Origin of the sequence: Aeromonas sp. 95A (assembly GCF_051919235.1) — a bacterium.
In the GTDB taxonomy this organism is placed as follows: Bacteria; Pseudomonadota; Gammaproteobacteria; order Enterobacterales; family Aeromonadaceae; genus Aeromonas; species Aeromonas veronii.
Genome location: NZ_JBQBFC010000001.1, coordinates 1495577 through 1553247, shown reverse-complemented (window position 1 = coordinate 1553247; position 57671 = coordinate 1495577). Strand labels below are relative to the sequence as shown.

General features: G+C 57.4%; 47 protein-coding genes and 6 pseudogenes (2 of these 53 running past the window's edge). 26 read left to right on the top strand and 27 right to left on the bottom strand.

Annotation, left to right across the window (positions count from 1 at the left end):
- The 4 genes and pseudogenes from arsA to ACTG2U_RS06735 form a co-directional block, all read left to right on the top strand.
- Window positions 1–1045 carry the 3' portion of an arsenical pump-driving ATPase gene (gene arsA / locus ACTG2U_RS06750; RefSeq protein WP_439974266.1) on the top strand. The gene continues 719 nt to the left of window position 1, outside the view, so only the last 1045 of its 1764 coding nucleotides appear in the window; the start codon falls outside the window, past its left edge; the stop codon is at window positions 1043–1045.
- Between the two features lie 109 nt (window positions 1046–1154).
- Entirely contained in the window at window positions 1155–2219 is a 1065-nt protein-coding gene (arsB, locus tag ACTG2U_RS06745) for an ACR3 family arsenite efflux transporter (protein ID WP_439974265.1), read from the top strand.
- Window positions 2220–2294: 75 nt separating this feature from the next.
- Window positions 2295–2720: a glutaredoxin-dependent arsenate reductase gene (gene arsC / locus ACTG2U_RS06740; RefSeq protein ID WP_005338171.1), complete on the top strand. Its 426-nt coding sequence runs from the start codon at window positions 2295–2297 to the stop codon at window positions 2718–2720.
- Window positions 2721–3078: 358 nt separating this feature from the next.
- A pseudogene (locus ACTG2U_RS06735) lies at window positions 3079–4286 on the top strand (NupC/NupG family nucleoside CNT transporter).
- A gap of 77 nt (window positions 4287–4363) precedes the next feature.
- Here the strand turns inward: ACTG2U_RS06735 and ACTG2U_RS06730 are convergent.
- Complete coding sequence (locus tag ACTG2U_RS06730) at window positions 4364–5962, bottom strand: hypothetical protein (RefSeq protein WP_439974264.1); 1599 nt, start codon at window positions 5960–5962, stop codon at window positions 4364–4366.
- Window positions 5922–6500, bottom strand: a complete 579-nt coding sequence (locus ACTG2U_RS06725) for a hypothetical protein (RefSeq protein ID WP_439974263.1) — start codon at window positions 6498–6500, stop codon at window positions 5922–5924. Before ACTG2U_RS06725 ends, ACTG2U_RS06730 begins: the two co-directional genes overlap by 41 nt.
- A gap of 444 nt (window positions 6501–6944) precedes the next feature.
- On the opposite strand from ACTG2U_RS06725, the gene ACTG2U_RS06720 reads away from it, so the two are divergent.
- Window positions 6945–7094 carry a hypothetical protein gene (locus ACTG2U_RS06720; RefSeq protein WP_005338159.1) on the top strand — a complete coding sequence of 50 codons (150 nt, stop codon included), beginning with the start codon at window positions 6945–6947 and terminating at the stop codon, window positions 7092–7094.
- A 166-nt stretch (window positions 7095–7260) separates the two neighbouring features.
- On the opposite strand, the pseudogene ACTG2U_RS06715 reads toward ACTG2U_RS06720, so the two are convergent.
- The 3 genes and pseudogenes from ACTG2U_RS06715 to ACTG2U_RS06705 all read right to left on the bottom strand — a co-directional run.
- Window positions 7261–7464: pseudogene (locus tag ACTG2U_RS06715) on the bottom strand (integrase core domain-containing protein); the annotation flags it as partial.
- A gap of 12 nt (window positions 7465–7476) precedes the next feature.
- Entirely contained in the window at window positions 7477–8538 is a 1062-nt protein-coding gene (locus ACTG2U_RS06710; RefSeq protein ID WP_439973911.1) for an IS110 family transposase, read from the bottom strand.
- Window positions 8539–8752: 214 nt separating this feature from the next.
- Window positions 8753–9447, bottom strand: a pseudogene (locus ACTG2U_RS06705) (IS3-like element ISAve4 family transposase); the annotation flags it as partial.
- A gap of 61 nt (window positions 9448–9508) precedes the next feature.
- Here ACTG2U_RS06705 and ACTG2U_RS06700 point away from each other — a divergent pair.
- Window positions 9509–10551, top strand: a pseudogene (locus ACTG2U_RS06700) (IS110 family transposase).
- Between the two features lie 240 nt (window positions 10552–10791).
- On the opposite strand, the pseudogene ACTG2U_RS06695 reads toward ACTG2U_RS06700, so the two are convergent.
- The 3 genes and pseudogenes from ACTG2U_RS06695 to ACTG2U_RS06685 form a co-directional block, all read right to left on the bottom strand.
- A pseudogene (locus ACTG2U_RS06695) lies at window positions 10792–11052 on the bottom strand (transposase); the annotation flags it as partial.
- 296 nt (window positions 11053–11348) lie between these two features.
- On the bottom strand, window positions 11349–12383 hold the full coding sequence (locus ACTG2U_RS06690; RefSeq protein WP_201035198.1) for an IS110 family transposase: 1035 nt from the start codon (window positions 12381–12383) through the stop codon (window positions 11349–11351).
- A gap of 222 nt (window positions 12384–12605) precedes the next feature.
- Window positions 12606–13793: a conjugal transfer protein TraF gene (locus ACTG2U_RS06685; RefSeq protein ID WP_157160903.1), complete on the bottom strand. Its 1188-nt coding sequence runs from the start codon at window positions 13791–13793 to the stop codon at window positions 12606–12608.
- A 295-nt stretch (window positions 13794–14088) separates the two neighbouring features.
- On the opposite strand from ACTG2U_RS06685, the gene ACTG2U_RS06680 reads away from it, so the two are divergent.
- Window positions 14089–15036 carry an IS30-like element ISAeca1 family transposase gene (locus ACTG2U_RS06680; protein ID WP_012564931.1) on the top strand — a complete coding sequence of 316 codons (948 nt, stop codon included), beginning with the start codon at window positions 14089–14091 and terminating at the stop codon, window positions 15034–15036.
- Window positions 15037–15215: 179 nt separating this feature from the next.
- Here the strand turns inward: ACTG2U_RS06680 and ACTG2U_RS06675 are convergent, their stop codons facing one another.
- The 8 genes from ACTG2U_RS06675 to ACTG2U_RS06640 all read right to left on the bottom strand — a co-directional run bounded on the left by ACTG2U_RS06675 (window position 15216) and on the right by ACTG2U_RS06640 (window position 24128).
- Entirely contained in the window at window positions 15216–16358 is a 1143-nt protein-coding gene (locus tag ACTG2U_RS06675; RefSeq protein ID WP_041204923.1) for an IS4-like element ISAs18 family transposase, read from the bottom strand.
- 27 nt (window positions 16359–16385) lie between these two features.
- Window positions 16386–16862, bottom strand: a complete 477-nt coding sequence (locus tag ACTG2U_RS06670) for a hypothetical protein (protein WP_439974262.1) — start codon at window positions 16860–16862, stop codon at window positions 16386–16388.
- 460 nt (window positions 16863–17322) lie between these two features.
- Window positions 17323–18129, bottom strand: coding sequence for a tryptophan synthase subunit alpha (gene trpA / locus ACTG2U_RS06665; RefSeq protein WP_439974261.1), 807 nt, complete (start codon window positions 18127–18129; stop codon window positions 17323–17325).
- A complete protein-coding gene (gene trpB, locus ACTG2U_RS06660; RefSeq protein WP_005338139.1) occupies window positions 18126–19319 on the bottom strand; it encodes a tryptophan synthase subunit beta in 1194 nt (397 codons plus the stop codon). The genes trpA and trpB overlap by 4 nt, the downstream gene beginning before the upstream one ends.
- Before the next feature lie 47 nt (window positions 19320–19366).
- Window positions 19367–20863, bottom strand: a complete 1497-nt coding sequence (gene trpCF, locus ACTG2U_RS06655) for a bifunctional indole-3-glycerol-phosphate synthase TrpC/phosphoribosylanthranilate isomerase TrpF (RefSeq protein ID WP_439974260.1) — start codon at window positions 20861–20863, stop codon at window positions 19367–19369.
- The gene (gene trpD, locus ACTG2U_RS06650; RefSeq protein ID WP_439974259.1) at window positions 20863–21891 is read right to left on the bottom strand and encodes an anthranilate phosphoribosyltransferase; all 1029 of its coding nucleotides are present in this window, start codon (window positions 21889–21891) and stop codon (window positions 20863–20865) included. Before trpD ends, trpCF begins: the two co-directional genes overlap by 1 nt.
- 10 nt (window positions 21892–21901) lie before the next feature.
- Window positions 21902–22501: an aminodeoxychorismate/anthranilate synthase component II gene (locus ACTG2U_RS06645; RefSeq protein WP_005359135.1), complete on the bottom strand. Its 600-nt coding sequence runs from the start codon at window positions 22499–22501 to the stop codon at window positions 21902–21904.
- A complete protein-coding gene (locus tag ACTG2U_RS06640; RefSeq protein WP_439974258.1) occupies window positions 22494–24128 on the bottom strand; it encodes an anthranilate synthase component 1 in 1635 nt (544 codons plus the stop codon). The genes ACTG2U_RS06645 and ACTG2U_RS06640 overlap by 8 nt, the downstream gene beginning before the upstream one ends.
- Window positions 24129–24562: 434 nt before the next feature.
- On the opposite strand from ACTG2U_RS06640, the gene rnm reads away from it, so the two are divergent.
- The 6 genes from rnm to tesB all read left to right on the top strand — a co-directional run bounded on the left by rnm (window position 24563) and on the right by tesB (window position 29746).
- Window positions 24563–25444 (top strand): RNase RNM, encoded by an 882-nt coding sequence (rnm, locus tag ACTG2U_RS06635; RefSeq protein WP_439974257.1) that lies wholly within the window; start codon window positions 24563–24565, stop codon window positions 25442–25444.
- A 106-nt stretch (window positions 25445–25550) separates the two neighbouring features.
- Window positions 25551–26171 (top strand): L-threonylcarbamoyladenylate synthase, encoded by a 621-nt coding sequence (locus tag ACTG2U_RS06630; RefSeq protein ID WP_005338129.1) that lies wholly within the window; start codon window positions 25551–25553, stop codon window positions 26169–26171.
- Window positions 26164–27033, top strand: a complete 870-nt coding sequence (locus ACTG2U_RS06625; RefSeq protein WP_439974256.1) for a segregation and condensation protein A — start codon at window positions 26164–26166, stop codon at window positions 27031–27033. The genes ACTG2U_RS06630 and ACTG2U_RS06625 overlap by 8 nt, the downstream gene beginning before the upstream one ends.
- Entirely contained in the window at window positions 27017–27589 is a 573-nt protein-coding gene (gene scpB / locus ACTG2U_RS06620) for an SMC-Scp complex subunit ScpB (protein WP_005350230.1), read from the top strand. The genes ACTG2U_RS06625 and scpB overlap by 17 nt, the downstream gene beginning before the upstream one ends.
- 134 nt (window positions 27590–27723) lie before the next feature.
- On the top strand, window positions 27724–28647 hold the full coding sequence (gene rluB, locus ACTG2U_RS06615) for a 23S rRNA pseudouridine(2605) synthase RluB (RefSeq protein WP_005347347.1): 924 nt from the start codon (window positions 27724–27726) through the stop codon (window positions 28645–28647).
- A gap of 232 nt (window positions 28648–28879) precedes the next feature.
- Window positions 28880–29746: an acyl-CoA thioesterase II gene (tesB, locus tag ACTG2U_RS06610; RefSeq protein ID WP_439974255.1), complete on the top strand. Its 867-nt coding sequence runs from the start codon at window positions 28880–28882 to the stop codon at window positions 29744–29746.
- 78 nt (window positions 29747–29824) lie between these two features.
- Here tesB and aceK read toward each other — a convergent pair.
- A pseudogene (gene aceK / locus ACTG2U_RS06605) lies at window positions 29825–31551 on the bottom strand (bifunctional isocitrate dehydrogenase kinase/phosphatase).
- Window positions 31552–31757: 206 nt separating this feature from the next.
- Between aceK and ACTG2U_RS06600 the strand changes: the two are divergent.
- The 4 genes from ACTG2U_RS06600 (at window position 31758) to thrC (ending at window position 37429) form a co-directional block, all read left to right on the top strand.
- Window positions 31758–32465: a tRNA/rRNA methyltransferase gene (locus ACTG2U_RS06600; protein ID WP_439974254.1), complete on the top strand. Its 708-nt coding sequence runs from the start codon at window positions 31758–31760 to the stop codon at window positions 32463–32465.
- 250 nt (window positions 32466–32715) lie between these two features.
- On the top strand, window positions 32716–35175 hold the full coding sequence (gene thrA / locus ACTG2U_RS06595) for a bifunctional aspartate kinase/homoserine dehydrogenase I (RefSeq protein WP_439974253.1): 2460 nt from the start codon (window positions 32716–32718) through the stop codon (window positions 35173–35175).
- 2 nt (window positions 35176–35177) lie between these two features.
- On the top strand, window positions 35178–36158 hold the full coding sequence (gene thrB, locus ACTG2U_RS06590) for a homoserine kinase (RefSeq protein ID WP_439974252.1): 981 nt from the start codon (window positions 35178–35180) through the stop codon (window positions 36156–36158).
- Window positions 36155–37429: a threonine synthase gene (thrC, locus tag ACTG2U_RS06585; protein WP_439974251.1), complete on the top strand. Its 1275-nt coding sequence runs from the start codon at window positions 36155–36157 to the stop codon at window positions 37427–37429. Before thrB ends, thrC begins: the two co-directional genes overlap by 4 nt.
- Before the next feature lie 182 nt (window positions 37430–37611).
- Here the strand turns inward: thrC and ACTG2U_RS06580 are convergent, their stop codons facing one another.
- The gene (locus ACTG2U_RS06580; protein ID WP_439974250.1) at window positions 37612–39378 is read right to left on the bottom strand and encodes a P-loop NTPase; all 1767 of its coding nucleotides are present in this window, start codon (window positions 39376–39378) and stop codon (window positions 37612–37614) included.
- Between the two features lie 28 nt (window positions 39379–39406).
- Window positions 39407–40036: an SIR2 family protein gene (locus ACTG2U_RS06575; RefSeq protein ID WP_439974249.1), complete on the bottom strand. Its 630-nt coding sequence runs from the start codon at window positions 40034–40036 to the stop codon at window positions 39407–39409.
- A 589-nt stretch (window positions 40037–40625) separates the two neighbouring features.
- Here ACTG2U_RS06575 and ACTG2U_RS06570 point away from each other — a divergent pair.
- The 3 genes from ACTG2U_RS06570 to tsgA all read left to right on the top strand — a co-directional run bounded on the left by ACTG2U_RS06570 (window position 40626) and on the right by tsgA (window position 43207).
- Window positions 40626–41003: a hypothetical protein gene (locus ACTG2U_RS06570; protein ID WP_439974248.1), complete on the top strand. Its 378-nt coding sequence runs from the start codon at window positions 40626–40628 to the stop codon at window positions 41001–41003.
- Between the two features lie 285 nt (window positions 41004–41288).
- Window positions 41289–41990 carry a purine-nucleoside phosphorylase gene (gene deoD / locus ACTG2U_RS06565; RefSeq protein WP_005303072.1) on the top strand — a complete coding sequence of 234 codons (702 nt, stop codon included), beginning with the start codon at window positions 41289–41291 and terminating at the stop codon, window positions 41988–41990.
- A gap of 53 nt (window positions 41991–42043) precedes the next feature.
- Complete coding sequence (gene tsgA / locus ACTG2U_RS06560) at window positions 42044–43207, top strand: MFS transporter TsgA (RefSeq protein WP_439974247.1); 1164 nt, start codon at window positions 42044–42046, stop codon at window positions 43205–43207.
- A gap of 82 nt (window positions 43208–43289) precedes the next feature.
- Here the strand turns inward: tsgA and ACTG2U_RS06555 are convergent, their stop codons facing one another.
- On the bottom strand, window positions 43290–43967 hold the full coding sequence (locus tag ACTG2U_RS06555) for a Crp/Fnr family transcriptional regulator (protein ID WP_257124591.1): 678 nt from the start codon (window positions 43965–43967) through the stop codon (window positions 43290–43292).
- Window positions 43968–44177: 210 nt separating this feature from the next.
- On the opposite strand from ACTG2U_RS06555, the gene ACTG2U_RS06550 reads away from it, so the two are divergent.
- Both ACTG2U_RS06550 and ACTG2U_RS06545 read left to right on the top strand, forming a co-directional pair.
- Window positions 44178–44516 carry a YcgJ family protein gene (locus tag ACTG2U_RS06550; protein WP_323906292.1) on the top strand — a complete coding sequence of 113 codons (339 nt, stop codon included), beginning with the start codon at window positions 44178–44180 and terminating at the stop codon, window positions 44514–44516.
- Between the two features lie 46 nt (window positions 44517–44562).
- Complete coding sequence (locus ACTG2U_RS06545) at window positions 44563–45144, top strand: DUF1349 domain-containing protein (protein WP_439975112.1); 582 nt, start codon at window positions 44563–44565, stop codon at window positions 45142–45144.
- A gap of 79 nt (window positions 45145–45223) precedes the next feature.
- Here the strand turns inward: ACTG2U_RS06545 and rimO are convergent, their stop codons facing one another.
- On the bottom strand, window positions 45224–46552 hold the full coding sequence (rimO, locus tag ACTG2U_RS06540; protein ID WP_075115685.1) for a 30S ribosomal protein S12 methylthiotransferase RimO: 1329 nt from the start codon (window positions 46550–46552) through the stop codon (window positions 45224–45226).
- A 292-nt stretch (window positions 46553–46844) separates the two neighbouring features.
- On the opposite strand from rimO, the gene ACTG2U_RS06535 reads away from it, so the two are divergent.
- Complete coding sequence (locus ACTG2U_RS06535) at window positions 46845–47969, top strand: HD-GYP domain-containing protein (protein ID WP_075115686.1); 1125 nt, start codon at window positions 46845–46847, stop codon at window positions 47967–47969.
- 161 nt (window positions 47970–48130) lie between these two features.
- Here ACTG2U_RS06535 and ACTG2U_RS06530 read toward each other — a convergent pair whose 3' ends face one another.
- The 6 genes from ACTG2U_RS06530 to ACTG2U_RS06505 all read right to left on the bottom strand — a co-directional run bounded on the left by ACTG2U_RS06530 (window position 48131) and on the right by ACTG2U_RS06505 (window position 52145).
- The gene (locus tag ACTG2U_RS06530; protein WP_005338109.1) at window positions 48131–48316 is read right to left on the bottom strand and encodes a hypothetical protein; all 186 of its coding nucleotides are present in this window, start codon (window positions 48314–48316) and stop codon (window positions 48131–48133) included.
- Window positions 48317–48358: 42 nt separating this feature from the next.
- Window positions 48359–48940, bottom strand: a complete 582-nt coding sequence (locus ACTG2U_RS06525) for a NifB/NifX family molybdenum-iron cluster-binding protein (RefSeq protein WP_270660063.1) — start codon at window positions 48938–48940, stop codon at window positions 48359–48361.
- Window positions 48937–49251 (bottom strand): DUF134 domain-containing protein, encoded by a 315-nt coding sequence (locus tag ACTG2U_RS06520; RefSeq protein WP_270660065.1) that lies wholly within the window; start codon window positions 49249–49251, stop codon window positions 48937–48939. Before ACTG2U_RS06520 ends, ACTG2U_RS06525 begins: the two co-directional genes overlap by 4 nt.
- A gap of 224 nt (window positions 49252–49475) precedes the next feature.
- On the bottom strand, window positions 49476–50657 hold the full coding sequence (locus tag ACTG2U_RS06515) for a dicarboxylate/amino acid:cation symporter (RefSeq protein WP_139477220.1): 1182 nt from the start codon (window positions 50655–50657) through the stop codon (window positions 49476–49478).
- A gap of 192 nt (window positions 50658–50849) precedes the next feature.
- Window positions 50850–51401 (bottom strand): hypothetical protein, encoded by a 552-nt coding sequence (locus ACTG2U_RS06510; protein ID WP_439974246.1) that lies wholly within the window; start codon window positions 51399–51401, stop codon window positions 50850–50852.
- A 105-nt stretch (window positions 51402–51506) separates the two neighbouring features.
- Entirely contained in the window at window positions 51507–52145 is a 639-nt protein-coding gene (locus ACTG2U_RS06505) for a TetR family transcriptional regulator (RefSeq protein ID WP_439974245.1), read from the bottom strand.
- A gap of 140 nt (window positions 52146–52285) precedes the next feature.
- Here ACTG2U_RS06505 and ACTG2U_RS06500 point away from each other — a divergent pair, with 140 nt between their 5' ends.
- The 3 genes from ACTG2U_RS06500 to wecA form a co-directional block, all read left to right on the top strand.
- Window positions 52286–53479: an efflux RND transporter periplasmic adaptor subunit gene (locus ACTG2U_RS06500; protein WP_199428315.1), complete on the top strand. Its 1194-nt coding sequence runs from the start codon at window positions 52286–52288 to the stop codon at window positions 53477–53479.
- Window positions 53480–53496: 17 nt separating this feature from the next.
- On the top strand, window positions 53497–56646 hold the full coding sequence (locus tag ACTG2U_RS06495; protein ID WP_439974244.1) for an efflux RND transporter permease subunit: 3150 nt from the start codon (window positions 53497–53499) through the stop codon (window positions 56644–56646).
- A gap of 738 nt (window positions 56647–57384) precedes the next feature.
- Window positions 57385–57671: the beginning of a UDP-N-acetylglucosamine--undecaprenyl-phosphate N-acetylglucosaminephosphotransferase gene (wecA, locus tag ACTG2U_RS06490; RefSeq protein ID WP_439844658.1), read on the top strand. It continues 781 nt past the right edge of the window; only the first 287 of its 1068 coding nucleotides appear in the window; it begins with the start codon at window positions 57385–57387; its stop codon lies off the right edge, out of view.

Below are 57671 nucleotides of genomic sequence, written 5' to 3'. Positions count from 1 at the left end.
CGAAGGCGCTATTGCCGGAGATCCACTGGCAATGGCGCTCTGGCAGCGCGAGCAACAGGCTCTCGCCCAGATGCCGCAAGGGATAAAGGGGCTGGCGCAGGATCATATCCCGCTGCTGGCCACCAATCTGGTAGGGCTCGACAGTTTGCGGCTGTTGCTGCAATCAGAGGGAACAGCCGCTCAATTCTCGACAGTACAGTCCACTGTCAAGCAAGCCCAGCCCGAGTTGAGTTCGCTGGTGGACGAGCTGGCCGCCGACGGTCACGGCCTCATCATGCTGATGGGCAAGGGCGGGGTGGGCAAAACCACGCTTGCGGCCGCCGTGGCGGTGGAGCTGGCGAGCCGCGGTTTGCCGGTGCACCTCACCACCTCGGATCCCGCCGCGCACCTGAGCGAGACGCTTGCAGGTAGCTTGCCCCATCTGGAGGTGAGCCGCATCGACCCCCACGCCGAGACCGAGCGTTACCGCGCCCAGGTGCTGGCTACCAAGGGGGTAGCCCTGGACGAGCAGGGGCGGGCGCTGCTGGAGGAGGACTTGCGCTCCCCCTGTACCGAGGAGATCGCTGTGTTTCAGGCCTTCTCGCGCATCATTCGCGAGGCGGGCAAGCGCTTCGTGGTGATGGATACCGCCCCCACCGGCCACACCCTGCTGCTGCTCGACGCCACCGGCGCCTACCACAGGGAGATCGCTCGCCAGATGGGAAACAAGGGGCTGCACTTCACTACCCCCATGATGCAGTTGCAGGATCCCAAACAGACCAAGGTGTTGATTGTGACCCTACCCGAGCCGACGCCAGTGCAGGAGGCGGCCAATCTGCAATCCGATTTGCGCCGGGCCGGCATCGAGCCCTGGGGCTGGCTTATCAACCACAGCTTGCAGCAAGCCGCGGTCAGCTCGCCGCTGCTGCAACTGCGGGCCGAGCGCCAGTTGTCCCATATCGAGGCGGTCGAGCAGCAACACGCCAGCCGTTTCGCCGTGGTGCCGCTGCTCGCCGAGGAGCCGGTGGGGCCCGATGCCCTGCGCCGTCTCTGCCAGCACCATTGAGTCGCCGCCCCGGCCTGCTGCCGGGGCGGCTTGAATATGCCGTTACTTGTTATAAACCCGTGTTTTGAACCAATAGAAGATGCGAAATTGCGCCGCATCGGGAGCTGTGATGTCTGCAACATGTGATGCCAAGGCCGTGCCTGCCATCGGCTTTTTTGAACGTTATCTGACCGCCTGGGTCGCCCTCTGCATTCTGGTGGGGATTGGCCTCGGGCAGGGGGTGCCGGATCTCTTCAAGGCGATCGGCGCCATGGAGGTGGCCAAGGTCAACCTGCCGGTGGGGCTGCTGATCTGGGTGATGATCATCCCCATGCTGCTCAAGATCGATTTTGGCGCCCTGCATCAGGTGAAGGGCCACATGAAGGGTATTGGGGTCACCCTCTTTATCAACTGGCTGGTCAAACCCTTCTCCATGGCCTTCCTCGGCTGGCTCTTTATCCGCGTGCTGTTTGCCGACTGGCTGCCGGCGGATCAGCTCGACAGTTACGTAGCGGGGCTGATCCTGCTGGCGGCGGCCCCCTGCACCGCCATGGTGTTTGTCTGGAGTCGCCTTACCAACGGCGATCCCTACTTCACTCTGTCGCAGGTGGCGGTGAACGACCTCATCATGGTGTTTGCCTTCGCGCCGCTGGTGGCGCTGCTGCTCGGGGTCTCCAGCATCATAGTGCCGTGGGATACCCTGCTCACCTCTGTGGTGCTCTATATCGTCATCCCGGTCATCATCGCCCAACTGCTGCGCAAGGCTTTGCTGAAAAAGGGAGAGGCCCATTTTGACGGCGTCATGACCCGCATCCAGCCCTGGTCGGTGGCGGCCTTGCTGCTCACTCTGGTGCTGCTGTTCGCCTTTCAGGGCAACGCCATCATTGAGCAGCCGCTGGTTATCGCCCTGTTGGCGGTGCCCATCTTGATCCAGGTGCTGTTCAACTCCGGGCTCGCCTACTGGCTCAACCGCAAGGTGGGGGAAAAGCACTCGGTTGCCTGTCCTTCAGCCCTGATTGGCGCCTCCAACTTCTTCGAACTGGCGGTGGCCGCCGCCATCAGCCTGTTCGGCTTTCACTCCGGCGCGGCGCTCGCCACCGTGGTCGGGGTGCTGATCGAGGTGCCGGTCATGCTGCTGGTGGTGCGGGTGGTTAACGCCAGCAAACCCTGGTACGAAGCGGGGCTAAGCCGTTAACTGATGGCCGTTAACAGATGGCCACTAACTGATGCTATCCATTTTCTATTCACTTGATTAATGAGAGAGACGCAAATGAGTGCAATCACCATCTATCACAACCCGGAATGTGGTACCTCCCGCAACACCCTGGAGCTGATCCGCAACAGCGGCGTGGAGCCCACTGTCATCCACTATCTGGAGACGCCCCCCTCACGCGACCAGCTGGTGGCGCTGATCGCCGCCATGGCCATGCCGGTACGCGATCTGCTGCGCAAGAACGTGCCACCCTACGAGGCGCTCGGTCTGGCGGAAGATCGTTTCAGTGATGATGAACTGATCGATGCCATGCTGGCCCACCCCATCCTCATCAACCGGCCCATCGTGGTCACGCCGCTTGGCACCAAACTGTGCCGTCCGTCGGAAGTGGTGCTCGATATATTGCCCGATCAGCAAAAAGGGGCCTTCGCCAAGGAGGATGGCGAGCAGGTGGTGGATGCGAGCGGCAAGCGCCTCAAGTAATCGTCTGAACGCTCAAGTACGGATTGAAACAGGGCCAGCTTCACGCTGGCCCTGTTTCGTTCTGTGAACAAGTTGAAAAAGTTACTCCGGCCAATCGTTTTACCGCTTTTTCTGTGACGATGATCACTGTACCATCGCCGCCCGACCTGCCACCCGGCCGCATCTCCCCCTGCGACGGCGCTGGCGTCACCCGATACATGCTGTCACCCGGAACGTGAATGACCCCAGGATGGGACCCGCCACTAACCTGTAGGTTTGTGGTCTGCGTGTCGCGTGGGTCGGCACCTCTCCCGCCGGATCGCCCGCGACGCCTGTCTGCAGACTTGCCATATGAAACTCCTCTCTTCATAGGTGCAAGATGACACTGTTATTGAGTCTGGTCGGTATGCTGGCCCTGATGTTTATCGCCTGGCTGGCGAGTGAAAACCGCCGAGCCATCCGTTGGCGAACCGTGCTGGGTGCGCTCGCCCTGCAAACCGGTTTTGCTGCCCTGGTGCTCTATTTCCCCCCGGACAAATCATGCTCGGTGCCATGAGCAATGGCGTCTCCGCCCTGCTCGGCTTCGCCGACAGCGGCATTCGTTTCGTGTTTGGCGATCTCGCCAGCAACGGCTTTATCTTCGCCGTGCGGGTGCTGCCGCTGGTGATCTTTATCAGCGCGCTGATCGCCGTGCTCTACCACTTCGGCATCATGCAGTGGGTGATCCGGGTTCTGGGCGGTGCCATTCACCGCCTGCTAGGCACCAGCCGCGCCGAGTCGCTGGTTGCTACCGGCAATATCTTCCTCTCGCAAGGGGAGTCGCCGCTGCTGATCCGTCCCTTCCTCGCTGGTATGACCCGCTCTGAACTCTTTGCGGTGATGACCTGTGGCATGGCTTCGGTGGCGGGCTCGGTGCTGGGCGGTTACGCCGGTCTGGGTGTGGATCTTAAATACCTCATTGCCGCCTCCTTTATGGCTGCGCCCGGTGGCCTGCTGATGGCCAAACTGCTGGTGCCGGAGCAGCAGCAGGTGAGCGATCAGACCGAGATCACCCTCGACAAGAGCGACTACAGCAACGCCATCGACGCACTGGCGGGCGGCGCCATGGGCGGCATGAAGATCGCGGTGGCCATCGGCACCATCCTGCTCGCCTTTGTCAGCGTCATCACCATGATCAACGCCGGTCTCACCACCGTCGGCGAGTGGTTCGGCTGGGCCGATCTCTCCCTGCAGCAGCTGCTTGGCTATCTGTTTGCCCCGGTGGCCTGGCTGATTGGCGTGCCCGCCAGCGAGATGATGGCGGCAGGCTCCCTGATTGGTCAGAAGGTGATCATGAACGAGTTCGTCGCCTATCTGGACTTTGCCAACATCAAGGAGGGCCTGAGCGCCCACACCCAGATCATCATCACCTTTGCGCTGTGCGGTTTTGCCAATCTGGGCTCCATAGCGGTGCAGCTTGGCTCCATCGGCACCATGGCGCCGGAGCGCCGTCACGATGTGGCCAATATGGGCTTCAAGGCGGTGCTGGCGGCGACCCTCGCCAACCTGATGAGCGCCACCCTGGCCGGGATCTTTGTCTCCCTCTGATGAGATAAAGCCAGGCTGCGCCAGTAAAAAAGCGCCCGCCCCATGTGGGGCGGGCGCTTTGCTTTATGGGCAGGGTGCTAGCGAGCGTTCGCTTCCCCCAGCCGTGGGTTGAGGGAGAGAATGCGGGTCTTGCTGACCCGGTGGCGATAGATCTCCCGCAGATAGAGCAGCGCCTTTTTCACTGATTCGCGACTGAGGCGAATATCGTTGATGGAGACGAACTTCTCCTTCTCGCGGATAAGCTCCCGATATTTCTTCTCATACATGGGCTTGATGGCGTACCAGTTGGTATCGAGGATCTTGGCCGGGTTCTCGAACTCGTTGAGCATGCTGTCGAGCAGTGTGTCGTTCCACTCCTCATTGCTGATCATCTCGATCACCGCCTTGTCCAGATGCTCATCGAAGCGATAGTGATCCTTGGCAAAGCAGCGCTTGATAAAGGCCACGATCAGGGTCAGGAAGTCATCGCTCAGGCAGGGGCTCTTGACGATCAGGGTGGTGAGGGAGATGTTGGCCGACGCCCCGATGACCAGCGCATAGCGCTTGAGGGTGGTATTGGGGAAGAGCCCGTTGAGGTGAGACTTGAGCCGGTTGAGATCCATATAGGAGAGCTTGTACTCCTTGGGCAGGGAGATGATCGACACCACAGAGGAGCAGTTCTTGAAGAAGTGCAGCTCGTTTAGATGGGCCGGGTCATGGCCACTTTTCACATAGTCGTCCAGATACTCCCGATAGTTGCCCGCCTCGATGGGCAGCAGACTGATCCCCTCGATGGCCTGGGTCATCTTGTTGAAGTGGGGCAGCTCGATGGAACGGGTGAAGAGATCGTCCACATTGAGCCCGCCCTCCTTGTCAAACAGGCCGCCGGGGGGAGAGATGGACTCGGCATACGCCACCGCCACCGGCCCCGCCAGACTCATAAAGAGGTCGTTGGCATCGAGCCGAATGGTCTCGCTGATATCGATGCCCGCCCGGCGAAAGTAGTTCTCGTCGTAGTCGGTGGTCACGGCCTGAGCGGTAAGAATGTTGAAGATCTGCTGGGAGATGTACTGGTTGGCGTACTTCTCCATGGTGTTGACATCAACATGCTGGATCTCGCCATCGTCGCTCTCTTCGGCGTAGCGCATGATGTCGTTGGAGATCAGCATCATGGCATTCCAGGGCCTGATCCGCTTGAGCATGCTGGCATCGCACGCCTGCTCGTTGTCGAAGTGATAGGAGAAGTCCCACTCCTCGGCCAGATACTTGCACAGCAGGCGCCCGGCGTTGATGTGCAGCGCTTCCGAGATCTCGATCCCCCGATCACAGATATTGGGCAGGATGCAGATGCCGCTGGTGAAGATGGGATCGAACATAAAGTGCTCCCCGAGGGAGAGGTGCTCCTCCTCTTCTGACGGGGGGGAAAAGGTCTTGCTCATGTAGGAGTACTGCTGGGCCAGCCCGAACTCGGAGGCCATGCCGGAGCCGGTGCCGCCCCCGGCACTGAAGATATAGAAATAGAGGCGGGACTGGTTGGCCTTGATGCCGCAGGAGTCGACCAGATAGGTATGAATGGCCTGCCACTCGGAGTTGGCGAAGTAGTGGGGACTCTTGTTGAGGATGATCTTGGCCAGATACTGGCCAAGGATGGGGGCGTTACCCGCGCCTCCCGCGTGGATCTCCGACAAGTCCATCACCCGCGCCTCCCGCGTGGATCTCCGACAAGTCCATCACCCGCATCTTGGCGTAATCACGCAAGGAGCCACCTTCGCCGCTGCGATTGGAGTGGCGGATGCGGCCATCGATGTCCTTGTCCAGATCTCCCAGCATCACCATGGGCTCGATCAGAAAGACCGGCCGGGCCCCGTTGTTTGGTAGCCGCAGGTTGCGCCGGATCCAGCTTACCGGGCCAAACTCCTTCTCCCGCTTGCGTTGCTCTTCACTATTGAACTCATTGAGATAAAAGCTGCGGGCGTTGTAGACCAGCGAGGCCACATCCTGGGCGATGTTGGAGCCGCAGCGTCCCAGCCCCACCAGACAGACGGACGGAAAGTTGTGCGGCACGGCGGCGCCCGTTTCACTCTCTCCGATGGCGGCCGGAAACACCGCGTGGCGCAGCTGTTCCAGATTGGCAAGAATGCGGGCCAGATCCCCTTCGGTGTAGTAGAGGTAACGGTTGCCTGCGTCCTGCTCATCATCCGTGTTGATAGGTAGCAGATCGATATGCTCGGTCATGAAAAAAGATCCCTCTTGGCGGCGAATGTATATAAATCAGCAGCTTTTCGACTGCCCGCTAACTCTAGATGATAAAAAGCGGGGGCGCGGTGAGAGGAGGACGAGAGTTGTGACTGTGTGATCATGGGCACAGCAACACCCCGGAAATCTGCCGGTACTCCTCACTGGACGGATGGGGCAACGGCGCCCCATTCCCCTGAAAGGGGGGACGACCACACTCAACAACGTGTTGACCCCGTGCCGGATCATCCCGCTCGGAACGGCCTGTTTCCCTCGCGCTGGCGTGGTGGAATAAACACGAAAAAGAATTTTTAGATTGGTTTTGGTATTTCCAATCGATTATTTGATTGGGCAGTAACGGCATTAGCGGTGTCAGATTAGGGGAGCAGGTTGGCCAACGCGCCGTCAGCCAGTCTTTACGCGGTCACACAAGGAGACACTCTGATGGAAACACTTGACCAGAAAATCGACACCATGCGAGAAGCATTTATGCAGCAGGAGCGCAAACAGGCCCACGACAAGTGGCAAGCCAGGGTCGAGGAGCTGCTACAGATACGGGGTGAGGAGAGACAACCGGAGGAGCAGGAAGAGTAGTGCTCGCTCCCGGGCGAAAGTTGAGGTAGCGAACGCTTCGTATCGGCTACCCGTTATCTACCACCGATAAAAAAACCACCGACCTTTGCAGGTCGGTGGTTTTTTTTTATGGATTGCTGCCGATTGGATGGCCTGGCTTCCGGGCCGAGCAATGGGATTGTAGTGGTCAACTAAATCCGGACACTTGGTTAGGCCGTTCTTCGGCTTTTGCTGGTGGCATCCCGTCATTGTATTGATGTGGACGTCGCCAGTTGTAGTGATCCATCAGGTAATAACTGATATCCCGCTTTGCCTCTCGCAAACTCATATATCCCATAGCCGGGAGCCACTCTGACTTCAGGCTCCTGAACAGTCGCTCCATCGTGGCGTTGACGCTCCTATGTCAACAGGCTCGCGCTGAGTCAGCTAAATCGGCCAAGATCAAAGGGTAGAGTTCCCTGACGATATAGCGTTTCAAACAACGCTGGATCTCTTTCGAAGATAAGCCTTGGGCGCTACGTCGTGCGACGTAAGATTGGGTTTGTGGATCTCCCCGCATCCGGACCATTGCAATCGTCCATAACGCATTATTTGCTGCACGGTTACCACCTCGGTTTAAGCGATGTCGTACGGTCTTTCCAGAGGAGGCGGGTAAAGGGTTAACCCCACAAAGTGCCGCAAGCGATGCTTCATTTCTTAACCGTTCCGGGTTATCGCCAGCCGTTGAAAGCAGCACCGCTGCGGTTTGAGGGCCGACGCCAAATTGCTCGCGCAGACGACGAGCATGTTGATGGGTCAAGGCATCCAACATGGCATCAAGTTTTTCAACTTCGTCTGCCAATAGCAGCCAACGCTTGGCCAGCAGACACAGGGTAGTCGTTAACGTATGAAGGAGTTCAGTGGTACCCAATGACCTCACTCGTGCGCATCCCTTTGCACAGTCAGCGGGCTTGCTTTTCCAGAGTCGTTCACGAACATCCTGGGGGGCACTGACAAGCAATGATCTGAGTTGATTCATTGCCTGAGTTTTGGCTTTGACGGCGCTGCGTCTGGCTACTGATACCACTCGCATCATTTCTGCCGCGCCTGACTGGGTCTTTGCTATCGCGTTAGCACTACCGGAAAGAACGGATCTCGCTGCACTTTCAGCATCAGTAGGATCCGATTTCCCCTGAAGCCTGCGTTTGGAGCGGTCAGGGCGATTAACTTCGAACACTTCGATACCATGCTTGCGCAGTACACTGGCCAAGCCAGCACCATACGTGCCTGTGCCTTCAACGCCTGCTCTCTTCAAGCACCCGAAAGAGTTTGCCCAGGTCACGAGTCTCTCATATCCGCTGGTATTGGTCGTGACCATCAAGCATCCCAACTGGTGCCCTTGTGCATTAAGCAAAACCCCGACATGGGTATCCATATGGGTGTCTACACCAAGGATAACTTCAGCTTTGTTTCTGGAATTGTTCATGGCTCATTCCTCCAAGGAATATGCACTACCAACCCCATACGCAGGACAGGACACTCAAGATGCAGCACAAGGCTCCTATTAGGTCACAGACGCTGGGCCCAGCAATGCCAGGGAACATCAGCATCCAATCGACAGGTCAACGCAAAGGCATTATGTTCGCCAATCCCAGCACGGGTCAGATTGGGCTGATGTTCTTGAGCATAATGAACTGAGTATCCCAGCAGTTACCACGACGACTCATGCTTTGGGTCATACGATAGCGCCACAGTCGTTGTCGAAATGCCCGGCTACCATATTGGCTGCCCTGGTCGGAGTGAAATAGCACACCGGATGGGCAACCCCGCTGCTGATAGGCCATCTCCAGTGCTTTGATTGCCAATTCTGCATCAGGTTTATCAGACATCGCCCAGCCCACGACCCGCCGGGTGTGCAGGTCAAGAACCGTTGCCAGGTAATCCAACGACCACCTGCCCAGACGTAGGTGATATCGCCACACCACACCTGATTGGGTTGCTGGACATCAAATTCGCGGGCCAGCAGATTGGGAATGTCCGGTCGTTCAGACCGAGCGACCTTATAACGGTGTACGCCCGGCTGTTTGGATACCAGAGCGGCTTCCTTCATCAGGTTACGTACTTTGAATCGACCAATCTGATACCCCAACTCTCGCATCATCGACATCAAGGCGCGGCTGCCCGCTGAGTTCCGGCTTTCTTTGAACAAACGGCGCAACTCACAGCGCTGTTGCATACGTTCACGGTTAGTCGTCCGTCTGCGAGCCAGATAGTCGTAAAAGCAGGATGTTGGAACATCGAAGGCGCAGCAGACCAGAGTGATGGGGGCTTGCTCCCTTAATCGGTCTATCAGCGCGTACGTGTGAACTCGTCCGCCATCAAGAGAGCAGTAGCCTAATGGGATGGTCTGCTCCACCCACCCCGCTATGCTGTAGCCAGCATCAAGGAGGCTCATCATGACTCAAGCGCAGATTTACATTTACGGGATCGATTTAGGCAAAAATTGGTTTCACCTGGTGGCGATGGATCGCATGGGGCATGTATTGACCAAGCAAAAGCTCATTCGTTTACAACTGAAACAGTTCATTCGCACGACCCCACCCTGTCGGGTCGCCTTCGAGGCATGTCCTGGTTCGCAATACTGGGGGCGCCTGTTTCAACAGGCGGGGTTCGAACCCAAGATTATCCCTGCCCAATTTGTGAAGCCCTACCTCAAATCAAACAAGAATGACTTCAACGATGCTACCGCCATTGCCGAGGCTGGTAGCAGAGGTACTATGCGCTGTGTCCCGTTGAAATCTCATGAGCAACTGGCATTGCAAGCGACTCATCGCGTCCGTCAGCGTTTCATCGTCGAACGTACCGCCACTGTCAATCAGATGCGAGCGTTGCTGCTGGAATATGGGCTCACTGTGCCAGTCGGCAGAAAAGTCTTCGAGCGCTCTCTGCCGACGATCCTTGAAGATGCCGAGAATGGCTTGCCTGACTTTATCCGCGCCCTGGTATTACGCCTGAGAAAACGGTGGCAACAGCTGGATACTCAGATTGATGACATGAGCCTCATGCTCGGACAAGCCTCAAGCGCATCAGGTTTGTGCCAAAAAATCAGTACCATCCCCGGCATTGGACCGATTATCTCAACTGCGTGATTGCCGCGATTGGCAATGGCTCACAATTCAAGAAAGCCCGCGACCTGTCAGCCTGGTTGGGGCTGGTCCCCAGGCAATATTCAACGGGCGGCAAATCTTCGCTCGGCGGGATCAGTAAGCGTGGCAATAGCTATTTAAGGCAAATGGTTATTCAGGGCGCCAAAGCGCTAAAAATTCACATGAAGCGTGACAAATCATCGTTAGGCGAATGGGTCGCCAGGCTGGAGGCCGGCCATCACCATCATGTGGTCCTTATCGCCTTGGCCAACAAGATAATGCGAATTTGCTGGAAAGTACTGACATCCGGCAGGGATTACCAACCCTATCCCAACGCAAGCGCAGCCGTTTAACAGATATAACTCATACCCGGTTTTGCGAGCCAAAAACAGATGACTGAAGCGTTCACCCCACGACGTTGCAGCCTGGCTAAAAAAGCAGTCTCTCATGACTGGTAGCTTTATTAGGACGACGACGTGCGGATCCCATCAAGGCCAGAGCCGGAAAACGGCTCACAGACAGGCCGGATACATTGACGCAAGCGACTTCTGGAAATCAGTTCACGCTTGCAGATAAGGAGCAGACCATACATTTTTTAGAATGTCCTTCTCACGTTCGAGCCGGTTGATGCGGGCTTCCAGCTCCTGGATTTTTTGCTGCTCCGGAGTCAGTGCTTTGCCGATTGGGGTTGTACCACAGCGTTCGGATTGCAGTTGCTGAACCCAACAGCGCAGTACGGTTTCACTGACATCCAGTGAACGGCTGGCTTCGGGTACAGAATATCCCTGGTCGAGCACCAGGGATGCGGCTTCGAGTTTGAATTGGGCAGTAAATGAGCGACGTAATCTTGTCATTGAACACCTCAGGTCATGGTGGCGACTGTACCACCTAAAATGGTGTCCGGGATGATTAGACCATATATGGACGCCCCCGGGTTGTGCAAGAACTGAACTGATACGGTTTGCGACCATATATCCGGCGTTATGATGGGATTAACTCCCTCGCCATGATGTCATCCGAGCCTTGCTTCCTTATCACTACACCGGTATATGCATACCCAGGTCTAATTCAGGCTGTTACAAGGACGGTACCCGTTTCTTCATCAGTGCCTGCAAACTCAGTAACGTAGATTTTCTAAGCAAATATCAAATTAACTTCCTGCAAAAGCTCTGTTCATACTGAAATCAACCGAGTCAGTTAGTACACGCCAGATGATCCGAGTTAACTTATTTGCCAGGGCGACAGTGGCTTTCAAGAAGCCACGCCGCAATTCAATTGCCTTAACCCATCTCCCTAAACTGTCATCCCGTTTTTGCACACAACGCATCACCGCTCGAGCGCCATGGATGATCAAGGTCCTCAAGTTACGATTACCGTTCTTGGTCATGGATGAAAGCCGTTGTTTTCCACCTGAACTGTGCTGTCGAGGGACTAAGCCACACCAAGCAGAAAGCTCACGGCCGCTGGAAAACTGGGTGGCATCAACCTCACTGACCACCGCAGCGGCAATCAGTGGCCCGACACCAGGAATGGTCAATAAGTGGTGATAGGCAACCTGCTGGCTGGACAGTTCAGCTAGTTCCTTATCCAAGACATCAATCCGTTCAGTGAGCATCTGCATATCTTCTCGTAACAGGCTCAGTAGTCGGCGAAGCGTGAAGGTTATCGTATTGTCTCCGTCTTCAAGCACTTCTGGCAGTTGTCGTTGCAGGCGTTGTAACCCGGCTGGAATAATGACTCCGTACTCGGCAAGTAATGCCCGTAGTTGGTTAGCCAGAGCGGTTCGCTGCTCAACTATGAGCTGGCGAGCACTACGTAACGCCTTGATATCTTGTTGTTCTGTAGTTTTAACTGAGACGAAGTGGATCCCTGGTCGGCAAGCTGTTTCACAAATAGCTAATGCATCGTTGGCATCATTCTTCTGGTGTCTTGCAAAGGCTTTGACATGCTGTGTGGGAATGAGCTTTACGTCATAGCCCATCGATATCAGTGCTCGTCCCCAGAAATGAGATGTTGAGCAAGCTTCCATAGCAATCAGTGTTTGCGGTGGAAACTGGCGCAACGTGTGGAGCAGTTTCTGGCGAGATATTTTACGATTCCAGGCAACAGAACCATCAGCCATCCATACACACACCTGAAAAACAGACTTAGCAATATCGATTCCAACTACTTTGATCGTGTTCATGTGGTGATCCCCCAAGTTGAACGCTGTCAGCCTAAGTATGAAACTGACCGCGCAGGGAGGGGGCGTCCATCACATCACTACAGTTACTACCTAATGGATTACTACAACTGGCGGCGTCCACATCAACACAACGACGGGATGCCGCCAGCAATAGCCGATACTTTGCCTGACCAAGTGTCTAGATTTAGTTGGCCACTACATAACTACACCTGTACAGCTTAATCAGAGCATCAGCCGAGTGGTCAGCATAGCACCGACTGCGTTATCTGATCCTATCTGGCCTGCTAGGTCGATATGGAAGACACCCCATGGCGAAACACCCAAACCAGCGGTGAACACATTTGGCATTTCACCACTGATATCTGCACGATATCCCGCACGAACTTGAAGCCATTTGGCTATATCCAGCTCGGTGCCAATGCTAGCGTATTGGGAATCTTTCACGCCCTTGAATGTTTTGGTTTTGTTCACATCTACATCAGCCGCGACAGTAACCCAATCATTTGAATAGGCGGCACCGATCGTTCCGACCGGTGCGACCTGGTAAATATACTGTGAACCAGCAACATCTTTGGTAGTCACGTCTTTGCTGATGATGTTACGAATTGTGGCACCGTAGGTAAAGGAACCTACATCCAGTGCGGCACCCAGATCAGCGTTAACGTGAGATTCGCTGCTACGATATTTATCATCGGTCACGTCATCGATATTGTAATCGTAGATGTTTGCACTGTAGTTGAAGGTCTCAATTTTCTGAACCTTGGGTGTAACACCGACATACAGAGGCATGCCAGACAGCTCGAATTTATGGGCTAGGGCAATCCCGTAGTCCTGAACAACAGCGACTACACCAACAGCAGTCGAGTTGAATTTATGCGCAGGATCTGCGGCCAGAGTCCCAGAGGCAACCCCGTCAAGGTAGTCTAGGTCAGACTGAGTTACGTTGCTCCCAATAATGCCTGTCGCATACGCATTACCGAATACTGATACAGACATAAGTTCGTTAGGCATCGCGACTTGCAGGTTTACACCTACATTACCTGCCGCATTTTTCCCCTGGGCCTTTTTGAAATCTTGGGAAAGCTGACCAGCTGCTGCTTGCGCATTGCCGCCACTGTTCACCAGATCGTTGTACTGCTTGTAGTGGTTATCTATATCGTCAAAGACATCGACAAGGCTGTCTTGGTCAGCGACTAGAGCACCGATAGAGGGCAGTACTACAGCGAAATCATCTTCGGTCTTGTACTTGGCTACCAATGCAGGGTTCACCGGGGCGGCAACACTGTAGTTGCTGCTGGCGACACCAACACCACCCATAGCATCATTGCGGGCATCAAAGCTGGCACCCGCTGCAAAGACATGGCCAGACATGATGGCGGGTACTGCGAAAGCTATCTTGAGTTTGTTCATCCTTAATTCCTCATAAATTGACCTGAGCTGTTTGATTTAACGTTAACTATTTTTTAATTAGCCATAACCATCAGACAGCATCAAGAGCCGATATGACATCAGAGGGCTTGCTACTACCGGATGGACCAATTCAACCTGCATTCCTATTGAGGTCAACACGATGATTAAACAGGAAACAATATTTCGCAAGCGTGAATTCAGATAATAAGTGCAATGCCCATGGTGCATAGGAGAGAGGCGGTCAACTACCAGTTAGGGTACGCTTCTTCTCGCCAAAGAAACAAAGCGATACACCATGAAATACCAGCAGTTGACCGAGGGGCTACGATACCAGATTGCCTGCCTCCGTGACCATGGCCTGTCACAGGCCCGCATTGCCAAACAGCTCGGGGTTCATCCATCGACTATCAGTCGTGAGCTTCGTCGTAATTGTGCTGGGCAGGCCTATCAGCCGCAGCAGGCTCACCAACTTGCCACGGCACGACGGCTGACGAGTCAGAAGCGTACTGTCCCGTCTGATACCATCGACTTTGTTTGCATGGCGCTGGTCGCGGACTGGAGTCCCGAGCAAATCAGTGGCGTTGGAGACATGATTAACTGCCCGGTTAGCCACGAGTGGATATACCGCTATGTGGCACGCGACAAGGCCAACGGTGGCACGCTATACCGGCATCTGCGTCAGGGTCACAAACGCTATCGCAAGGGTAAGAACAGCAAACGCAGTGTCATTCCCAATCCGGTATCGATTGATGAACGCCCTGCGATAGTCAATGAGCGGAGCCGTGTGGGAGATTGGGAAGTCGATACCGTGTTGGGTAAGCAAGGCAGCGGTGCAATAGTGAGTCTGTTGGAGCGTAAGAGCCGGCTCTACCTGGTTCAATACGTTCCCAGCAAAACAGCCAGCGCGGTGGCGGACACCATTATCAGCATGCTGAAACCCTACCAGGCACATGTCCATACCATCACAGCTGACAATGGTAGCGAGTTTGTCGAACATGAACGTGTTGCAGCAGAGCTGGAAGCGCAGGTGTACTTTGCGCATCCATACAGTGCATGGGAACGGGGACAGAATGAGAATAGCAATGGTCTGCTGCGGCAATATGTGCCCAAAGGCAGTGATTTGAGTGTGGTGACAGCAGAGGCACTGTCAGCCGTCGAAAAGCGGCTGAACTTCAGGCCGCGCAAATGCTTGGGATTCAAACAGCCACAGGTGGTTTTTGACGAACTTCTGAAAGCAGCCTGATTTTTAATCGGGAATTGCACTTCGAAGTTGAATTCGCGACAGCAAATGAATATGCAACAACATCTGACCCATGACAACGCTTTCCTTCCTTTAGCATTCTCGTTACATCAAGCACAATCTGATTTCCATGAGCTATATCTCCTGTCATAAGCCTCAGAGATCCCCTCATTTTTAGAGACTCAAATAATTCCAAGTGTGCGGGTATATAAGCGGTGTTGCTTCAGGTAGTAGATAAATTTATCCATCAACAAGACCGCATTGGCTTCTTTCATTTTAGGTAACAACTGGTAATAGATGACCCCTTGCCGAAAGAACGAATAGGTTCGGCTCTTGCTGGTATTGACCTTGATCGTTCTCTCTAGACCGACACTGTCTCCAGCCTTACCCAGCAGCGTCAGCAAGACGATGGCCAGGGCACTGAATAAAAACAGTCGGTCGCGCCGGACCGGATTACTGATGTGCACATCTCCCATACCCATGCCGAATTTGTAATCTTTGATATCACGAAAACTGGTCTCGATACCCCAGCGCTGGCCGTATAGTTGCAACGCCTTGGCGGCGCTCAGGTCGGTCCGGTTACTGGCCAGAAACCACGCGTCTTTCATGCCACTCTTATGACAACAATAGACCCGTTCGACAGGCTGTCGCTGCCCAGTTAGCTCCACCGCTTTGAGGGTTCGGGTGCGCCCGGTCGGCGTTAGCCAGTCCCGAGCTGGAACCTGCTCTACACCAGGGTAACCAACCAAAACATTTCCTTTAAATCTAATGAGATAAGCAAAGCCTAGCTCTTGCTCCAGGCGTTCGAACAGCTCCATGTAACCAAAGCCGCGGTCAGCTACTACCGTCACGAAGATACCCTCTGGCAACGTCTGCTTGAGCTTGGTGAGCAGCTCTTTCTCATGGGCATTGCGTTGCCCTTTGAGCAACGATTTCCGATGGGTTTTCCACAGCAGCGGAGTACTGCGACCGTGGTTGGTTTGCAGGCTGATAACCAAGGTACTGTGATCATCGGCATCGAATTCGGTCCAGTCCATGGAGACTACGATCTCGGTACGTTCACCGACCACATAGGGCACCCAATCGTCAAAGAGGCTCCAGACATTGAGCTTGGTGTTAGTGAGCAGGCGATCCACCTGTTTAACCGCATGTTTACGTTCGAGACCGTTGGCCAAGGAGAGGCCACTACCGATGGCGTGGATGGCCAGTGAACCTGACTCGATAACCCCGAGGGTAGCATTGGCGAGGGAAAGAACACGCTTAGCATGCATGTCCTGTCCAAATATATCGTCGATGTGGTTGAGGATTAGTTCGTGGTTAAACATGGGGATAGTCTGTTGGGTATTAGCTGGTCAAGGATGGCGATCATACCTCAGAAGCCGCGCCACGCCTCGCTCATATGAGGGGATGGTTAAGGTCATAAGCATGATAGTCGTTTCGAAACTTTTCATTAATTGTTGTGTCGACATCATTCTCTTATGATCTTCCGCCGCTTCATGAGCAATAAAGTTTCTAGCTTTTCTTGCTTCATGAATATTTTCTTCCACCCAATCGGGTAATCCATGCTCGTCAACAAGGAGCTTTATTTTTTCATGCAAAGTGCCTGAGTTGACTAACTTATAAATCTCATAAGAGAACTCACTATCCGACTTTTCGATATCAAATAGATGAGCCAAAGTTCGACAGTTATTTTCGAATTCAGTAGCGTATGCCAAAGCTCGTCCCATCTCGTATGTTGGGCTAAAAGTCGTAGGTTGGAGCTGAACGAAGTGAAGCCCAACGTTTACCGCGAAATATATCTGTAAATCTATTTTATGGATCTGCCACATCCATATTTATCCCGATCTGGTCGGTGCAATAATGCTCGCCTGTTGGGCTTCGTTATGTTCGGCACCAACCTAAAAAAACCACGCTACCGCCCCTGAGTGACAGCTCCCAGTTCGCTGCTGTTAACCTGCGAGATTGCAACAATCGCTGTCATGGTGTTCTTCCGAGAAGTTGATTGTCATTCGGGTATCTTAAGGGGGAGGGGGGCGCGTTGAGAAGCGTGTTTTGGCGGGAATCTGTGTTGGATCAATAAATTAGTCATCAGTGGTATCCAATGCGAGCAAATTTGGTTGCCGCAGATTCCCCTCACCCCAACCCTCTCCCGGAGGGAGAGGGCACAACACCCCCAGAGTCGCAAGTGGGGCGAAGCGATAAAAAGAAAGGGAGCCGGTCAGGCTCCCTTTTACATGGTTATGCGAACTGGCAACTCAGGGCCACAGACAGCTGACCCCATACCCGACCTTAGCGGTTGGTCGCAGCCTTCATCCCTTCCACAAACTCTTTCAGGCGGGTCAGCATATGTTCCGGGTTCTGGTGGTGGGTCTCGATGATTTTCACCACGGCGGAGCCGGAGATGGCACCGGCGGCGCCCGCGGCAATGGCTTCACGCACCTGAGCCGGTTCGCTGATGCCAAAGCCGAGCAGGGCGGGGGGCGCCTTGAACTCGCGCAGGGTATTGATCAGCCCTTCCACCGGCATGCCGGCCTTGGTCTCGGCACCGGTGACGCCAGCGCGGCTCACCAGATAGGTGTAACCATTGCCAAGCTCCGCCACCTGTTTCAGGGTCTCTGCGTCGCCATTGGGCGGGGCGATAAAGATGCTGTCGATGCCGAACTTGTCGGCGGCCGCCTTGTAGGGGGCGCACATCTGCACCGGCACGTCGGCAACCAGCACCGAGTCCACGCCCGCCTGCTGGCACTTCTCGTAGAAGCCTTCGATTTTGCGCACATAGACCAGATTGGCGTAGACCAGCAGGCCAATGGGCAGCTGCGGGTACTTGGCGCGGATGCGACCGAGCAGCTCGAAACAGTCGTCCGGAGTGGTGTGGCTGGCAAAGGCGCGCAGGGCGGCGCCCTGAATGGTGGGGCCATCCGCCACCGGATCGGAGAAGGGAATGCCGAGCTCGAGGGCATCGGCGCCCCCTTCTACCAGCGCATCGACGATGGCTAGCGACAATTCGGGGGTGGGGTCACCCAGCATCACGAACGGCACAAAGGCGCCCTGATTGGCTTCATCCAGACGGGAGAAGAGTTGTGCGTAACGGTTCATGACAAGGTTCCTTCTTTCTCAAAAATGTCAGCGACGGTGAAGATATCTTTGTCGCCACGGCCGGAGAGGTTGACGATGAGCACCTGCTCTTTTTCCGGTTCACTGCGGGCCATCTTGAGGGCGTGGGCCAGCGCGTGGGAGGACTCCAGCGCCGGGATGATGCCTTCGGATTTGGCCAGCTCCTGGAAGGCATCCAGCGCCTCCTTGTCGGTCACCGAGGGGTACTCGGCGCGGCCGATGGCGGCCAGATGGGCGTGCTGCGGGCCGACGGAGGGGAAGTCCAGCCCCGCCGAGACGGAGTAGGACTCCTGAATTTGCCCCTGATTGTCCTGCATCAGGTAGGAGTGCATGCCAAAGAAGACCCCCTTGCTACCGTGACCGAGCGGCGCACCGTGCTCGCCGCTCTCGATGCCGTGACCACCCGGCTCGACCCCGATAAGGCGCACTGACGGCTCATCGATAAAGTCGGCAAACATGCCGATGGCGTTCGACCCACCGCCGACGCAGGCGATCACCGCATCGGGCAGTCGCTCTTCTTTCTCGAAGCACTGGGCCTTGGCCTCTTCGCCGATCATCTTCTGGAACTCCCGCACGATAGTGGGGAAGGGGTGCGGGCCGGCGGCGGTGCCGAGCAGGTAGTGGGCCGACTCGTAGTTGGCAGCCCAGTCGCGCAGCGCCTCGTTGCAGGCATCTTTCAGGGTGGACGAGCCGGAGTGCACCGGAATAACGGTGGCGCCCATCAGCTTCATGCGAAAGACGTTGGGCTTCTGGCGCTCGCAATCCTTGGCACCCATATAGACCCGGCACTTGAGGCCGAGCAGGGCGCAGGCCAGTGCCGTCGCAACGCCATGCTGACCGGCGCCGGTTTCGGCGATGATCTCGTTCTTGCCCATCCGCTTGGCGAGCAGGGCTTGACCCAGCACCTGGTTGGTCTTGTGGGCGCCGCCGTGCAGCAGATCTTCACGCTTCAGATAGAGTCGGGTCTTGGTGCCCTTGGTCAGATTGCGAGTCAGGGTGAGCGGGGTCGGGCGGCCGGCATACTCGGTCAGCAGGGACTGAAACTCGGCGATAAAGGCCGGATCATCCTTGGCATCGACAAAGGCTTTCTCCAGCTGGAGCAGGGCCGGGATAAGGATTTGGGGTACATACATACCGCCAAATTCACCGAAAAACGGGTTGAGCAGGGTCATGGCTTCTTCCTTGTATTAGCTAAATCGAAACATCAAAAAGGGTTGCGTTACAGGTTGCGCAGTGCGCCGAAGGCGGCTGCTATCTTGTGCGCATCCTTCTGGCCCGGGGCACTCTCCACCCCGGAGTTGAAATCAAGGCCGAGGCAGCCCACTTGCGCCGCCTGCAGGGCGTTGTCGGGATTAAGGCCCCCCGCCAGCATCAGCTTGGCTTTATCGAGGGTGGCCAGCATGGCCCAGTCGAACGCCTGACCGGTGCCGCCGCTCTGGCTGCCGACTTTCGTATCCAGCAGCAGGCGATCGGCCGGATAGTCGAGGGCGGGCAGCGGCTCGTCGCTTGTGACTCCGATTGCTTTCCAGATCTGGCAGCCAGCGGGCAGCAGTGGGCGCAGGGTATCGATATAGGCGGCATCCTCATCCCCATGCAGCTGCACTGCAGAGAGCCCCAGCGCATCCACCGTCTTGGCGATGGTGGCGGGCTGGGCATTGCGAAATACCCCCACATAGGCGAGCGGCGCGCCCGCCATCACGGCGCGGGCGGCGGGGATATCCACATAGCGCGGGCTTTTGGCCACAAAGATAAGACCCCCGAACACCGCGCCCGCCTGATGGGCAGCGGCGGCATCTTCGGCGCGGGTCAGGCCGCACACCTTGTTCTGGCCCAATACCAGCTTGCGCACAGCCGCTTCCAGATCCGGCTCGGCCATCAATGACGAGCCCACCAAAAAGCCCTTGGCGTGGTGGCGCAGATCCGCCACCTGGGCGCGGTGGTTGATGCCGGACTCGCTGATCACTACCCGCTCGCTCGGAATATCTTTAGCCAGCTGTTTGGTGCGGTTCAGATCGACGCTCAAGTCGCGCAGATCCCGGTTATTGATGCCGATGACCGGTGCCCCCAGCGCGATGGCGCGGGTCAGCTCCTCCTCGTTGCTCACCTCGGTGAGCACGCCAAGGCCCAGCTCTTTGGCCACCGCGAACAGGGCGCGATAGCCCTCGTCGGTGAGCACCGAGAGCATCAAGAGGATGGCGTCCGCCTGATAGTGGCGGGCCAGATAGACCTGATAGGGGTCAATCATGAAATCCTTGCAGAGCACCGGCTGGCTGACGCGGCTGCGCACCCGCGGCAAAAAGGCGAAATCCCCCTGAAAGAACTTCTCGTCGGTCAGCACCGAGATGGCGGTGGCGTATTTGCCATAGATGTCGGCGATGGCCTCCGGGCTGAAATCATCGCGGATCAAGCCCTTGGAGGGGGAGGCCTTCTTGCACTCCAGAATAAAGCGGGTGGAGCCCGCCTTGAGGGCTCCGACGAAATCCCGATCACTTGGGGTCAGCGCGCTCTGGAAGCTCTCCAGCGGCTGGGCCAGCTTGCGGGCGGCAACCCACTCCTGCTTGGCCGCCACGATTTTGCCGAGGATGGTCTGGCTGATGGAGGACATGTTCAGAAAAGCATGGGGGGCGATACGGTCTGACATCTCGTTATCCTTGCGAAACTGGCTCTTGCCCTGTGGGCGTTCTGAATGACTGCTGTGCGACATGGTGGCCGACATCATGCCTCCTGATGACCCGCGTCCTGATGGCTCAAAGTAGCCAGCCGGGCGGCGAGCTCCGCTGCTTTACCGCTCGCCAGCACCGCCAGCACCTCGGCCGCCGCGCTCTTGAGATCCTTAGCCTTGCCCGCCATCAGTAGCAGCGGTGCCACGTTGGCGGCGATGGCGGCGTTGTGGGCCGGGGTGCCACGGCCTTCCAGAATGGCGGCGGTGATGGCTCGGTTCTCTTCAGGCTCACCACCCTGAATGGCGCTGACCGGATAGGTCTCGAGGCCAAAGTCAGCCGGGGTGAGCAGAAATTCGCGGATCTCGCCGTCACGGATCTGGGCCACCTGGGTCGGGCCGTGGATGGCAATTTCATCCAGCCCGGCACCGTGCACCACCATACCGGTTTTCAGCCCCAGTGCCAGCAGGGTTTCGGCTATGGGGCGCACCAGCTCGGGGGCATAGACCCCCATCAGCTGATAGGTGGGACGAGCGGGGTTGATAAGCGGCCCCAGCACGTTGAACAGGGTGCGGGTCTTGAGGGCCTGACGCACCGGCATGGCGTGGCGCACCCCGGCGTGGTACTGGGGGGCGAACAGGAAGCAGATGCCGAGCTCGTCCAGACAGCGGCGCGCTTGCGCCGGGCTCATGTCGAGCTTGATGCCCATTTTGTCGAGCAGATCGCTCGACCCCGACTTGCTCGAGACCGAGCGGTTGCCGTGCTTGGCCACTTTCAGGCCGCAGGCGGCGGCGACCAGCGCCGAAGTGGTGGAGACGTTGATGGTGTTGAGGCCATCGCCACCGGTGCCGACGATGTCGCAGAAGGCATAGTCCGGACGCGGGAAGTCGCGCGCTTCTGCCAAGAGAGCCTCGGCGGCGCCGGCGATCTCCTCCGGGGTCTCTCCCTTGATCTTGAGGGCAGTCAGCAGGCTTGCGAGCACGATGGGATCCACTTCGCCACGTACCACCTGACCGAAGGCGTCACGGGTACTTTCACGGCTCAGAGACTGACCCTGATAGAGGGTGTTGAGATGTTGATGCATGTTGGTCTCCTTACCGCACACTGCTTTCTGGACGGGTGATATGGGCGAGCGCCTGGGTCAGCAGACGGGCCCCTTCCGAGGTCATGATGGATTCGGGATGGAACTGGAAGCCCAGCACCCGCTCATCCTGCTGCTCGATGGCCATGGGCATGCCCTGATAGTGGGCAATCACCGTCAGCTCTTCCGGTACATAGGTAGCGACCAGCGAGTGGTAGCGGGCCACCGGCAGCGGGCTCGGCAGACCGGCGAAGGCGCCGTGGCCGTTGTGCTCAATCAGGGACCGCTTGCCGTGGACAATTTCGCCTGCCGCCCCGACGGTGCCGCCGTAGGCTTCGCACAGGGCCTGATGGCCGAGGCAGATACCGAGGATGGGCACCTGACCACGAGCCAGCTTGATGAGGTCGATGAGGCAACCCGCTTCATGGGGGGCGCCCGGGCCCGGCGAGAGCACCAGCACGGCGTCCCCTTCACAGGCTGCGATCTCGCTCATGATGCGGCTCGCCGGCAGGCTGTTGCGGTAGATCCGCACCGGATAGCCGAGGGAGCGGAACTGATCGACGAGGTTGTAGGTAAATGAATCGAAGTTGTCGAGCAGGAAGATATTAGTCATGGCTCACGTCCTTATGTTGCTCCTGCTGGGCGCTCAGGGCTTGCAGGGAGGTGCCATGGCTGGCAGCGATGGCGGCCAGCACGGCGGCCGCCTTGGCGCGGGTTTCGTCCGCTTCGGCTTGCGGCTTGGAGTCATAGACCACACCGGCACCGGCCTGCACGTGGGCCACGCCCTCTTTGACAAAGGCGGAGCGGATGACGATGCAGGTATCCATCTCGCCAGCGCCGTTGATGTAGCCGACCGCGCCGCCGTAGCTGCCGCGGCGCTTGCCTTCCACCATGCGAATAAGCTCGCTGGCGCGGATCTTGGGGGCGCCGGTGAGGGTGCCCATATTCATGCAGGCCTGATAGGCGTGCAGGGCGTCAAGGTCGGAACGCAAGGTGCCGACCACCTTGGAGACCAGATGCATCACGTGGCTGTAGCGATCCACTTTCAGCAGCTCCTTGACGTAGCGGGTACCGGGCTCGGAGATGCGGGCGATGTCGTTGCGGCCCAGATCCACCAGCATCAGGTGCTCGGCCACCTCTTTCTCGTCCAGACGCAGTTCCAGCTCGATGCGGCCGTCGAGATCGCGGTTGATGCTGCCATCCGGGTTGAAGCCGCGGCGGCGGGTACCGGCGATGGGGTACATCTCCACATCGCGGCTGGCGGCGCAGAATTTCACCGCGCTCTCCGGCGAGGCGCCAAACAGGGTGAAGCCCTCATCCTGCACGTAGAACATGTAGGGGCTGGGGTTGGTCTGCTTGAGGCGGCGATAGGCGGCCAGGGGGCTCGGGCAGGGCAGGGAGAAACAGCGGGACGGCACCACCTGGAAGATGTCGCCACGGCGGATAAAGCCCTTGAGCTTCTCTACCTCGGCGCAGAACTGCTTGTCGCTCTTGTCCACGCTCATGCCGCCGCTCAGGGGCTGGGTGGTCAGCTCGGCGCAGAGGGGTTGCTGGCAAATCTGTTTGAAGTCGGTGAGTCGTTCGGTCAGGCGGGTGTATCTGTCTTCCACCTGGCTCTCGTCGCTGTCGCCGCCAAAGATGCAGGCGAGCAGTTGAGTGGTGCGTTCGATATGGTCGATGGTGATCAGGGTTTCGGCCACATAGAAGCAGTAGTCGGGGCAGTCGTTGCTCCCCTGTGGCACCTCGGGCAGATCTTCAAAGGAGGCGATCAGGTCGTAGGCGAAGCTGCCCGCCATAAACAGGGCTTCTTTACCCAACTGGCAATCGAGCTCCCGCTGCAGGGTGCGCAGCACGTCCAGCACGCTGCTCCCCTTGAGGCGGGAATCTTCGTCCAGCTCCCGATCGGAGGCCGGGAAGTCGAGCTGCAGTTCGCCATCTACCAGCGAGCGGGTCACCACCGCAGGCAGCCGCTCGGCCAGCAGGCTTTGCAACTGGGCGCCGTTGTCGTTCAGGCTGCGCACCCGCACGGTGCGGCCACGGCACTCGATGCGCAGGCAGGCATCGACCAGCAACAGGCTCTGTTTACCCGCCTTGGAGTCGATCTCGACCGATTCCAGCAGCAGGTTGTTGGGGCGACCCTGACAGAGGCGGGTATAGAGCGCCAGCGGATCGGCCACATAAGGGGCGTTGAGCTTGAGGGTATCGAATTCACCCAGAGGAAGGCGATGTGTGGCTGTCATAGTGCGTTCCCTTGCGTGTGATGCGGTTTACCGATGTTCATGCGTCTAATCCCGTAAAAATGCCTTGGAAATTGGGTCGGTTCGGGCGGTTTCAGTAGGGCCGCCATCGCCAGGTCATTGCGCTTGTCTGAATTCTCGGTTTCATCACAGGTCCATTTGCCGGATAATAAAAAAGCCCGCTGGGGTCAGCGGGCTTTTTCTTTGGGTTCTTAATTTGCTGTCAGATTACAGGTACAGCAACGACCACACGCCCGCATGTCAGGGAGTGTGCCACCACCAGATGGTCAGGATGGAAGTCGTTTGCATGATAAAGTCCTGTAAAAAGATGTTTGCAATGAAGTGCCTACAGAAAACGATAAAGCTGCGGCCAAGTCAAGTCGCTTTTTAGCCTTCTTTTTTTCAAGCGGGCCCCAAGACAAGAGCGAAACAAGCCGATGAGATTCGATCTTCACTGCCATACCACTGCCTCCGACGGGGTGCTGAGCCCGGCCGAACTGGTGCGCCGCGCCGCTGAAAAGCAGGTCGAGGTGTTAGCGGTTACTGACCACGACACCCTTGACGGGCTTGATGAGGTGCGCCGCACCATCGAGACCGAGCAGTTGCCGCTGCGACTGGTGAGCGGGGTCGAGATCTCCACCGGCTGGGAGCATCACGAAATTCATATCGTGGCGCTGGGGGTGGATGAAAAAAATCCGCAGCTGGTGGCGTTTTTGGCCGGGCAACGGGCTCGCCGGGAGGCTCGCGCACTGGAAATCGGGCGCCGTCTGGAGAAGTGTCTGATCCCCGGCACCTATGAAGAGGCCAAGGAATTGGCCGGTGATGCGGCTGTGACCCGTGCCCACTTCGCCCGGGTGCTGGTGGCGCGCGGGGTAGCCGACAACATGCAGAAGGTATTCAAAAAGTACCTGAGTCGTGGCAATAAAGGGTATGCCCCGGCCGAGTGGCCCGAGATGAGCGAAGCAATCACAGCCATTCACGCCGCGGGCGGGCTGGCGGTGCTGGCTCACCCTAGCCGTTACGATCTCACCGCCAAGTGGATCAAGCGGCTGCTGGTGGCCTTCAAAGCGGCCGGTGGCGATGCCATGGAGGTCTCATTGCCTCAGCAGAGCCCGCAGGAGCGGGCCAATCTGGGCCAGTGGGCCAAGGATCACGACCTCTATATCTCGGTGGGATCGGATTTTCACTTCCCCTCCAACTGGACCGAGCTGGGCCGCCATCTCTGGCTGCCCAAAGAGGGAATGCCCGTCTGGTTGGCTTATCCCGGTCACTTTGGGCTCACCACCGAACAGCATGCCGAGCTGCTGGCAAGCCGGTAACGGCGCCAGCGAAGCGGCCACAAACAGGTTAAGGTAGTGTCATGGGTCTTTGACCCGTGACCATACGAGCGGGCAGGTATTGCTGCCCCCATTGCGAGAACAAGCTATGAGTCAGCATTTTTACGTACATCCGGAAAATCCCCAGGCCCGTCTGATCGGTCAGGCGGTACAGATCATCCAGAACGGCGGCGTCATCGTCTATCCGACCGACTCCGGTTATGCGCTGGGTTGCCAGATGGGTGACAAAGGGGCGCTGGAGCGCATCTGTCGCATCCGTCGCCTCGACGCCAACCACGACTTCACCCTGGTGTGCCGCGATCTCTCCGAGATCTCCACCTACGCCAAGGTCGACAACAGCGCGTTTCGCCTGATCAAGAACAATACCCCGGGCGCCTACACCTTCATCTTCAAGGCGACCAAAGAGGTGCCGCGCCGCCTGATGAACGAGAAGAAGAAGAGCATCGGCATCCGGGTGCCGGACAACAAGATAGCTCAGGCGCTCTTGGAAGCCCTCGGCGAGCCGCTGCTCTCCACCACACTGATCCTGCCGGACTCCGAGATGGCCGAGTTCGACCCGGAAGAGATCTTCGACAAGCTGGGCAAGCAGATTGATCTGGTGGTCAACGGCGGTTATCTGGGCGAGCAGCCCACCACTGTGGTCGATTTCTCTGACGACGAGCCGGTATTGCGTCGTCGCGGTGCCGGAGACCCGACCCCGTTTGAGTGATGTCGCTGAACCGGTGACTGTTCCTTCCGCCGAGACGGGGAGTGGCGCCGTACTACCCATCGCGAAAGTCCTGGGGCAGCCCTATCACGAGCTGCCCCAGGATCTGTTCATCCCGCCCGATGCGCTGGAGGTGTTCCTCGATACCTTCGAGGGGCCGCTGGATCTGCTGCTCTATCTGATCCGGCGTCAGCAGCTCGATATCCTCAACCTGCCGATCCTGCAGATCACCGCCCAGTACATGGAGTACGTGGAGCTGATGCAGGGGCTCAACCTTGAGCTGGCGGCTGAGTATCTGCTGATGGCAGCCTGGCTGGCGGAGATCAAATCCCGCCTGCTGCTGCCCAAGGCGCCGGAGCTGGAGGATGAAGAGGAGGGAGAAGACCCGCGGGTGACCCTGATCCGCCGCCTGCAGGAGTACGAGCGCTACAAGGTAGGGGCGGAGAGGGTCAATGAGCTGCCACGGGTGGAGCGGGAAATTTATATCGCCGCTGCCTTGCCCCCCGATTTTGGCGCCCTCAAGCCACTGGCGCCCGATGTTTCGCTGGTTGAGCTCGCCCTTTACATGCAAAGTGTGGTAAAACGCGCGACTCATTTCGAACATCACCAGATCCGCCGCGAACAGATCCCGACCCGGGTGCGCATGGCGGAGATCCTCGCCATGCTGACTCTGGGGCAGACCCTGCGCCTTGAGCAGGTGCTGCGCGCCGAAGAGGGGCGCATGGGGGTACTGGTGACGTTTCTGGCCCTGCTGGAGCTGTGCAAGGAGCAACTGATCTGGATCCTGCAGGCAGAACCACTCGGCCCAATCCATTTCGCATTGGCCGAGCAGAGCGAGGAGGGCAACCGTGGCGCTGCCCACTGAACGACTCAAGACCCTGATCGAAGCGGCGCTGTTTGTGGCCGGTCGCCCGCTCAATGTCAGTGAACTGAAAAGCAGCGTGCTGGCGGATTATCCGGTGACCAGTCGCTATGTTCAGCTACTGTTGGCCGAGATCAGGCAAGATTACAGCTCGCGAGGCGTCGAGCTCAAAGAGGTCGCCTCCGGCTGGCGCTTTCAGGCGCGTCAGGAGTATGCCGAAGAGCTCTCGCGGCTCTGGAGCGAGCGGGCGCCGCGCTATTCGCGCGCCGTGATGGAGACGCTGACCCTGATCGCCTATCGCCAACCCATCACCCGGGCCGAGATCGAAGCGATCCGCGGGGTGGCGGTGTCGAGCCAGATAGTGAATACCTTGAAAGAGCGTGGCTGGGTGCGCAGCATAGGCCACAAAGAGGTGGCGGGTCGCCCCGAGCTGCTCGCCACCACCAGAGAGTTTCTGGATTACTTTAATCTGCAGAGTCTGGAGCAGCTCCCCGAGCTTGATCCTGAGCTGCAACCCCTGTTGCCCTCTGCGGTGGACGGGGAGAGCGATGCCCGGTGAATGGCGCCCAAGCGTGCCGATTTCACCGAGATATACATTTTTCAACTGTGGCGAGTGCTCCAACCGGCGTTTGTTACAGTTAACCCCGTTGCCCCTTTTACCAGTGGGCAGCGATCAACAATCAGGTAACCCCGATGAGTGAAAAACTGCAAAAAGTGTTGGCCCGCGCGGGTCACGGCTCCCGTCGTGAGATGGAGGCCCTGATCACCGCAGGTCGGGTCAGTGTGGATGGCAAGGTCGCCACACTGGGGGATCGCGTCGAAGTGAACGCCGTGATCCGGGTGGATGGTCACCAGGTCAAGACCCGTGCCGCAGAGGAAGTGATCTGCCGCGTACTGGCTTACCACAAGCCGGAAGGGGAGATGTGTACCCGTCACGATCCGGAAGGTCGTCCCACCGTGTTTGATCGTCTGCCCAAGATGGAAGGTGCCCGCTGGATCGCGGTCGGCCGCCTCGACGTCAACACCTCAGGTCTGCTGCTGTTCACCACCGACGGTGAGCTGGCCAACCGTCTGATGCACCCGAGCCACGAAGTGGAGCGGGAATACGCGGTACGTGTCTTTGGCGAAATCACCGAAGCCATGCTGCAGCGTCTGCGCAAGGGCGTGCAGCTGGAAGATGGCACCGCCAAGTTCAACAAGATCAAGCCGGCTGGCGGTGAGGGTCTGAACCAGTGGTTCAACGTCACCCTGACTGAAGGTCGCAACCGTGAAGTGCGCCGCCTGTGGGAATCCCAGGAAGTGCAGGTGAGCCGCCTGATGCGTATCCGCTACGGCGACGTCAAGCTGGACCGCGGCATCCCGCGCGGCGGCTGGCAAGAGCTGAAACTGCCGGAAGTGAACTACCTGCGCGGTCTGGTCAACCTGCCGCCGGAGACCGAATCCAAGGTCGATCTGCAGCAGGATGGCAAAACCAGCCGTCACAAGCAGGCCGCCCAGATCCGTCGCGCCGTGCAGCGTCACAAAGAGATGCAGGGCAAAGAGCCGCGCGCTCGCGCCACCACCGCCCGTCGCAAGCCGCAAGCCTCTACCCGCAACTCCGGCACCGGTAGCAAGTAAGCTGGCAACCCGTTGCGAACTGTGTGCCGTCAAATAGCGCGCAGTCGGCCAAGCAAAGGCCCGCACCAACTGGTGCGGGCCTTTTTGTATCAGCGCTCCTTGGATGGTAAAAGAGTGGCTGGTGAGAAATTGAGGGGAATTTCTGTCGTCTGTTTGCCCGCAGACTCGCCGCTGCGGTTGCTCTGCTCCGGTGAGCTTGTTAGCCTGTGCGGCTCTGATAGAGGAGTGAACGATGAGCAAGGTACTTGATGAGCTGCTGGCGTTGCTGGCGCTGGAAAAAATCGAGGAGGGCCTGTTTCGGGGCCAGAGCCAGGATCTCGGTCTGCGGGCCGTGTTTGGCGGACAGGTAATGGGGCAGGCCTTGTCAGCTGCCAAGCAGACGGTCGAGACCGGCCGTCAGGTTCACAGTTTTCACTCCTACTTCCTGCGTCCGGGGGATGTGACCCGTCCCATCGTCTATGACGTGGAGAATATTCGCGACGGCCAGACCGTCTCTACCCGCCGGGTCAAGGCGATTCAGGGCGGCAAGCCCATCTTCTATCTCAACGCCTCGTTTCAGGTGCCGGCCGATGGTTTCGAGCATCAGGCGCAGATGCCCACCGGCATCACCCTGCCGGAGGAGCTCAAGAGCGAGCTGGAGCTGGTGCGCCCCTACGAGAACCTGATCCCGGCCTCCCTGCGGGACAAGATCCTCTGCGAGCAGCCCATCGAGATGCGCCCGGTGACCCTGGTAGATCCTATTCGGCCGACAGTGCAGGATCCGGTGCGCCACGTCTGGTTCAAGGCCAACGGTCAGATGCCGGACGATCTGCGGGTGCACAAATACCTGCTGGCCTACGCCTCCGATTTCAACTTCCTGCTCACCTCGCTGCAGCCCCACGGGGTATCCTACTGGGAGCCGGATATGCAGGTGGCCACCATCGATCACTCCATGTGGTTCCACCGGGATTTCCGCTTCGACGACTGGCTGCTCTACGTGGTAGACAGCCCGAGCGCCAGCAGCGGTCGCGGTCTGGTGCGCGGTCAGTTCTTTACCCGTGACGGCATGCTGGTGGCGAGCACCATGCAAGAAGGGGTGATCCGCCGTCGCGGCAGTTAAGGCGCAAAGCGGATAGCAAAACGGGGTGGCTTGGGCCACCCCGTTTTCGTTGCTGCGATGTGCGCGGGCGCTGCGGGATCAGCCGCCGCGCTGGTACTTGAAGCGCTTCTTGCGCCGGTAGGGATAGACATCCTCGAACACCCCCACCTTGATGTTGCTCTGCAGCATCTTCCAGTAGTTGGCGTCGAACATCTCCTTGTGCAGCTGCAGCATGATCTCCCGCACCTGCGGCTTTTGCAGCAGGAAGGTGGCGAACTCCTCGGGGAAGATGTCGTTGGGGGCCACCGAGTACCAGGGCTCGGCGCTCCACTCATCCTCGGGGTAGCGGGGCGGCGGGATCTGGCGGAAGTTGCACTCCGTCATGTAGCAGATCTCGTCGTAGTCGTAGAAGACCACCCGGCCGTGACGGGTGACGCCGAAGTTCTTGAACAGCATGTCCCCCGGGAAGATGTTGGCCGCCGCCAGCTGCTTGATGGCGTTGCCGTACTCCTCCAGCGCGAGCCGGGTCTGCTGCTCGTCCGCCTTGTCCAGATAGAGGTTGAGGGGGATCATCTTGCGCTCGGTATAGAGGTGCTTGATCACCAGCTTGTCGTCGCTGATGGTGAGCGCCGAGGGTGCCACCGTCTTGAGCTCGGCAAGGAGCTCGGGCGAGATGCGATCGAGGGGAAACTCGAAGTTGGTGAACTCCTGGGTATCGGCCATCCGGCCCACCCGGTCGTGCTGTTTAACCAGCCGGTATTTTGCCTTCACCTGCTCGTGGCTCACATCCTTGGGCGGGGTGAACTCGTCTTTTATCACCTTGAACACCACATCGTAGGAGGGGAGGGTGAACACGCTCATCACCATCCCCTTGATGCCGGGAGCGATGATGAACTGATCCCGACTCTGGGCCAGATGGTGACGGTAGTGGCGATAGAGCTCGGTCTTGCCGTGCTTTTGGCAGCCGATGGCGTTGTAGATCTCGTAATCGGGCTTGTGGGGCATGATCTGGCGCAAGAAGGCGACAAACAGCGCCGGTTCGCGGGCATAAACCATGAAATAGGCGCGGGCGAAACCAAACACGATGGAGGCGAGATCCGGCTCGAAGATCACTGTGTCCACATAGATGCTGTGGCCGGTGCTGAGCAGGGGCAGGATAAAGGGGAAGACCTGATCCCGGGCCCGGATCAGCCCCACCAGATAGGCCCCCTTGTTGCGGTAGAACACCTCTTTGAGCAGCTCGATGGCAAAGGGCTCATCATGGAGTATTTGTGGGCCGTTCTCCGCAAGATGGCGGTGGATGTCGACAATATCCCGCTGCTTGTCCTCATAGGGGAGGGTGAAGCTGTAATCGCCGAGTAGCTGGCTCAACGTCTGCGGCAAGTGGGCCAGATCGGTGCGATAGATCCGCAGCAGGGAGCTTAAATCCGGTTTTTCGCCACGGCTGACAAAGGGGTGGATATAGAGGTTCTCGTCACGGATATTGCGATGGCGAAAGATCCGGCGATAGACGGAGTTGAAAAGGACTCCGCCACCTCGAAGTTGTCACAACGGGGCAGCAGATCGCTGAAGGCGCTTTTGACCCGCTTGAGCAGCTCCTGGGTGGCGTGATGCTCCCCCATCATCTGGCGGATGGAGCTGGCGGTTGCCCCCACATGGTGGTCATAGAGGCGAATACGCTCCCGTCCGGCGAGCTGCACCCCCAGCCAGTCACTGTTCTCGAAGCGGCTCTTGCTGCCCTGGGTTATCTCGAGAAACCGGCTGTAAAACGACTCGAAGCGTTGCAAGATAGTCTCGGCGACGGCCTGTTCCAATGGCTGCTGCATCTCTCTCTTCCTTGTGATCTGTCGGGCCGATAGCGCGAAGGATTGGGTGTAATTTGTTCACACGTCAGGCCACTATCGCAACATTCAAACGTCTGTTCAAGTGGCAATTTTTGGGGATAAACGGTAGATTGCGCCCCTGTTTTGGTGATGGTTTAGCGACTGTTTGCTGTCTGTTTGAGAGGCCGTCCGGCCTGTGAGGAAACCCGATGAAGCTCTATTTTGTCCTGGTGGCACCTGCCCGTCCTGCGAACGTGGGGGCGGCGGCCCGCGCCATGAAAACCATGGGATTCGATGCCATGCGACTGGTGGCGAGCCGGGTACACGAAGAGGAGGAGGCGAGCTGGGTGGCCCACGGCGCCCAGGAGATCCTGACTCAGGCCGAAGCGTTCGAGACTTTGCCCGAGGCGCTGGCGGACATGGATCTGGTGATCGCCACCACCGCCCGTGAACGCGGTCGCTACCAGCACTACCTCACGCCGGGGGAGATCCGCGAGCAGATCCGCAGCAAGCCATCGCTCGGCAAGGTCGCCATCGTCTTTGGCTGCGAGGAGTCGGGGCTCTCCAACGAGCAGCTGGCCGAGGTCGATCTCATCAGCTATCTGCCCCTCAAGGTGAGCTACCCGTCTCTCAATCTGGGGCAGGCGATCATGCTCTACGCCTACGAGATGAGCCAGCTGATGGATGAGCTGAACGCCGACGGCGCCTCTGCGGTAGCAGAAAATTTTGATAACGCCGGGCAGGTTCGGGTGCTGAAAAGCAAAACAGCAGAATTGCTGGGTGAACTCGGAGTTTCGCAGGATGAAAAACTGCATCAATGGGTGATGGACCGGGTGCCCATGCTGCCGCAGCGGGATTTGAACATGCTCCACCTGCTCTGCAAAGACCTTGCGCGCAAACTTGGCAAAGAGGTTTAAGTTGACAGCCCATCGCCCGCCGCGGTATTGCTAAAAGCCAGCTTCGTCAACGAGTGTTCGTCATGCAGTTATTCACCAACGTCATCACCACCACCATTATTACCGGTACCACCACAGGTGGCACTGGGGCCGGTTGATGCGCTGACGAACAAGCACAGAAATCAAAAAAGGCCCGTACCCACCCAGTACGGGCCTTTTTGTTGGATTGGTTTTTAGATTGAATTTCATAGATTTACAGGGAGAGAAAGCGATGAGAGTGTTGAAATTTGGCGGGTCTTCACTGGCCGATGCAGAGCGTTTTTTACGGGTGGCCGATATCGCGGTCAACACCCACGGCCAATCTCAGGTAGCCCTGGTGCTCTCTGCACCCGCCAAGGTGACCAATCATCTGGTGGCGCTGGTGGAACAGACCAGCCGCGGCATGGATGCCAGTTCCACCCTGTTTGAAGTGAACGGTATCTTCTCCCGCCTGCTGGCCGGGTTGAAGGCGGCCTATCCGGCGCTCGATGACAAGGCGCTGCTGGCCCGCCTCACCGCCGAGCTGGATCAGGTGGAGCGCCTGATGCAGGGCATTCGTCTGCTGGGCCTCTGCCCGGACAACGTGCAGGCGCGCATTCTGAGCCGTGGCGAGAACCTCTCCATCGCCTTTATGCACGAACTGCTGCGGGTGCGCGGTCTGGATCTGGAGCTGATCGTACCGGAAGAGCTGCTGGTCACCGACGGCGGCTACCTCGAAGCCCATGTCGATATCGAAGCCTCCCGCCTGCGCTTTGCCGCCAAGGGATTACGCAGCGATTGTCTCTATCTGATGCCGGGCTTTACCGGTGGCAGCGACAAGGGCGAGACCGTGCTGCTGGGTCGCAACGGCTCCGACTACTCCGCCGCCGTGTTGGCTGCCTGTGTCGATGCCGAGTGCTGCGAGATCTGGACTGATGTCGAAGGCTGCTACAGCTGTGACCCCCGTCTGGTGCCGGATGCCTACCTGCTGAAAACCCTCTCCTACAAGGAGGCGATGGAGCTATCCTACTTCGGTGCCAAGGTGCTGCACCCGAAAACAATCGCGCCGGTGGCCCAGTTCCATATTCCCTGCCTCATCAAGAACAGCTTCAACCCGCAGGGGCCGGGCACCCTGATCGGCCCCGAGAGCGGCGACGATGACCTGAAAGTGAAGGCCATCTCGGATCTCTCCGGCATGTGCATGTTCAACGTCTCCGGTCCCGGCATGAAGGGGATGGTCGGCATGGCCGGTCGCATCTTCTCCGCCGTCTCCCGCGCCGGGGTCAGTATCGTGCTGATCACCCAGTCCTCTTCCGAGTACAGCGTCAGCTTCTGTATCCACAGCTACGACAGTGAGAAGACCCGCAAGGTGCTGGAGCGCGAGTTCGAGCTCGAATTCAAAAACCAGCTGCTGGAGCCGCTGGATATCATCAGCGATCTGGCGATCATCTCCCTCATCGGTGACGGCATGCGCACCAGCAAGGGGATGGCAGCCCGCTTTTTCACCTCGCTGGCGCAAGCCTCCATCAATATCGTCGCCATTGCACAGGGGTCGAGCGAGCGTTCCATCTCTGCGGTGGTGCGGGATCGCAAGGTGGCGGAAGCGATCAAGGCGTGTCACCAGAACTTCTTTGGCAGCCAGCAGTTTATCGATCTCTTTGTGGTCGGTGTCGGCGGCGTCGGTGCCGCGCTGGTGGATCAGATTGCCCGCCAGCAACCGGTTCTGGCCGAGCAGGGCACTGGCCTTCGCGTGGTCGGCATTGCCAACAGCCGCCAGATGGCGGTCAACAAGGATGGCCTGAACCTCGCCAACTGGCGTGAACAGCTGGTGGAAGCCCGCGACAGCTTCTCGCTGGAAGGGGTGAAAAAGCTGGTGGAAGATAGCCACATCATCAACCCGGTGATCGTCGACTGCACCTCCTCCGAGGCGGTGGCCGTCCAGTATGCCGACTTCCTCGCCGCCGGTTTCCATGTGGTGACTCCGAACAAGAAGGCCAACACCGGCTCGCTCGATTACTACAAGGCGCTGCGCCGCACTGCCCGACAGACTCGCCGCAAGTTCCTCTATGAAACCAACGTCGGCGCCGGTCTGCCGGTTATCGAGAACCTGCAGAACCTTATCAAGGCCGGTGACAAGCTGCGTGCCTTCGATGGCATTCTGTCCGGTTCGCTCTCCTTTATCTTCGGCAAGCTGGACGAGGGGATGGCCTTCTCTGAAGCCACCAAGATTGCTCGCAGTAACGGCTTTACCGAGCCGGATCCCCGCGACGATCTCAACGGCATGGATGTGGCGCGCAAGCTGCTCATTCTGGCTCGCGAAGCCGGCATGGCGCTGGAGCTCTCCGATGTCGAGGTAGAGCAGGCGCTGCCACCCGGCTTTGATGTGAGCGGCGATGTAGAAGCCTTTATGGCCCGTCTGCCCGAAGCCGACGGCTGGTTCCGCGACCAGTTCGCAGCCGCGCAAGCTCAGGGCAAGGTGCTGCGCTATGTAGGCTCCATTGAAGGTGGCAAGTGCAAGGTCGCCATCAAGGCGGTCGGTGGCGACGAGCCGCTGTTCAAGGTCAAAGATGGGGAGAACGCGCTCGCCTTCTTCTCCACCTACTACCAGCCGATCCCGCTGGTGCTGCGCGGCTATGGCGCCGGTACCGAAGTGACTGCCGCTGGCGTCTTTGCCGACGTGCTGCGCACCCAGAACTGGAAGCAGGAGTTGTAAGCATGAGTTCAGACATGTACCAGAGCAGTAGCGTGGTCGCCTATGCACCCGCCTCCAGCGCCAACCTGAGCGTGGGATTCGATGTACTGGGGGCGGCGCTCGCCCCCGTGGATGGCTCTCTGCTCGGCGATCGGGTGCAGGTAAAAGCGGCTGACGTGCCGTTCGCCCTCTCATCCGTGGGCCGTTACGCCCACAAGCTGCCGGACGATCCGAAAAAGAATATCCTCCATGACTGCTGGGTGGCCTATGGCGAGGCGCTGGAGAAGCGGGGCCTTAAACTCAAGCCGCTCGAAATGGTGCTGGAGAAGAACCTGCCGGTGGGTTCTGGTCTGGGGTCGAGTGCCTGCAGCGTGGTGGCGGCCCTTGAGGGGCTCAACGCCTTTCACGGCGAGCCCCTCGACGAGCACGACATGCTGCTGCTGATGGGGGAGATGGAAGGCAAGATCTCCGGCTCCGTTCACTACGACAACGTGGCCCCCTGTTATCTCGGCGGCATGCAGCTGGTGCTGGAAGAGCACGGCGTTATCAGTCAGGGTATTCCGGTGTTCGATCAGTGGTACTGGGTGGTCTGCTACCCGGGCACAGTGGTCTCTACCGCTGCCGCGCGCGCCATTCTGCCGGCCCAATATCGCCGTCAGGATTGCCTCACCTATGGCCGCCGTCTGGCTGCCTTTGTCCACGCCAGCTACACCGGACAGGAGGGATTGGCGGCGAGCGTCTTGAAAGACGTGATTGCCGAGCCCTACCGCGCGGCGCTGATCGAAGGCTTTAACGAGGTGCGGGCGCAGGCGGCCCAGAACGGCGCGCTGGCCACCGGCATCTCCGGCTCCGGCCCCACCGTATTTGTGGTGATGAAGGATCTGGCGCAGGCCGAGCGGATGAAAGATTGGATGGAAGCACATTTCGTGCAGAACGAAGATGGATTTGCCCGGGTCTGCAAACTGGACATGGCCGGGGCACGGGTAACAGGAAGCGAGCTATGAATCTCTACAACATCAAGGACAACAGCGAACAGGTGAGCTTCGCGCAGGCGGTGCGTCAGGGCTTGGGTCGCGAACAGGGGCTCTTCTTCCCCGAACAACTCGAACCGCTCGCCGATGTGGATGCCCTGCTGGATCTGCCGCTGGCCGAACGCTCTGCCCGCATCCTGAGCCACCTGCTGGGGGACGAAGTGCCCGCTGCGAAGGTGAGCGAGCTTATCAACGCCGCCTTCACCTTCCCGGCGCCGCTGGTGAAACTCAAAGACGGCACTTATGCCCTCGAACTGTTCCACGGCCCGACCCTGGCATTCAAGGATTTCGGCGGCCGCTTTATGGCCCAGTGTCTCGCGGCGTTTAGAACCAACGACAAGATCACTATCCTCACTGCCACCTCCGGCGACACCGGCGCCGCCGTGGCCCACGCCTTCTACGGGCTGGAGGGGATCGAAGTGGTGATCCTCTATCCCAAGGGCAAGATCAGCCCCTTGCAGGAGAAGCTCTTCTGCACCCTCGGCGGCAATATTCGCACCATCGCCATCGACGGCGACTTCGATGCCTGTCAGGCGCTGGTAAAACAGGCCTTTGACGACGAGGCGCTGAAAAAGGCCATTGGCCTCAACTCCGCCAATTCCATCAATATCAGCCGTCTGCTGGCGCAGGTTTGCTACTACTTCGAGGCGGTGGCCCAGCTGCCGAAAGCCGATCGCGCCAAGGCGGTCATCAGCGTGCCGTCCGGCAACTTTGGTAACCTCACCGCAGGCTTGATTGCCAAGGCACTGGGGCTGCCGGTGAAGCGCTTTATCGCCGCCACCAACGCCAACGACACCGTGCCGCGCTACCTGAAAACCGGTCAGTGGGAGCCGCACCAGACAGTGGCCACCCTGTCGAACGCCATGGATGTCAGCCGCCCCAACAACTGGCCGCGGGTAGAGGAGCTCTGCCGTCGCAAAGGCTGGGCGCAGGAGACTCTGGGGTCAGGCATGCGCGACGACGCCCAGACTCGCGATGCGCTGAAACGCCTGCACCAGCTTGATTACCTGTGCGAACCCCACGGCGCCATTGCCTGGGATCTGCTGGGGGAACAGCTGGCCGAGGACGAAGTGGGGGTGTTCCTCTGCACCGCCCATCCCGCCAAGTTCAAGGAGTCGGTGGATGAGATCCTGGATCTCGATGTACCGCTGCCCGGCCCTCTGGCCAAGCACGCCGAGCTGCCGCTGCTGTCCGTTAATTTGCCTGCGGAGTTTGCCCGGTTAAGAGCGTTTTTGGTGGGTTAAGCCGCCGAACTGAGATAACCGATAGAAATAAAAATCCCCCGGTAACGGGGGATTTTTATTTCTGGATGGGAAAAGGTGGTTCAAATTCGATTTTTTACTCGATAGGCTGCATGGCCATCTCCCCCTCTTCCCTTGCGTCATCTGTTTCCTCAGATGACAGCTGATAACTAGAACTGTACAGACTAGAGCTGCATTGATAGTTTATTGAAAAGCATCTGAGTCTTACTTAATATTGTCATGCTTATTCCACTGTCTTTATCTTCCATAATTTTATTTATATCATCTAACGTTTTCTTACATAGTGCATGGAATAATTGCTTATGTTTTTTAGAAAGTTTGATGTAACTGTCCTTATAAAAAACATCATAATTTAACAATTGTCTTATCTTATATATTTCAGTGGGAGTACCGTTTAGAAGTGAATCTGCTCTTTGAAAGTGGTCAAAAGCTACATTTCCATCCAATATGTTTTTAGTGGAAATAAGCAGTAGTTTAGCTTGTTGTGTATCAATGTTGAATGTATGGTAGTTAGTTTTTTTCCACGCTATATTATAGGCTTCATCAAGTCTTTTTTGCGCTGTAGGAAAATCGTGAAATGCTAAATAACACATAGCATACTGCAACCAGAAGTGAGGATCGTTAGTTAACCATTTTATATATGTTTTCAATTGCTCGTAGTATGATTGCATATTACCGAGTTTTGTGTTTGCTGGCATTATTCTTTCTATGAAAGAAAATTTAAGCATCGATTTGAAGATTTGTTCTTCTATTTTTCCATTAAAACGTAATTTCTCAAATGTGGTAGCAATAGAAAGAAGGTATTTGGTGACATTTGTTGCGGAGAAGTAATTCTTAATGATAAATATACTAAAAAGGGATGAGCACGCAATAAATTGACCACTATCCAGTGTTTTGAAAATTAGTTTGAATTTATCATCTGTTGTATAGTAGGGGGAGTATATCTCATCAGAATTTGATAGATCAGAAATTATACTTCTAGTTAAAGGAATATTTAATATATTACACAAGCATATAGAGAAAATAGTTTGAGATCTCTGTGATGTGATGACATGTCTCATAACATCATCTAACTTCCCTTTTATTTGTGGTGATTCCAAAATAACCAGTAGCGTTATAGATAATTGCGCATCGTGCTCATTCTTTATGATGTTTTTCTTATCATTCAAACTTATGCCAGCATTTTCCCCCCAAGCACCAAGGTTGTTCATTATTTCAACGAACTCTAGGATTTCGCTATCGCTCAAAATATCTACATTAAATTCACTGTAGTTAAAGTTATACGAAGCTAGTTTTCTTCTACCATATTCATGCTCTGATATCCTGCCTGATAATATAAGTCTAATATTTTTTGGTGATGAGGTTGAAACATACTCAATCACAGGAAGATATCGCTCATAATTGTCTATAAATATAATGTTGTTATCATTTGTTTTTGATAAGTAATCAATGTCTGATGTATAGTCTGCGTCACTATCATCTAGCTCAAAAACTTGGAATCCGCTTGATGCAAGTACTGGTTTAAGTTGCTTTATTAAAATTGACTTGCCATTTCCTAATGCTCCATATATAACAATGTTTTGCTCATTATGAATATATTTTATAATTGTTTCGACTTGCTCTCGTTTTATTAAAAATGGAGTTTTTATGTTTCCTAGCATAAATTCATCGATTAATCTTTCATCAATGACACCATATGCAAGCATATTTTCAATATCATGGTCACGAATGGATATATCGTGAGGCTCAGTTATGTCATACTTACTAAGTGACTGTAACTTATACGGAATATGATGATTATCATCTTGGTTGTTTATTAAAGAATCGCTTTTTATTATTTCATTACTAAATTCACATACACCAATAGGATATATCTCGCCATATTTACTAAGAATGAATCTTTCTTTTTCAGCAGGTGTCGGGGATGTCACAAAGAAAGTTTTATTTCTATATATATCATTATCTTTTAGTAATTTTTTTTATTTCGAAATCATATAGTGAGTATCCGATGAAAACAATTGCCTCCGCTTTGTCAAGATCTCTCTTGAATATAGGGAACCAAGGTGAATTGTGAAACGGGTCAGCAGTTATATATGATGAATCTGTTAGCTTGAAACTAGAGTGCAGTGACTCTCTTGATAAAGATGATATAGAACCATTTATATGTAAACACAATAGATTGTTATTAAAGAATTCAGATGTTGTGTCTGATATGCTAGCACTGTCAATTACAACTCCATTAGCTACACAGGATTGCTCTATTATATTGTCATAATTTGTAGTGTATATTCTCTTCCACGGTAAACTACATATTTTTTTATGATGTTCTGCAATCTCTGATATTGTGTATTCATTTTTTAATTTTTCAATTATCTTAGATGGGCCGAACTTATCAATATAGAGCTCAGATGTGTAATACAAATCTTCACTTTCTCCTACATTAGATTCTTTTGATAAATACATCGATAGACTTCTTGAGTCTAATGGTGATGTTTTATTAATGTTTTTTGCCCCATATGAAAATCCGGCTCCACAGAACAAAATGGATTTCTTATTTTTTATGATTGAAATTAGTGTACTTAGTTCCATGTTTATATCCTAAGTGTAAACTTACACAGATAATTGATTAGTGTTATATCGATAGGGTTTTGTATTTATGTAAGGCCTTAAAAGGCAGGGATTGTATTTGATTTTCGCCGCTTCACAAAACTCTACGCTACCGCCCGTGGATTACAGCTTCCAAAATGCTCCATTAACCAGCGAGGGTAGCAGCCCATCGCAGATGAATAGGCACCGGATGGCTATGTTAAGCCAATCGAATCTGGTCGTGCCAGTCAAAAAATGACGTAACTATCAGAAAAATAGCCTTTTTTGCGCTGGCTCAACAAATCGCCCTGACCGGGCACTGGATTCCCATGGCCCTTGATTTTATTGGGGTTGGCGGGCGTGGGTTGGAATAGGGTGGCTGGCTTGCCGTTGAGGAGGGGTTGGTGGGGATAATCCCGCGCGGCCAATTGGCGCTATAGTGCGGGCGATAGTTGCCCTGTGCTCCGCTCCCAAGCTGGCGAGGCGGGGGATCTGGGGCAACAATCAGCTGTTGCAATCACAGCCATTTGCAACACACCGTCATGCAAATATGACCATGCAAACACATCACCAGATAGAGAGGAGATCTCCCATGAAGCGTACCATCCTGTTCGGCCTGCTCTGCGGCAGCGTGCTGCTGGCCAATCCGGTCTTTGCCAACGACACAGCCCAGTTGCAGTGCGAGGCGCAGGCCGCAGCCAAAAAGCTTAACGGCGCCGTCAAGACCAGCTTTGTCGGTAAGTGCGTGAAAGATGCCGCTGGCGCTGCGACCGGCGAGTGCGAGAAGGCGGCCGCCGACAAGAAGCTGGCCGGTGCGGCCAAGAACAGCTTTATCCAGAAGTGCGTGAAGACGGGCGCGGCGATCGATCCGGCGGCCAAGTGCGAGAAGGCGGCGGCCGACAAGAAGCTGGCTGGCGCGGCCAAGAACAGCTTTGTCCAGAAGTGCGTGAAGGATAGCGCCGCCAAGTAAGGCATCTTCTCATCCGGTGTGTTTGCGGGGGGCCATCAGGCCCCCCGCGCTTTTGGGGCGCAGGGGCGTTATCTCTAAGCGGGTGATGCGAGCTTGCAGCAAGGGCAGGGGTTGGATTGTGCGGGGCGGACAAACGGCTGCGAAGGCGGGCAAGCGGGGTGGCCCCGGAGAAGTTGCCGGAACTGGGATCTCGATCGGGGCAACAGGACTTTTGTCCTGCAAGGGGCGAGGGGGCGGGGGCTAGGATGCCCTCATCCACACGAGTCAAACTGGAGCACAACAATAATGACCGCTCATATCAATGCCAACCCGGGCGATTTCGCCGAGACCGTCATCATGCCGGGGGACCCGCTGCGGGCCCGCTATATCGCCGAGACCTTTCTGACCGATGCGCGCGAGGTGACCAATGTGCGCAATATGCTGGGCTACACCGGCTACTACAACGGCCAGCGCATCTCGGTGATGGGCCACGGCATGGGGATCCCCTCCATGGTGCTCTACGCCCACGAGCTGGTGAACGACTTCGGGGTCAAGCGGATCATCCGCATCGGCAGTCTGGGGGCGACCCAGCGCCACGTGCAGATGCGTGACGTCATTCTGGCGCAGGCGGCGGGCACCGACTCCCCGACCAACGCCAAGCGCAGCGCCGGTTACCAGATGGCCACCTCGGCCGACTTCGCCCTGCTGCACAAGGCCTTTACCAAGGCGCAGGAGAAGGCCATTCCGGTCAAGGTGGGCAATATCTTCACCGGCGACCTCTATTACGATCCGGACGAAAACCTCATTCCGGCGCTGGAGAAGTTCGGCGTGCTCGGCATCGACATGGAGGTGGCCGGTCTCTACGGGCTGGCCCATCAGCAGGGGATCGAGGCGCTCGCCATCCTGACTGTCTCCGACCACTGCCTGACCGGTGAAGAGACTACTGCCGAGGAGCGGCAACTCTCCTTCAACCAGATGATCGAGCTGGCGCTGCACACCGCGCTGTAAGCGCCGCAGCCCGCCCAACCCTGCACGCACCCTGACCTTATGAGAGATCCAATATGAACAATAAGCTCTCCCTCACTGCCATCAGCTTCCTAGCCAACTTCGTGATGGCCGGTTTTGCGACCCAGTTCGGCATGCTGATTGACCCCATCGCCGCCAAGTTCGGCGCCGACGTCAATCAGGTGGCCTCCATCTTCTCCCTGCTCAACGGCGGGGCGCTGGCGGGCACCATTGCCGCCTTCTTCCTCATCGAGAAGGTGGGCCTCAAGCGGATGACGCTGCTCTGCTATGGCCTGATCGCGCTGGCGGCGGCTTCGCTCCATCTGACCGGCTCGCTCTATGTGGTGATGACGGCCATGACGGTGATCGGCCTGTGCGGCGGGGTGGGGCTCTGCATTGCGGGGACGCTGGTGGTGAGCGTCTGGCAGGCGCGAATGCAGAGCACCATGCTGGTGGTGCAGGATGCCACCTTCAACGTGGCCGGGGTGGTCTTCCCGCTTATCACTACCTACACCCTGACTCACGCCATGGCGTGGAGCTGGAGCTATCTGGCGGTGGGTGTGGTGGCGCTGGCGACCATGCTGGTGGCGGTGCTGACCAACTTCCGCAGCTGCGAGGCGGGCGGCGAGAGCGCTGGCAACGAGCACTCGGAGTGGAACCTCGGCATCATCAGCGGCGGGCTTGGGCTCTTTCTGGGCATGCTGGCGCTCTACACCTTCCTCACTTGGGCGCCCATGTTCGTGAAGAACAAGTTCGGCATCCCCTTCGAGGAGGCGGGCAATATCATCACCCAGTACTGGACGGCGGCCCTGCTCGGCGCGCTGGTCTCGACCGCCATCGTGACCCGCGTTGCGATCCGCACTTTCCTCTTGGTGATCATCACGCTGGCGATGGGGATGACGGCGCTTATCGTCACCACTGACAACCTGAGCCAGCTGCCTTACCTCACTTACGGTTACGGCTTTGTTTGCGCGGCGCTCTACAACGCCTTTATCGCCTACGGGGTGTCGTTTGTGCGTCAGGCGTCGAGCAAGAACGTCTCCTACATCCTCATCAGCGGCAGCGCGGGGGCCATGTTCAGTCCGGCCATCAGCGCCATGTTCGAGCAGGTGATCGGCTTGCAGGCGGTGATGTACGCCATCCCGCTTATCTATGGCGTGATCCTCGCCATGCTGGTAGCATCGCTGCGCATGGCTCGGCCCCAGCCTTGTCTGGCCTGAGCGGGAGAGTAAACAGCAAGAGGGGCGGTATCGACCGCCCCTCTTTTTTGTTGCTGTTCAGCTGGCGACTGATGCCCACTGGTTATGGCTGGTCCAGAAAGGCCTTGAGCCCAGCCAGATCGCGGATCTGCAACCCCTCTTCGCCGCGCTCCACCAGTCCTTTATCCATCAGCTCCTTCACCGCCCGCCGGTAGACTCGATCCGTGGTGCCGAAGCGTTCCGCCTCCTGATATCCCTTGCGAAAGCCGCTCACCGGGTTGTCGTGGCAGTGGCTGTGATAGAGGTCGAGGGCGATGTTGTAGCTGATGGGGTAGAGCATGCGGCAGGTGAAGATATCCACCGTGTCCTGATAGTCGATGGCAATGGCGGTGGCAAAGAAGAGCGCCACCTTGGGGTGGGCGACCAGCGCCTGTTCCAGCTGCTCGCCATCGATGCGGGCCACTTCCAGCGGCTCCTCGGCGATGATGTCGAGCTGGCAGCGGTAGCCGGTGAAGAACTCCATCTCGCCAAACAGCTGGTTGTCGCACTCAAGGGTGCCGAGCTGAAAGCGGCGGCCATTCATGGCGGTGTGGCCCATGGCGATGCGCCCGCTTGGCACCAGCACCAGATCCCGCAATAGCTCCCCCTGACGCATCAGGGGCTCCCCCTCGGGGATCAGGCACCGCTCAATGATGCAGGAGATGACCACCTGTTCGATCAGATCGTGGCTGGCCTGCCAGTGGGGCTGAAAGCGCCCCTTGAGAAGGGGTTTGAGTTGCATGGCGGACTCTTTGACTGACGTGTACAGGCGGCTATTACACATGTTCGCCTCGCGATAAGCCAGCCTCGCGGCGGTGGCGGCCCGCTTGGCGCCAAGCCTCGTTTTGGGCTTTGCGCGGTAACCGGCTTATGGGGCGGCTGGAAATTGGCCATCACGGAAGCAGAGTGATAAATTAACGCCCTGATTTGCAAGGTTTATCAAGGTAACACCATGTTCAAACGCTCGGCTGCGCTGGTGGCGCTGCTGCTAATCGGGGGCGTTCACGCGGCTCCGGCCGTTTTCTCTCCCGCCGCCAAGGTGGTGTGCGACAAGAAGGGCGGCTATTGCGCCAATCCGCAGGGGATCTCCATCGGCCTGACCCGCGCCCATCTCGGGGAGCAGGCGGCCAGCCGTTTGCAGAAGAACCTGCAGGGGGCCGACCCTGGCAGCTACACCCTGAGCAACGGGGTGCATTGCGAGAGCAGTGAGCAGCAGTGCTACAAGGATCGCTACTTCCCGCGCACCAAAGAGAGCCACTTCACCGCCATCCTCTTCAAACAGGACAAGTAAGCGGGTCGCTGGTGGCAAGTTGGCGAAACAACAGGAGTTGAACGAGATGATGGAAGGGACGCAATGGCGCTGGCTCAATGAACCGGCCGAGTGGCACCAGACAAACGACGGTTTGCAGGTGGTAACGGATCAGCAGACCGATTTTTGGCGCAGTACCTGGTATGGCTTCGAGCGCCACAGCGGCCATCTCTATGGTTGCGAGGTGGCAGGGGAGTTTACCTTTCAGGTCTGCGTCGAGGGGGAGTTCACCACCCTCTACGATCAGGCGGGGCTGATGCTGCTACAAGACGAGGCGCACTGGCTGAAAGCGGGGATCGAGTACAACGATGCCCAGCCGATGATCGGCAGCGTGCTGACCAATCCGCGCTCTGACTGGGCCACCGGTATTTTCAGCGGTAATCCGCAGCGCTTCTGGCTGCGGCTGACCCGGCTGGCCGATTGCCTGCGTTTGCAATACTCCACCGATGGCAAGGTGTGGCCGCTGCTGCGCCTCGCCCCGTTCCCGCCAAGCGAACGCTGCTTTATCGGGGTGATGTGCTGCACGCCGGAGCGGCAGGGGCTGGCGGTGCGATTCTCTGACTTGCGCCTCACGCCGCCCCTTGGCAAGGCGCTCCATGATTTGAGCTAGGCCAGCGGTTTTGCCTGCGACATTGAGCCAATAAAAAAGCGCCCGCAGGCGCTTTTTCATTTGGCTGGTAAGGCCTCAATTAGCTGATCAGGCTGGCCCACAGGTCATATTCGTCGGATTCGTCGATCCGCACCTTGACCATGTCCCCCGGCTTGAGGCCGGTTTCGCCGTTGAGGTAGACCAGACCGTCGATCTCCGGCGCATCGGCGAAGGAGCGGCCAGTGGCGCCCTCTTCGTCCACTTCGTCGATGATAACGGTCATCTCCTGACCCACTTTACGGGCCAGCTTGCGGATGGAGACCTGCTGTTGCAGCTCCATAAAGCGCTGGAAGCGCTCTTCCTGAATCTCTTCCGGTACCGGATCCGGCAGCTCGTTGGCCAGTGCCCCTTCGACCGGGCTGTATTTGAAGCAGCCGACGCGATCCAGCTCCGCCTTGTCGATAAAGTCCAGCAGCATCTGGAAATCTTCCTCGGTCTCGCCCGGGAAGCCGACGATAAAGGTGGAGCGCAGGGTGATCTGTGGGCAGATCTCGCGCCATTTCTGGATCCGCTCCAGGGTACGCTCGACCGAACCCGGGCGCTTCATCAGTTTCAGGATGCGCGGGCTGGCGTGCTGCAGCGGGATGTCGAGGTAGGGCAGGATCTTGCCATCGCGCATCAGCGGGATGACGTCATCTACGTGCGGGTAGGGGTAGACGTAGTGCAGGCGCACCCAGATATCGAGCTTGGCCAGCTCTTCGCACAGGGCAACCATGCTGGTCTTGACCGGCATGCCGTCGTAGAAACCGGTGCGGTGCTTCACATCGACGCCGTAGGCGGAGGTGTCCTGGGAGATCACCAGCAGCTCCTTCACGCCCGCCTCTTTCAGGCGCTTGGCTTCCGCCAGCACGTCGCCGATGGGGCGGCTCACCAGATCCCCGCGCATGGAGGGGATGATGCAGAAGGTGCAGCGGTGGTTGCAGCCCTCGGAAATCTTCAGATAGGCGTAGTGGCGCGGGGTCAGCTTGACGCCATGGGCCGGAACCAGACTGGTGAAGGGGTTGTGCTGCGGTTTCTCCACATATTTGTGGACGTGACCCAGCACCTCTTCATAGGCGTGGGGGCCGGTGATCTCGAGCACCTTGGGGTGGATCTCGCGGATCTGATTCTCTTTGGCGCCGAGGCAACCGGTGACGATCACCTTGCCATTCTCGGCCAGCGCTTCGCCGATCGCTTCCAGCGACTCTTGCACCGCGCTGTCGATAAAGCCGCAGGTGTTGACGACGACCAGCTCGGCATCGTCATAGCTGGGCACCACATCGTACCCTTCGGTACGCAGCTGGGTCAGGATGCGTTCTGAATCGACCAGGTTTTTGGGGCAACCCAAGGAGACGAATCCTACTTTGGGGGCCTGTTTTGTGTTGGACATCGCTCAATCACTCTTAGGTGGCTCTTCTTTAAGGGCGCGGATTTTACCGGAATGGTTAACCAAAAACTATACAGCCAGCATGGCAGAACCGAACAATATCTCCGACCAGGCAAGATTGGGCCGCACCAGCAGCCGGTGATGGCTCGCCCTTGGTAGGGCTATTGCCTCTGCCATGCAGGCTTGTTGTGAGGAAGCTGCTTTGTTGATTTTTCTGTCAATTTTGACGCTGTGGCGGGGAGAGCTTCAAAGGGAGTCACTATACTTCCATCACGGGGTCCCGTTGGAGAAGGCGATGGAAAGTTCATTTGGCGAAAAAATGCAAAGCGTACATGCCACGCTCAGGCAGCGCTTTGACAAGCTGAGTCGGGTGGCCATCGCGATTTACGATCCCCATACCGATCAGCTCAAGACCTTTGCCCACAGCACAGAGGGGCCCTCGCCGCTGGTGCAGTATGAGGTGAAGCTGAGCGATGTCCCCTCCCTGAGTTATCTGGCGGAGCACAAGCAGCCCCGGGTGCTCGGCAATCTCGATGCCCTGCGTGGCTCTGCATCGGAGCATAGCCGCAAGGTACTGGAGGCTGGTTATGCCTCCAGCTATACCGAGCCGCTGCTGTTCAACAGCAAGCTGTTTGGCTTTCTGTTTTGTGATGCTATGGAGCCGGGATACTTCGAGGAGCCGATCCGCAGCGAGCTGTCGGCCTATGCCCAGGCGCTCTCGGCCATCATTGCGGTGGAGTTTTTCTCCATCCAGACCCTTGGCGGCGCGCTGACCACGGCGCGGGAGTTCAGCCGTTATCGGGATGAGGAGACCGCCAACCATCTGCACCGGATGTCGGCCTACTCCCGGCTGATCGCCAAGACGCTGGCCCCGACTTGCGGGCTGAGCGATGAGGAGGTGGAGTTTATCTACCTCTTCTCCGAGCTGCACGACATCGGCAAGATCGCGGTGCCGGATGCCATTTTGCTCAAGCCGGGCAAGCTGACCCCGGAAGAGTTCGAGATCATGAAGATCCACCCCGGCAAGGGGCGGGAGATGATCAGTCTGATGATCAACGAGTTTGGTCTCGATGGCATTCACCATACCGATATGCTGACCAATATCATCGCCAGCCATCACGAACGCTTTGACGGCACTGGCTATCCGCTGGGGCTGGCGGGTGAGGCGATCCCGCTGGCGGCACGCATCGTGACGGTGGCCGACGTGTTTGATGCCCTGACCAGCGAGCGCCCCTACAAGAAGGCATGGCCGTTCGAGACGGCGTTTGCCTATCTGGAGGAGCATGCCGGCAGCCAGTTTGATCCCGCCTGTGTCGCCGCGGCCCTGCACAACAAGGCCGAGTTTTATGCCATCTATCAGCAGTATCAGGATCCGGCCTGCTCTGCGAGCGTGGCGGCCAGCGGCGCAGAGCCTTGTTGAGCACGTGTGATGCGCGTAAGGGCAAAGTGGCGGAACAAGCATGACGAGAAATAAATAGAGAGGGGGCACCAGCAGGTGCCCCCTCTCTTTTATGCGACTTTCTATTTATGCGCCCTTATTTTGCCGACCTTGTATCTGCGGCTAGGGCGGCTGCGGTCAGGTTACTTTTTGGGCGTCGGCTCGCTGATTTGATAGAGGTGATCCGCGCAGGCGCTGGAGCAGCCACAGGGGCGCACCTCTTTATCTTCCCGTTTCTGGGCAAGCTGATATTGGCGCCACCAGATGATGGTGCCCATGGCCAGGATCAACACGAACGAGGCGAGCAGGCTCAACAACCAGATGGACATGATCTCTTCTCCTTGATGGTGATGACATGCACAGCGATGGCATCAGTGATGATGGCAGCAACCGCCCTGCTGGTTGGCGCCTTCACTGCCGTGACAACAAGTATGGCCTTGCAGTGGGCTCTCTGCCTGATTGCTACTACTGGCGCAACAGTGATCGGAGCCATTGTTGCAACCACCGTGACAATTCGCATGGCTGTGGCCTGCTCCGATGGGCTGGATGGCACGGATCGCCGATTTGCTCTGATGACGGCGAGACGGACGGCCCTGACTGGCCTCGGTGAGAGGTTGCAGATTGGCGGGGGCCAGCAGCGCGGGCAGCGGCAGGCGGGCAGAGCGGCATTGCAGCACCCGGATATTGACCGCCAGCAGGCGACTTAGCATCCGCTCGCCGATATTGCGCACCACCACCTGACCCACCTGATGATGGGCGAGGGCGTCGAGCAGCGCTTGCTTGCCGTGGCAGCCTTCGGCTGCGGCAGGGTTGGTCAGGGTGGCGATGACGTTCCCTTCGGGGTTAAGAATTTGCAGCTGCTCGGCACGGGTAAAGTGGCCAGCCAGCAGCCCCTGACTCAGCATCAGGGCGCTGTTGCAGAGGGTGGTGGTCATGGTTGTGACAGCATTCATGTCGGCTCTTCTCCACTGGTTGGGTGGTCGGGCTCGGCGGGTTGCATCATCAATGCCTTGCCCAGACTCAGACACTCCACCACCTTGTAGCGCCCTTTTTTCAGGATATTGGCCAGGGTCTGACGGGAGACCCCCATCACCAGGGCGGCCTCCTGCTGCTGCATTCCTTGAAGGTCGACGAGGCGCAGTGCCTCGAACTCATCAGGGGCCAGCGTGACCTGTTCCAGCTGATGCATGGGGTGGCCGTTGGGTTTGAAGCAGCTGTTGGCGGGGCGGCCACAGATCTGGCGGGCAATCTTGGGTCTTGGCATGGTGGCTCCTAATTGGCATAAGCCATTTATACGCTCATATGTGGCATATGCCAATAATTTTGTCGGATGTAGAGAGCTGCGCCAGTGCTGTTCACGGCAGAGAGGGGTAAAGAGGGGGAGGAGGAATACGTACAAAAGCAGTGAAGGTGGCAGAAACGACGCAGGCCCGAACAGAGGTTCGGGCCTGCGGTTTTGCAGAGGATGGTCGAGCTATCCCGGCGAGCTTACGCCTGTTCGGCCTCGGCCACTGGAGCTGCGTTCTCGCTACCGTTGGCGAAGCGATCCGCCCACAGGGCGATCACGCCGTCACCGGTGACGTTGCAGGCGGTGCCGAAGCTGTCCTGCGCCAGATAGAGGGCGATCATCAGGGCGATGGAGGCTTCACCAAAGCCGAGCATGGAGGTGAGCAGGCCCAGCGCCGACATCACGCCACCACCTGGCGCGCCCGGTGCGGCGATCATGATGACACCCAGCATCATGATGAAGGGGAGCATGGTCTCGATGCCCGGAATGGCCAGATGCTCGGAGAGGAACATCACCGCGGTGGCGCAGGTGACCAGGGTAATGGTGGAGCCACAGAGGTGAATGGTGGCACACAGCGGCACGGTAAAGTTGGCGATACCGTCGCTCACGCCGTTGTTCTTGCTCGATTGCAGGGCGACCGGAATGGTGGCGGCGCTCGACATGGTCCCCAGCGCGGTGAAGTAGGCGGGCAGCATGTTCTTGATGAGCTGGGCCGGTGAGCGGCCAAGGGCCAGACCGGTACCCACGAACAGCACGGAGAGCCAGATCCAGTGCATCAGGATGGCCATCACCAGTACCACGCCGAAGGTTTTCAGGGTGGCGAATACGGTGCCTTCTACCGTCATCTCGACAAAGACGCCCGCGATATAGAACGGCAGCAGCGGAATGATCACCTTGGCCAGCAGGCGGTCGATGATGTCACGACCCTGATCGGCGACCCGGCGCAGATCGGTGGCCTGGGTGGCGCTGATGCCGATGCCGAACACGAAGGCAGCGGCCAGTGCCGACATCACGCCAAACAGCGGTGGTATCTCCAGATTGACGTAGGAGGCGAGCTTGATAGCCGTGGCCGTGGTGGGCTCGGCGGCGGTGGTGAACTGCGGGATCAGGTGGCTCGCCACGGTAAAGGCGAACAGCCCCGCCAGAATGGTGGAGCAGTAGGAGAGGGCCACGGTTTTGCCCAGCAGCTTGCCGGAGTTTTTCGGCAGGCTGGCGATGCCGCTCATGATAAAGAACAGAATGATGAGCGGAATGGTGAAGGTGATCAGCTGACCTATCACTGTCTTGGCCGTAAACAGCACGCGCGCCACCCACTCAGGGGCGTAGAGACCGAGCAAGAGACCGGCAAGGATGCCAGCAATGAGTTTCAGGACAAGTTTCATAAGGAAATCCGGAGTTGGTTGTATTGTCTGTTTTGTTATTAAAATTTGATATTAATCACACTTTTTAACACGTAAGCCGTGTTATGTCTGCCTTTTCTGCGTTAACGCCGAGTTAAATATTGTCGAAAGCCAAGATCGCCGACTAGCTGTCGGCTTGACGTTGAACTGGAAAATCCGTGATGAATTAGCCTGTTAGGTGGCCTGATGATCGCCACGCAGCAACATGACGTACTGATTGGCGTTTTGACTTGAGGAATCTGACGTACTGGCTGATACGGTTTCCATCGGCGCCAGTTGCAGCGCTATCCCGGATGTGGTGATCAGTTGCTGTAGCTGAGCGTGACTTATCTTGCCGCTTGGCGGCAGGGGGAAGCAGAGCAGAGCACCCGCTTTGAGCAGGGTCGCCAGCTGTTGCAACAGGGGGACAAGAGTGGCTGCGTCGCTATCAAGCTGGCGGCTTAACCAGATGCCATCGTAAGGGAGCACCGAGTGCATCTTCGCCAGTGGGCAGACCCGCACTGCTTGCCCGGATTGCTGCGAGGCGACTTTGGCGTCGGCCAGTACCGCTTCACAGGCAGTGACCACATACCCTTCTGCACGCAGCCAGCACAGATCCTCCCCCATACCGCATTGACCATTGAGCAGGTGAGCACCGGGTTTGAGACACGCCACAAAGGCAGCTCGAACGTGGGCGTGCTGGTCGTTAAATGGCCGGGAAGCGGGGATGGCGTCAGAGTGTGGCACAGGGGTTACCTCAAGCAGGGGGCGCACAGGGTAACAAATCGGGGCCTGACTGCCAAAACGTGCGGTCAGTCCCCGATTTGGATGTGAGGACGTTGCCGGAGCCGGTTAGCGACCACAGGCAGGCCCGTGGGGTTGGGCCAGCATGGTGAACATGCTCTCTATCAGGAAGGCTGATTCGCTCTGCAGGTCGATCCGCCCCGGAAAGTGGAGCCAGTTGATGATGTAACCATCCAGAGTGCAGTGGAGCAGGGTGGCGGCGCGCTGCAGGTTGAGGTTGGCGGGCAGTTGGCCCCGCCGTACCGCGTTGGCCAGGGTGGTCTCCAAGTCCCGGAAGAAGTTGGCAGACTGGCTGCGGATATGCTCGCGCAGTGAGATGGCTTCCCCCTCCAGCGATTCGAGATTGAACAGGATGGTGAACATCTGCCGCTGGGCCGGATTGTGAACGAAGCTGTAGAGCACCCCTTCGAAGAAGAGGCGCAGTTGCCCCAGCGGATCCGGCTCATCTGGATTGAGGCAGGCGTCGAGCTGGTGGGCAAGGGGGCTGCAGAGCTCCTGCCAGAGCGAAATGAAGAGTTCATCCTTGTTCTTGAAGTGCCAATAGATGGCCCCGCGGGTCAGGTCTGCCGCCCTGGCGATGTCGGTCAGGCTGGTCTTGGCCAGGCCCTGAGAGCAGAACAGATCCAGCGCCGTGCTCATGATGTGGCAGCGGGTTTGCTGCGCCTCTTCTTTGGTTCGTCTGGCCATCGAAATTTGTGCCTCATGCAAGCAAAAAGTCACTTACATACATTTATGAATGTATGTATATTGCCTCATCTTTCGACTATTTACCAACAGGGCCCATGCGGCCCTGATTGTTCATTGACTGGCAAAGGCTCAGGTGTTTCATGCATAAACATATTCTTGCTCGTTCAGTTGGTCTTGCCTTGCTGGCTACAGGCTTGCTGGCAGGTTGTGGTGACAAGGGGGGCGCACCTCAGGGACAGGGCGACATGCCCCCCGCGGCGGTCAACGTGGTGACCCTGCAGAGCGGTCCGCTGATGTTGACCACCGAGTTGACCGGCCGCAGCGCCCCGTTGCGGGTGGCCGAAGTGCGTCCGCAAGTGAGCGGCATCATCCTCAAGCGCCTCTTTACCGAGGGAAGCGATGTGAAGGCGGGCGATCTGCTCTATCAGATCGATCCGGCTGTCTATCAGGCGGCAGTCGCCAGCGCCAAGGCCAATCTGGCCAAGGCCGAGGCCAACGAGCAGAGTGCCCGCCTCAAGGCGCAGCGCTATCAGGAGCTGCTCAAGGTCAAATCCATCAGCCGTCAGGACTATGACGACGCCGACGCCAGCTGGAAGCAGGCCAAGGCGGAGATCATGGCGAGCAAGGCGGCCCTGCGCACTGCCGAGATCAATCTCGGTTACACCCGCATCACCGCCCCCATCAGTGGCCGCATAGGTAAATCCGCGGTGACAGAGGGGGCGCTGGTGACCGCCCAGCAGGCTGACAGCCTGACCGCCATTCAGCAGCTCGATCCCATGTATGTGGATGTGCGTCAGTCCACCGCCGATCTGCTGCGCCTCAAGCGACTGGTCGCCGAGGGTAAGCTGACCCAGGACGAGCAGAAGGGGGCCAAGGTGACCTTCCAGCTGGAAGATGGCTCCACTTACGGCGAAGAGGGCTCGTTGCAGTTCTCCGATGTGACCGTGGATGAGACCTCCGGCATGGTGACCCTGCGGGTGATTGTGCCCAACCCTCACCAGCTGCTGCTGCCCGGCATGTTTATGCGCGCCACCCTGCAAGAAGGTGAGCGGGCGCAAGGGCTGCTGGTGCCGCAAACGGCCGTGACTCGCACCCCCAATGGCGGTGCCACCGTGATGGTGGTAACCGCTGACAACAAGGTGGAGCTGCGCAACGTGCAGCTGAGCCGGGTCGTTGGCAGCAACTGGGTGGTGGAGTCAGGGCTCACCTCCGGCGAGCGGGTGATCGTGGCTGGCTTGCAGAAAGTACGACCGGGCGCCGTGGTCAATCCCGCCGAGCAGGGTGCTGATGCAGCGTCTGCTCAAGCTGCGTCCAACACCCCGGCCAACAAGTAGGATGGAGTAGTCGCTTCATGGCTCGATTTTTTATAGACAGACCCATTTTTGCCTGGGTGATCGCGCTGGTGATCATGCTGGCGGGCAGCCTAGCCATCATCAAGTTGCCGGTCGCCCAGTATCCGAGCATTGCGCCGCCCGCTGTCGGTATTTCCGCCAGCTATCCGGGCGCATCCGCCAAAACGGTGGAAGACTCGGTGACCCAGATCATCGAACAGAACATGACCGGGCTGGATCACCTGCTCTACATGTCCTCCCAGTCTGACTCCGCGGGGAGGGTGTCGGTGACCCTCACCTTCCAGCCGGGGACCGATCCCGATATCGCCCAGGTGCAGGTGCAGAACAAGCTGCAGCAGGCGATGTCGCTGCTGCCACAAGAGGTTCAGCAGCAGGGGATCCGGGTTCAGAAGACCTCCAGTAGCTTCCTGATGGTCGCGGCCTTCATCTCCAGCGATGGTTCGATGAACAACGACGATCTGGCGGATTATGTGGTCTCCAACATCAAGGAGCCCCTGAGTCGTCTGGACGGGGTAGGGGATATCACCTTGTTCGGCAGCCAGTACTCGATGCGGGTCTGGCTCGATCCCAACAAGCTCAACCGGGTGCAGATGACCCCAGGTGATGTGCAGGCGGCCATCAAGGCGCAGAACGCCCAGGTAGCGTTTGGCAAGCTGGGTGGCACACCATCGGTGGAAGATCAGCAGTTCACCGCCACCATCATGGGTCAGACCCGCCTATCTACCGTGGAGCAGTTCAACGACATCCTGCTGCGGGTGAATCAGGATGGCTCCAAGGTACGGCTGAAAGATGTGGCCCGGGTCGAGCTGGCGGGCGAAAGCTATGACGCCGATGCGCTCTACAACGGCCAGTCTACCGCCGCGGTCGCCATCAAGCTGGCGACCGGTGCCAACGCGCTGGATACCGCCGAGAAGGTGCGTGCCAAGCTCAATGAGCTGTCGGATTACTTCCCGGCCAACATGGAGATCGTCTACCCCTACGACACCACGCCGTTTGTGAAGATCTCCATCGAGGAGGTGGTGCAGACCCTGATCGAGGCGATCTTCCTGGTGTTCTGCGTCATGTATCTGTTCTTGCAGAACTTCCGCGCCACCCTTATCCCGACCATTGCGGTGCCTGTGGTGCTGCTCGGTACCTTCGGGGTGATGGCGGCGTTCGGCTTCTCCATCAACACCCTCACCATGTTCGGTATGGTGCTGGCCATCGGCCTGCTGGTGGATGACGCCATCGTGGTGGTGGAGAACGTGGAGCGGCTGATGAGTGAGGAGGATCTCTCCCCGCTGGAAGCGACCCGCAAGTCGATGACCCAGATCACTGGTGCGCTGGTGGGGATTGCCTTGGTGCTCTCCGCCGTGTTCGTGCCGATGGCCTTCTTCGGCGGCTCGACCGGCGCCATCTATCGCCAGTTCTCGCTGACCATCGTCTCGGCCATGGTGCTGTCGGTGCTGGTGGCGTTGATCCTGACACCGGCGCTCTGTGCCACCCTGCTCAAGCCGATGAAACATGGCGAGTTTGGTGCCAAGCGCGGCTTCTTTGGCTGGTTCAACCGCGCCTTTGATGCCGGTACCAATCGCTATCAGAGCGGTGTGCGCAAGGTGATCAAACAGGGCGTGCGCTACAGCCTGATCTACGGTGCCATGCTGGCGGTACTGGCAGTGCTCTTTATGCGGATGCCCACCTCCTTCCTGCCGGAAGAGGATCAGGGGGTCATCATGTCCATGGTGCAACTGCCGGTGGGGGCGACCAAGCAGCGTACCGAGGTGGTGCTGGCGGACATGCGCGACTACTTCCTGAAAAACGAGAAGGAGAACGTCGATTCTGTGCTGACCGTATCCGGCTTCAGCTTCGCCGGTAGTGGCCAGAACGCGGGGATGGCCTTTATCAAGCTCAAGGACTGGAGCGAGCGCAAGAGCCCGGATCGCAGCGCCAATGCCATTATCGGCCGCGCCATGGGCTATCTGTTCAGCATCAAGGAGGCGCAAGTGTTCGCCTTTAACCTGCCTCCGATCCCGGAGCTGGGTACGGCGACCGGTTTTGACTTCTTCCTGCAGGATCGCGGCGGTATCGGTCACGACAAGCTGATGGCGGCACGTAACCAGCTGCTCGGCATGGCGGCGCAGGATCCCACCCTGGTGCGGGTACGCCCGAACGGGATGGAAGATACGCCGCAGCTCGATATCAAGATCGACTATGAGAAGGCGCTGGCGCAGGGGCTATCCATCGCGGATATCAACAACACCCTGGCTACCGCTTGGGGATCGTCCTACGTCAATGATTTCGTTGACCGTGGCCGGATCAAGAAGGTCTATATGCAGGCGGATGCCCCCTTCCGGATGAACCCGGAAGATCTGAAACTCTGGTATGTACGCAACAGTGCCGGTCAGATGGTGCCCTTCTCCGCCTTTGCCAGCACCGAGTGGAGCTTCGGCTCACCGCGTCTTGAGCGTTACAACGGCGTACCGGCGATGGAGATCGTCGGTGAGGCGGCGCCCGGCAAGAGTACCGGTGATGCGATGGCCGCCATCGAGCAGATGGTGAAACAGCTACCGGAAGGGGTGGGTATCGAGTGGACCGGGCTCTCCTTCCAGGAGCGTCAGGCCGGTTCACAGGCACCTGCGCTCTACGCCATCTCCTTGTTGGTGGTGTTCCTCTGTCTGGCAGCCCTCTACGAGAGCTGGAGCATTCCGTTCTCGGTGATGCTGGTAGTACCGCTCGGGGTTCTGGGGGCCATTGTGGCTGCCACCCTTCGCGGATTGGAGAACGACGTCTACTTCCAGGTTGGTCTGCTCACCACCATAGGCTTGTCGGCAAAAAACGCGATTTTGATCGTGGAATTTGCCAAAGAGCTCTACGACAAGGGGATGAGCTTGGGTGAGGCGGTGGTGGAGGCGGCACGCCTGCGTCTGCGTCCGATCCTGATGACCTCGCTCGCCTTTATCCTCGGGGTGCTGCCGCTGGTGATCAGCTCCGGCGCAGGTGCCAGCAGCCGCAACGCCATCGGTACCGGCGTGATGGGGGGGATGATCAGTGCCACCGTGCTGGCCATCTTCTTCGTACCGCTCTTCTTTGTGTTGGTGATGCGTTACTTCACTAGCCACCAAAGCAAAGAGGCGAGCATGGCTGCAGCAGTTGAGTCAAAAGGTGACTGATGGCATGCAGGTTGAGCTAATTTGAACAGAGGCTAATAAATCGCCAGTCAGCTTTGGTTTGGCTGACAATCAAGCAGGGCAACCTCATGGGTTGCCCTGTTTTCTGAGCTTGCCGAGAGGTTCGTGTTACCGATTGTTGAAATAAGTCGCAGGGCGCTCGAGCTGGTTGTGATCGGCCTCGTGTTCAGCTTCAAATTGACCCCCAATGAGGAAATTTTTGCTGTTCATCTGGGGGGGATACGAGCTAGAATCCTAGCCTAAATCGGGTCTTTGTGGTGTGCAATGGCGTTATAGATTTGTGATTTCGTCTAGTGATGTACGCCGCCAAAGTACAATTAAATGCTGGAGGACATGATGACCAACAGCTTGAACAATGTGGTTAAAATCAGCGAACTGGGGGCTGCAACCCAGTGCGGTAGCCATGTCTTTGTTTTTTTGACTATTCATGCCGCACGGTTTTTGTAGTTGAAATTTACCAGTGTTTTAAGTTTTTTTATGTAATTAGGTGTTTTGTAACAACCTTTTCATATTTTTGTTCTTGTGTTTGTTTGTAAGGCCTGTCACTGGTTAGTTTAAACGGTCAAGAAAAAGGTTAATTCTTGATGATGACGTTAATAATTGTGGAAAACAAAAATTCAACGGATGAATGATTGAATTTGTTAATAATAGATAAAATGTGTGCAGGCTAGCTAGGATATAGCTTGTGTGCAAGTGAAGGGATAAAACAGGAATCAAATAATGGAGATGTCAGGTATTATTGCCTTTCTTGGCACTGCAATAGCGATCGTGTTTTTACGGCCAATCGCAGGTAAGTTGCAACTTGTTGACCTTCCCAATCAGCGTAAACAGCACGTGGGGGCTATCCCGTTGATTGGGGGGCTTGCAGTGAGTATAGGTGTATATCTAAGTGTATTTATTACTATGCCTCTTTCACTTACGCTGGTTATGTTATTATTTTGTGCAGGAGCTATGGTGGTGATTGGTGCGGTAGATGATGCACTTGATATTTCACCAAGGCTGCGTTT

Bases quoted from the DNA above. Each gene is read 5' to 3' on its own strand.
- thrA (WP_439974253.1), top strand. From the start codon at position 32,716: ATGAGAGTGTTGAAATTTGGCGGGTCTTCACTGGCCGATGCAGAGCGT.
- ACTG2U_RS06645 (WP_005359135.1), bottom strand. From the start codon at position 22,501: ATGACTAATATCTTCCTGCTCGACAACTTCGATTCATTTACCTACAAC.
- ACTG2U_RS06690 (WP_201035198.1), bottom strand. From the start codon at position 12,383: ATGAACACGATCAAAGTAGTTGGAATCGATATTGCTAAGTCTGTTTTT.
- trpB (WP_005338139.1), bottom strand. From the start codon at position 19,319: ATGACCCTGCTCAACCCGTTTTTCGGTGAATTTGGCGGTATGTATGTA.
- ACTG2U_RS06515 (WP_139477220.1), bottom strand. From the start codon at position 50,657: ATGAAACTTGTCCTGAAACTCATTGCTGGCATCCTTGCCGGTCTCTTG.
- tesB (WP_439974255.1), top strand. From the start codon at position 28,880: ATGAGCAAGGTACTTGATGAGCTGCTGGCGTTGCTGGCGCTGGAAAAA.
- ACTG2U_RS06725 (WP_439974263.1), bottom strand. From the start codon at position 6,500: ATGACCGAGCATATCGATCTGCTACCTATCAACACGGATGATGAGCAG.
- ACTG2U_RS06640 (WP_439974258.1), bottom strand. From the start codon at position 24,128: ATGACAGCCACACATCGCCTTCCTCTGGGTGAATTCGATACCCTCAAG.
- ACTG2U_RS06710 (WP_439973911.1), bottom strand. From the start codon at position 8,538: ATGAACAATTCCAGAAACAAAGCTGAAGTTATCCTTGGTGTAGACACC.
- ACTG2U_RS06495 (WP_439974244.1), top strand. From the start codon at position 53,497: ATGGCTCGATTTTTTATAGACAGACCCATTTTTGCCTGGGTGATCGCG.
- ACTG2U_RS06600 (WP_439974254.1), top strand. From the start codon at position 31,758: ATGAAGCTCTATTTTGTCCTGGTGGCACCTGCCCGTCCTGCGAACGTG.
- rluB (WP_005347347.1), top strand. From the start codon at position 27,724: ATGAGTGAAAAACTGCAAAAAGTGTTGGCCCGCGCGGGTCACGGCTCC.
- ACTG2U_RS06500 (WP_199428315.1), top strand. From the start codon at position 52,286: ATGCATAAACATATTCTTGCTCGTTCAGTTGGTCTTGCCTTGCTGGCT.
- arsB (WP_439974265.1), top strand. From the start codon at position 1,155: ATGTCTGCAACATGTGATGCCAAGGCCGTGCCTGCCATCGGCTTTTTT.
- ACTG2U_RS06505 (WP_439974245.1), bottom strand. From the start codon at position 52,145: ATGGCCAGACGAACCAAAGAAGAGGCGCAGCAAACCCGCTGCCACATC.
- tsgA (WP_439974247.1), top strand. From the start codon at position 42,044: ATGAACAATAAGCTCTCCCTCACTGCCATCAGCTTCCTAGCCAACTTC.
- ACTG2U_RS06545 (WP_439975112.1), top strand. From the start codon at position 44,563: ATGATGGAAGGGACGCAATGGCGCTGGCTCAATGAACCGGCCGAGTGG.
- ACTG2U_RS06520 (WP_270660065.1), bottom strand. From the start codon at position 49,251: ATGCCAAGACCCAAGATTGCCCGCCAGATCTGTGGCCGCCCCGCCAAC.
- rnm (WP_439974257.1), top strand. From the start codon at position 24,563: ATGAGATTCGATCTTCACTGCCATACCACTGCCTCCGACGGGGTGCTG.
- ACTG2U_RS06675 (WP_041204923.1), bottom strand. From the start codon at position 16,358: ATGTTTAACCACGAACTAATCCTCAACCACATCGACGATATATTTGGA.
- trpA (WP_439974261.1), bottom strand. From the start codon at position 18,129: ATGAACCGTTACGCACAACTCTTCTCCCGTCTGGATGAAGCCAATCAG.
- rimO (WP_075115685.1), bottom strand. From the start codon at position 46,552: ATGTCCAACACAAAACAGGCCCCCAAAGTAGGATTCGTCTCCTTGGGT.
- ACTG2U_RS06550 (WP_323906292.1), top strand. From the start codon at position 44,178: ATGTTCAAACGCTCGGCTGCGCTGGTGGCGCTGCTGCTAATCGGGGGC.
- thrC (WP_439974251.1), top strand. From the start codon at position 36,155: ATGAATCTCTACAACATCAAGGACAACAGCGAACAGGTGAGCTTCGCG.
- trpCF (WP_439974260.1), bottom strand. From the start codon at position 20,863: ATGTCGGCCACCATGTCGCACAGCAGTCATTCAGAACGCCCACAGGGC.
- ACTG2U_RS06535 (WP_075115686.1), top strand. From the start codon at position 46,845: ATGGAAAGTTCATTTGGCGAAAAAATGCAAAGCGTACATGCCACGCTC.
- ACTG2U_RS06530 (WP_005338109.1), bottom strand. From the start codon at position 48,316: ATGTCCATCTGGTTGTTGAGCCTGCTCGCCTCGTTCGTGTTGATCCTG.
- thrB (WP_439974252.1), top strand. From the start codon at position 35,178: ATGAGTTCAGACATGTACCAGAGCAGTAGCGTGGTCGCCTATGCACCC.
- trpD (WP_439974259.1), bottom strand. From the start codon at position 21,891: ATGCATCAACATCTCAACACCCTCTATCAGGGTCAGTCTCTGAGCCGT.
- ACTG2U_RS06685 (WP_157160903.1), bottom strand. From the start codon at position 13,793: ATGAACAAACTCAAGATAGCTTTCGCAGTACCCGCCATCATGTCTGGC.
- ACTG2U_RS06525 (WP_270660063.1), bottom strand. From the start codon at position 48,940: ATGAATGCTGTCACAACCATGACCACCACCCTCTGCAACAGCGCCCTG.
- ACTG2U_RS06555 (WP_257124591.1), bottom strand. From the start codon at position 43,967: ATGCAACTCAAACCCCTTCTCAAGGGGCGCTTTCAGCCCCACTGGCAG.
- ACTG2U_RS06680 (WP_012564931.1), top strand. From the start codon at position 14,089: ATGAAATACCAGCAGTTGACCGAGGGGCTACGATACCAGATTGCCTGC.
- ACTG2U_RS06575 (WP_439974249.1), bottom strand. From the start codon at position 40,036: ATGGAACTAAGTACACTAATTTCAATCATAAAAAATAAGAAATCCATT.
- arsC (WP_005338171.1), top strand. From the start codon at position 2,295: ATGAGTGCAATCACCATCTATCACAACCCGGAATGTGGTACCTCCCGC.
- ACTG2U_RS06670 (WP_439974262.1), bottom strand. From the start codon at position 16,862: ATGTGGCAGATCCATAAAATAGATTTACAGATATATTTCGCGGTAAAC.
- ACTG2U_RS06570 (WP_439974248.1), top strand. From the start codon at position 40,626: ATGAAGCGTACCATCCTGTTCGGCCTGCTCTGCGGCAGCGTGCTGCTG.
- ACTG2U_RS06630 (WP_005338129.1), top strand. From the start codon at position 25,551: ATGAGTCAGCATTTTTACGTACATCCGGAAAATCCCCAGGCCCGTCTG.
- deoD (WP_005303072.1), top strand. From the start codon at position 41,289: ATGACCGCTCATATCAATGCCAACCCGGGCGATTTCGCCGAGACCGTC.
- ACTG2U_RS06720 (WP_005338159.1), top strand. From the start codon at position 6,945: ATGGAAACACTTGACCAGAAAATCGACACCATGCGAGAAGCATTTATG.